Annotated in this window: 44 protein-coding genes, 2 tRNA genes and 1 pseudogene (2 of these 47 cut by a window edge); 6 read left to right on the top strand and 41 right to left on the bottom strand. The window is 63.6% G+C overall.

What is annotated here, in order from left to right; all coding sequences use genetic code 11:
* Together galE and HGB10_00255 are read right to left on the bottom strand one after the other, a co-directional pair.
* On the bottom strand, positions 1 to 972 hold the 5' portion of the coding sequence (gene galE, locus HGB10_00260) for a UDP-glucose 4-epimerase GalE (protein ID NTU70250.1). Its footprint begins 9 nt before the window's first position; the window shows 972 of its 981 coding nt (coding positions 1-972); the start codon lies at positions 970 to 972; its stop codon lies off the left edge, out of view.
* Positions 973 to 997: 25 nt separating this feature from the next.
* Positions 998 to 2,452: a sugar transferase gene (locus HGB10_00255; protein NTU70249.1), complete on the bottom strand. Its 1,455-nt coding sequence runs from the start codon at positions 2,450 to 2,452 to the stop codon at positions 998 to 1,000.
* Between the two features lie 272 nt (positions 2,453 to 2,724).
* On the opposite strand from HGB10_00255, the gene HGB10_00250 reads away from it, so the two are divergent.
* Positions 2,725 to 9,609 (top strand): hypothetical protein, encoded by a 6,885-nt coding sequence (locus HGB10_00250; protein NTU70248.1) that lies wholly within the window; start codon positions 2,725 to 2,727, stop codon positions 9,607 to 9,609.
* Positions 9,610 to 9,620: 11 nt separating this feature from the next.
* Entirely contained in the window at positions 9,621 to 10,925 is a 1,305-nt protein-coding gene (locus HGB10_00245) for a hypothetical protein (GenBank protein ID NTU70247.1), read from the top strand.
* Here HGB10_00245 and HGB10_00240 read toward each other — a convergent pair.
* Both HGB10_00240 and HGB10_00235 read right to left on the bottom strand, forming a co-directional pair.
* Positions 10,903 to 11,943: an acyltransferase gene (locus HGB10_00240; protein ID NTU70246.1), complete on the bottom strand. Its 1,041-nt coding sequence runs from the start codon at positions 11,941 to 11,943 to the stop codon at positions 10,903 to 10,905. The genes HGB10_00245 and HGB10_00240 overlap by 23 nt on opposite strands.
* Positions 11,936 to 12,955 carry a glycosyltransferase gene (locus tag HGB10_00235; protein NTU70245.1) on the bottom strand — a complete coding sequence of 340 codons (1,020 nt, stop codon included), beginning with the start codon at positions 12,953 to 12,955 and terminating at the stop codon, positions 11,936 to 11,938. Before HGB10_00235 ends, HGB10_00240 begins: the two co-directional genes overlap by 8 nt.
* 390 nt (positions 12,956 to 13,345) lie before the next feature.
* On the opposite strand from HGB10_00235, the gene HGB10_00230 reads away from it, so the two are divergent.
* Together HGB10_00230 and HGB10_00225 are read left to right on the top strand one after the other, a co-directional pair.
* Complete coding sequence (locus HGB10_00230; GenBank protein ID NTU70244.1) at positions 13,346 to 13,693, top strand: CatB-related O-acetyltransferase; 348 nt, start codon at positions 13,346 to 13,348, stop codon at positions 13,691 to 13,693.
* A 22-nt stretch (positions 13,694 to 13,715) separates the two neighbouring features.
* Positions 13,716 to 15,242, top strand: a complete 1,527-nt coding sequence (locus HGB10_00225; GenBank protein NTU70243.1) for an oligosaccharide flippase family protein — start codon at positions 13,716 to 13,718, stop codon at positions 15,240 to 15,242.
* Here the strand turns inward: HGB10_00225 and HGB10_00220 are convergent.
* Positions 15,239 to 16,027, bottom strand: a complete 789-nt coding sequence (locus tag HGB10_00220) for a hypothetical protein (GenBank protein ID NTU70242.1) — start codon at positions 16,025 to 16,027, stop codon at positions 15,239 to 15,241. The genes HGB10_00225 and HGB10_00220 overlap by 4 nt on opposite strands.
* Before the next feature lie 176 nt (positions 16,028 to 16,203).
* Between HGB10_00220 and HGB10_00215 the strand changes: the two genes are divergently transcribed.
* Entirely contained in the window at positions 16,204 to 17,043 is an 840-nt protein-coding gene (locus HGB10_00215) for an FkbM family methyltransferase (GenBank protein NTU70241.1), read from the top strand.
* 26 nt (positions 17,044 to 17,069) lie between these two features.
* Here the strand turns inward: HGB10_00215 and HGB10_00210 are convergent, their stop codons facing one another.
* The 12 genes from HGB10_00210 to HGB10_00155 form a co-directional block, all read right to left on the bottom strand.
* Positions 17,070 to 17,735: a CatB-related O-acetyltransferase gene (locus HGB10_00210; GenBank protein ID NTU70240.1), complete on the bottom strand. Its 666-nt coding sequence runs from the start codon at positions 17,733 to 17,735 to the stop codon at positions 17,070 to 17,072.
* A gap of 65 nt (positions 17,736 to 17,800) precedes the next feature.
* Positions 17,801 to 18,946: a glycosyltransferase family 4 protein gene (locus tag HGB10_00205; GenBank protein NTU70239.1), complete on the bottom strand. Its 1,146-nt coding sequence runs from the start codon at positions 18,944 to 18,946 to the stop codon at positions 17,801 to 17,803.
* The gene (locus HGB10_00200; GenBank protein NTU70238.1) at positions 18,946 to 20,112 is read right to left on the bottom strand and encodes a glycosyltransferase family 4 protein; all 1,167 of its coding nucleotides are present in this window, start codon (positions 20,110 to 20,112) and stop codon (positions 18,946 to 18,948) included. The genes HGB10_00205 and HGB10_00200 overlap by 1 nt, the downstream gene beginning before the upstream one ends.
* Positions 20,109 to 21,458: a hypothetical protein gene (locus HGB10_00195; GenBank protein ID NTU70237.1), complete on the bottom strand. Its 1,350-nt coding sequence runs from the start codon at positions 21,456 to 21,458 to the stop codon at positions 20,109 to 20,111. Before HGB10_00195 ends, HGB10_00200 begins: the two co-directional genes overlap by 4 nt.
* A 16-nt stretch (positions 21,459 to 21,474) precedes the next feature.
* Positions 21,475 to 22,536 carry a glycosyltransferase family 4 protein gene (locus HGB10_00190; protein ID NTU70236.1) on the bottom strand — a complete coding sequence of 354 codons (1,062 nt, stop codon included), beginning with the start codon at positions 22,534 to 22,536 and terminating at the stop codon, positions 21,475 to 21,477.
* A gap of 37 nt (positions 22,537 to 22,573) precedes the next feature.
* Positions 22,574 to 25,009 (bottom strand): glycosyltransferase family 2 protein, encoded by a 2,436-nt coding sequence (locus HGB10_00185; GenBank protein NTU70235.1) that lies wholly within the window; start codon positions 25,007 to 25,009, stop codon positions 22,574 to 22,576.
* Between the two features lies 1 nt (position 25,010).
* Positions 25,011 to 25,964 carry a glycosyltransferase family 2 protein gene (locus HGB10_00180; GenBank protein NTU70234.1) on the bottom strand — a complete coding sequence of 318 codons (954 nt, stop codon included), beginning with the start codon at positions 25,962 to 25,964 and terminating at the stop codon, positions 25,011 to 25,013.
* Between the two features lie 10 nt (positions 25,965 to 25,974).
* Positions 25,975 to 27,813 (bottom strand): polysaccharide biosynthesis tyrosine autokinase, encoded by a 1,839-nt coding sequence (locus HGB10_00175; GenBank protein NTU70233.1) that lies wholly within the window; start codon positions 27,811 to 27,813, stop codon positions 25,975 to 25,977.
* Positions 27,814 to 27,850: 37 nt separating this feature from the next.
* Positions 27,851 to 28,735, bottom strand: coding sequence for a hypothetical protein (locus HGB10_00170; GenBank protein NTU70232.1), 885 nt, complete (start codon positions 28,733 to 28,735; stop codon positions 27,851 to 27,853).
* A 109-nt stretch (positions 28,736 to 28,844) separates the two neighbouring features.
* Positions 28,845 to 29,501 (bottom strand): hypothetical protein, encoded by a 657-nt coding sequence (locus HGB10_00165; GenBank protein ID NTU70231.1) that lies wholly within the window; start codon positions 29,499 to 29,501, stop codon positions 28,845 to 28,847.
* 29 nt (positions 29,502 to 29,530) lie between these two features.
* Positions 29,531 to 30,658, bottom strand: coding sequence for a PASTA domain-containing protein (locus HGB10_00160; GenBank protein ID NTU70230.1), 1,128 nt, complete (start codon positions 30,656 to 30,658; stop codon positions 29,531 to 29,533).
* A gap of 11 nt (positions 30,659 to 30,669) precedes the next feature.
* A tRNA-Ile gene (locus HGB10_00155) sits at positions 30,670 to 30,744 on the bottom strand.
* A gap of 161 nt (positions 30,745 to 30,905) precedes the next feature.
* Here HGB10_00155 and HGB10_00150 point away from each other — a divergent pair.
* Positions 30,906 to 30,980: transfer RNA gene (locus HGB10_00150), tRNA-Asn, on the top strand.
* Between the two features lie 64 nt (positions 30,981 to 31,044).
* Here the strand turns inward: HGB10_00150 and rpoD are convergent.
* The 24 genes and pseudogenes from rpoD to dusB form a co-directional block, all read right to left on the bottom strand.
* Entirely contained in the window at positions 31,045 to 32,403 is a 1,359-nt protein-coding gene (rpoD, locus tag HGB10_00145) for an RNA polymerase sigma factor RpoD (GenBank protein NTU70229.1), read from the bottom strand.
* Between the two features lie 416 nt (positions 32,404 to 32,819).
* Entirely contained in the window at positions 32,820 to 34,646 is a 1,827-nt protein-coding gene (locus HGB10_00140) for a DNA primase (GenBank protein NTU70228.1), read from the bottom strand.
* 138 nt (positions 34,647 to 34,784) lie between these two features.
* On the bottom strand, positions 34,785 to 35,828 hold the full coding sequence (locus HGB10_00135) for a deoxyguanosinetriphosphate triphosphohydrolase (protein NTU70227.1): 1,044 nt from the start codon (positions 35,826 to 35,828) through the stop codon (positions 34,785 to 34,787).
* A 33-nt stretch (positions 35,829 to 35,861) separates the two neighbouring features.
* Positions 35,862 to 36,203, bottom strand: coding sequence for a hypothetical protein (locus tag HGB10_00130; GenBank protein NTU70226.1), 342 nt, complete (start codon positions 36,201 to 36,203; stop codon positions 35,862 to 35,864).
* A gap of 60 nt (positions 36,204 to 36,263) precedes the next feature.
* Positions 36,264 to 39,032 carry a pyruvate, phosphate dikinase gene (locus HGB10_00125; protein ID NTU70225.1) on the bottom strand — a complete coding sequence of 923 codons (2,769 nt, stop codon included), beginning with the start codon at positions 39,030 to 39,032 and terminating at the stop codon, positions 36,264 to 36,266.
* 82 nt (positions 39,033 to 39,114) lie between these two features.
* Positions 39,115 to 39,933, bottom strand: a complete 819-nt coding sequence (locus HGB10_00120; protein ID NTU70224.1) for a kinase/pyrophosphorylase — start codon at positions 39,931 to 39,933, stop codon at positions 39,115 to 39,117.
* An 11-nt stretch (positions 39,934 to 39,944) separates the two neighbouring features.
* Positions 39,945 to 42,014 (bottom strand): glycine--tRNA ligase subunit beta, encoded by a 2,070-nt coding sequence (locus tag HGB10_00115; protein NTU70223.1) that lies wholly within the window; start codon positions 42,012 to 42,014, stop codon positions 39,945 to 39,947.
* On the bottom strand, positions 42,014 to 42,937 hold the full coding sequence (locus tag HGB10_00110) for a glycine--tRNA ligase subunit alpha (protein ID NTU70222.1): 924 nt from the start codon (positions 42,935 to 42,937) through the stop codon (positions 42,014 to 42,016). Before HGB10_00110 ends, HGB10_00115 begins: the two co-directional genes overlap by 1 nt.
* A gap of 103 nt (positions 42,938 to 43,040) precedes the next feature.
* Positions 43,041 to 43,796, bottom strand: a complete 756-nt coding sequence (gene recO, locus HGB10_00105; protein ID NTU70221.1) for a DNA repair protein RecO — start codon at positions 43,794 to 43,796, stop codon at positions 43,041 to 43,043.
* 2 nt (positions 43,797 to 43,798) lie between these two features.
* Positions 43,799 to 44,860 (bottom strand): acyltransferase, encoded by a 1,062-nt coding sequence (locus HGB10_00100; GenBank protein NTU70220.1) that lies wholly within the window; start codon positions 44,858 to 44,860, stop codon positions 43,799 to 43,801.
* A 4-nt stretch (positions 44,861 to 44,864) separates the two neighbouring features.
* Entirely contained in the window at positions 44,865 to 45,521 is a 657-nt protein-coding gene (deoC, locus tag HGB10_00095; protein NTU70219.1) for a deoxyribose-phosphate aldolase, read from the bottom strand.
* A 32-nt stretch (positions 45,522 to 45,553) separates the two neighbouring features.
* The gene (locus HGB10_00090; GenBank protein NTU70218.1) at positions 45,554 to 46,459 is read right to left on the bottom strand and encodes a GTPase Era; all 906 of its coding nucleotides are present in this window, start codon (positions 46,457 to 46,459) and stop codon (positions 45,554 to 45,556) included.
* Between the two features lie 18 nt (positions 46,460 to 46,477).
* Positions 46,478 to 46,897, bottom strand: a complete 420-nt coding sequence (gene cdd, locus HGB10_00085; protein ID NTU70217.1) for a cytidine deaminase — start codon at positions 46,895 to 46,897, stop codon at positions 46,478 to 46,480.
* Entirely contained in the window at positions 46,890 to 48,152 is a 1,263-nt protein-coding gene (locus tag HGB10_00080) for an HlyC/CorC family transporter (GenBank protein ID NTU70216.1), read from the bottom strand. The genes cdd and HGB10_00080 overlap by 8 nt, the downstream gene beginning before the upstream one ends.
* Before the next feature lie 39 nt (positions 48,153 to 48,191).
* Positions 48,192 to 48,896, bottom strand: coding sequence for a phosphatase PAP2 family protein (locus tag HGB10_00075; protein NTU70215.1), 705 nt, complete (start codon positions 48,894 to 48,896; stop codon positions 48,192 to 48,194).
* Between the two features lie 10 nt (positions 48,897 to 48,906).
* Positions 48,907 to 49,356 (bottom strand): rRNA maturation RNase YbeY, encoded by a 450-nt coding sequence (gene ybeY / locus HGB10_00070; GenBank protein NTU70214.1) that lies wholly within the window; start codon positions 49,354 to 49,356, stop codon positions 48,907 to 48,909.
* Entirely contained in the window at positions 49,322 to 50,368 is a 1,047-nt protein-coding gene (locus HGB10_00065; protein NTU70213.1) for an HDIG domain-containing protein, read from the bottom strand. The genes ybeY and HGB10_00065 overlap by 35 nt, the downstream gene beginning before the upstream one ends.
* Entirely contained in the window at positions 50,369 to 51,301 is a 933-nt protein-coding gene (locus tag HGB10_00060; protein NTU70212.1) for a PhoH family protein, read from the bottom strand.
* A gap of 161 nt (positions 51,302 to 51,462) precedes the next feature.
* Positions 51,463 to 52,719, bottom strand: a complete 1,257-nt coding sequence (mtaB, locus tag HGB10_00055) for a tRNA (N(6)-L-threonylcarbamoyladenosine(37)-C(2))-methylthiotransferase MtaB (GenBank protein ID NTU70211.1) — start codon at positions 52,717 to 52,719, stop codon at positions 51,463 to 51,465.
* The gene (locus HGB10_00050; GenBank protein ID NTU70210.1) at positions 52,716 to 53,504 is read right to left on the bottom strand and encodes a 16S rRNA (uracil(1498)-N(3))-methyltransferase; all 789 of its coding nucleotides are present in this window, start codon (positions 53,502 to 53,504) and stop codon (positions 52,716 to 52,718) included. Before HGB10_00050 ends, mtaB begins: the two co-directional genes overlap by 4 nt.
* A gap of 6 nt (positions 53,505 to 53,510) precedes the next feature.
* Positions 53,511 to 54,647, bottom strand: a complete 1,137-nt coding sequence (gene dnaJ / locus HGB10_00045; GenBank protein ID NTU70209.1) for a molecular chaperone DnaJ — start codon at positions 54,645 to 54,647, stop codon at positions 53,511 to 53,513.
* 29 nt (positions 54,648 to 54,676) lie between these two features.
* Positions 54,677 to 55,687: a heat-inducible transcription repressor HrcA gene (gene hrcA, locus HGB10_00040; GenBank protein NTU70208.1), complete on the bottom strand. Its 1,011-nt coding sequence runs from the start codon at positions 55,685 to 55,687 to the stop codon at positions 54,677 to 54,679.
* Positions 55,688 to 55,772: 85 nt separating this feature from the next.
* Positions 55,773 to 56,990: a radical SAM family heme chaperone HemW gene (gene hemW, locus HGB10_00035; protein ID NTU70207.1), complete on the bottom strand. Its 1,218-nt coding sequence runs from the start codon at positions 56,988 to 56,990 to the stop codon at positions 55,773 to 55,775.
* Positions 56,987 to 57,671: pseudogene (gene dusB / locus HGB10_00030) on the bottom strand (tRNA dihydrouridine synthase DusB) (it continues 355 nt past the right edge of the window). The gene hemW and the pseudogene dusB overlap by 4 nt, the downstream one beginning before the upstream one ends.

Here is a 57,671-nt window from a genome sequence, read left to right as displayed (position 1 = left end):
GCCGTTCGGGTGTTCAAGGTGCCACCGCCAAGCGTCTCCGACGATCTGCTCGAGCCCGCCGCGCTCAGGGCGCCACCCGAGCCCCCGTTCAGCCCGCTGGGACGATGCAACGAGCTGTGCTGGATCTCCCGCCCGTCGAGCACCGATCACTATCTCGACCTCACGCCCGCTGACCTCGGCACACGTTCGAACGACCTCAAGGTTGCTGTATCCCCGCCCGTTGCCGAGATTGAACACACCACTGGCCTGGCCGCGGACCGCAGTCTCGAGCCCCAGACGATGCGCTCGTGCCAGATCGGTGACGTGGATGTAGTCGCGAACGCACGTGCCGTCCGGCGTCGGATAGTCACCGCCGAAGACCTCAAAGCGCTCCTGACCGGAGTTCATGGCACCCAGGACTCGGGGGATGATGTGGGTCTCGGGCTCGTGCGCCTCCCCTAGCGACCCATCGGGCCACGCCCCGCCGACGTTGAAGTAGCGGAACCGTATCGACCGGAGTGATTGGGCCGATGCCGCCCGCTCGAGCAGGCGCTCGAACTCTAGCTTCGATGCACCGTAGGGGTTGACCGGCAGCGCCACTGCATCCTCCGAGATGGGCACGCTTTCGGGCTCGCCGTAGACCGCCGCGGTCGAGGAGAACACGAGAGCATCGATCCCATGAGCGGCCATGCGTTCCAGCATCACCATCGGCTCGTGAACGTTTCCCCGATGGTACTTCGCCGGATCGGCCACAGACTCGGCCACCTCGATGTAGCCAGCGAGGTGCATCACACCATCGCACCCAGGCAAGACCGCATCGAGGACTGTGCGGTCGCCCACTGATCCATGTGCGAACTCGGCGCGCTGGTCGATGGCCGCTCGGTGACCGCATTCCAGCGTGTCCAAGACGACGCACGAGTGACCGGCGTCAAGCAGCGCTCGAGTGGTGATCGAACCGATATAGCCGGCTCCGCCGGTGACGAGAAAGCGCATCATGCACGTCCGGTGACGAGGGTCATCAGTACGCCCCTGTGGTGGACAGGACCGCGGGTATGGTCCGAAGCATGATCGAGAGATCGAAACCGACCGACCAGTTCTCGATGTAGAACAGGTCCAGACGCACCATCTCGTCAAACGTGAGCGCGCTGCGCCCGGACACCTGCCACAGGCCCGTCATACCGGGAAGGACCTCCATGCGCCGCCAGTGGTAGCCGGAGTACGCGCTCGCCTCCTGGGGCAGCGGGGGACGTGGTCCAACCAGAGACATCTGACCACGCATGACGTTGAGGAGCTGCGGTATCTCGTCAATCGATAGACGACGAAGCCAGCGACCGACCCGGGTGATTCTCGGATCATCACGCATCTTGAACAGAGGGCCGCTCGCCTCGTTCTCCGTGGACAACTCCTGAAGCAGCTCATCCGCATCACGACGCATCGATCGGAACTTGTACATTCCGAACGGATTCCCATCCCTGCCGAGCCGCACCTGCTTGTAGAGGATCGGTCCGCGGCTATCGAGCTTGATCAACAGTGCGATGAGAAGCCAGATCGGGGTACCGACCAGAAGAATCGCCGCTCCGACAGTGAGATCAAATGCGCGCTTCACAAGGCGCTTTCTCAGTGAGAAGGAGACGCCCCTGACCAGTACGAGGGGAACGCCGGATACTTCTCGTATGAGCACCCGGGATGTAGTGACGTCGAGCAGGCCGGACGAAAGCTCGATATCGACGTCAGCCCCGCGTAGATCCGCGATGATCCGAGACAACACTTCGGAGTCGAAGGCCGTGGATGCGATGAGGACGGTGTCGAAACTCCGCGCCGCAAGCACCTCAACGATATCGGCGGCGGCCCCGAGACATTCAATCTCGGGCGTGCAGTACTGAAGATCGAGCGTATCCTGCCGTGAACTCGCCAGGCAGGCCACCGGTGTCAGTCCCGAAGACGGATTCGCCTGAAGCCTACGCAGAAGGTCGGCCGCCTCCTGGTTGTAACCGACGACGAGCGTTCGCCTGAGGAACCGCCCACTTCGCCGCAAGCGTGCCAGTACATACCGGACGAGCGACCGGCCGATGACCACGAAGATGATTCCGAAACCCCACGTGAGCATCACCCAGCCGCGCGACAGCCCCGGCAGTTTCAATGCGAATGTCGCAACGATGAAGATCACGACCCCGAGCGACAGCCCCCGTGCGACGCGGCTGTATTCGCCGGTGCCCCAGAAGACCCGATCCACGTCGTACAGTCCCTCAAACGACAGCGCAAGAATCCACACAGCCATGATTACGAGTGACATGTCTGCGAACTGAACGTTGATGCCCGACCCGGGAATCGCCTCGACGTGGCGCAACCGTCCGAATCGAATCAACGAGGCCACACCTGACGCCAAAGCCACCATCACTATGTCCGACCCGATGAGCGCCAATTGCGTGTAGCCACGACGCATCCGTCGAGTGACGAAGGCCTCAGAACTCATCGTTGCGTCCACCCCTGCGTCTCGTGTCGGAAGACCTTGTGTCCAGTGCCGGAGCATCCCCTTACCACGAACCATACTACGACGACCGCACGCCACAAGCCCTGACGGCCGCCGGAGCGATGACCCACTGCTGATTGAGGCTCGGTGTCGAATATCACAATTCGTGCTTACAGCGCTAAGGTGTGAGCGCGCGAAGTTCGATACTTAGAGCACGAGTACTTAAACAAGTACGCCCGGGGTACGTCCGTACGCAACAGAGGAGGCTCTGCATCGTGAGTGAATCGCTCGCGCTTGCTCGACAGTCAGGTTCAAGAACTGCGCGTCGACCATCCGGCGCAACGTACGCACTAGCTGTCGCAGCAATGGTGGTTGCCCTGCTACTCCTCGGGCTCGTGTCTTCAGTGCCTGCGTATGCCGTGTTCATGCCGCCGGACCCGGGCGATCAATACATCGATCGGACCGACCATCTCACCTACTTCAATGCGGACACCTCTACGTACTACCGGGCCGGCTCCTTCTCCTTCGATGCAAGCGGCACACTTTGGGTCGCACATTCCGGCACGGATGGCTCCCTCCTGGGCCGCTACGATGATGGCGCCACGACACCGACAGCACTGTTCGATCTCGGTGAGCGCTATGTCCTGTCGTGCGACTTCGGCCCGGACGGACTGCTCTACTTCACCGACCCGTGGAACGAACAGATCGTGGTGTTCGACCCGAGCACCGGCGGTATCGTCAACACGCTGACCGTTCCCACCTTCACAAGCCCCCACGACGTTCATGTCGCCTCGGATGGCGACGTCTTCGTGTCTGACTCGGTGCTCGGCCGCGTGGCCAGAATCGCTTCGGATGCATCCACAAGCCAGGTACTTCCCGATCCCGTCCCTGCTCTGACCGGCGTTCAGGGAATGGGATGGGACGCCGAGGGAAACCTTCTCGTTGGTGACGGCTTCCTTGGCGGTCGAGTCATTCGATACTCGCAAGGTGGATCGATTCTTGGCGAACTCGATGTCTCGTCCATGGCAGTGGGACCGATCCGAGACATCTTCGTCGACACATACGGCACCATGTACGTGCTTGGCAACGACAACACCGAACCGCGATTTGCTCGGCGCACCGCTGCCGGCGTGAACATGGGCAGTTTCCCCGACCCCGCGCAAGGCACGCTCGTATCCCCCACCAAGCTCGTCGTCGACAACGACGGATATGCGTGGGTCAGCAGCACCCCCGAGGCGGACGTGACGCCGGGCGTCGTCCAGCGCTACACCTTCGCTGAGGGCACGCCCGATACTGACGCACCATCCTCATCCGATAACCACTTCACGGGATGGGTCCATGGTCCTGCCGTCGTGACCATCACTGCCACGGACACCGGCGGTTCTGGGGTCCAGAGCATTCTCTATAGCCTCGACGACACGACGCCGAGCCTGATCACCACCGGCCAGGTCACCGTCTCGGCCGAAGGAACTACCACGCTTCGGTACTTGGCGGTCGACCGCGCCGGCAACAGGGAGCCGGCACACACCGTAACGGTCCGTGTCGACAACTTGGCACCCGTCTCCTCGGCCGTCATCGACACGACGTACTACGGGCCGGTCTCGATCGACATCTCATCGTTCGATGCCCTCTCCGGCGTCAACCACACGTATTGGCGCCTGAACGGTGGCGCCTGGAACGACAGCCGCACGATCGTAGTCGCTGCGGAGGAACGGGGCGACTTCGGCGTCGAGTGGTACGCGGTCGATGGCGCGGGCAACGCCGAGTTTCCCGTCCACGAAGGATTCTTCCGCGCATACAACCGCTACGAAGAGACGAGCACGCCGCTCGTCTATCGCAGCACGTGGGCCAGCGTACCGGGTCCCACCTGGTCTGGCGGCGCCTACGCGAGATCAACCGCCGCCACCGCTGCGGCCTACATCACATTCACGGGGACGACCATCGAGCTCAACGGGCCGACCGGTCCGGACATGGGCAAGATCGGCATTCGCCTGGACGGTGGTGACATGACCGAATACGACCAGTACTCGGCTGAAACCACCTTGACGCAGCTGGCGCGGTTCGTCGCATCGGGTGCCGGCACGCACGTGCTGGCTATCGAGTCGCTCGGCACGCACAATCCGCTCTCATCGGGCATCGCGGTCGGGATTGACTCGGTCGATATCGATGGAGTGCTGACGAATGATGTGACGGCCCCGGTCACCACCGACGACGTGACATCTGCTTGGTACAACGCTGAGTCTCTGGTCACATTGACCGCCGCCGATGACAGTTTCGTGGCGGCAACGTACTTCCAAGTCGCTGAGGGACCAGTGCGCAGCTACACCGCGCCGTTCTCCATCGGCGCCAGCGGACTTGCGGTGCCCCTTCGGTATCGCAGCGTCGATGGCGCAAGCAACTCCGAGACGACCGTCACGACCTCCGTCAAGGCAGATGTCGACGATCCGCATTCGTCGGCATCCATTCAGCCGAGCTATGTTGACTCCGCGACCATCTCGCTTGAGGCAAGCGACACCCTCTCGGGGGTCGGTTCGATCGAGTACAACCTGGACGGCGCAGGATGGACCACAGGCGACTCGGTCCGCGTGACCGGCTACGGTCATCACGAACTTCTCTATCGTGCCGTCGATGTCGCGGGCAATGTTGAGGCGTTCCACACGGGTGATGTCCTCGTGCGGCGAGCTGCGGAAACATACACGATCACTTCGCCGGAATTGCGGTGGCAAGGGCAGTGGGATCTGTGGAACACGAACGCCAAGCGCACGCATACCTCGATCACTTCGAACTATGTGACCGGGTACGGTAGGTGCACGCGGATCGACGTATGGGCCTACAAGAGCCCCGACTCAGGCATCGCGCGTCTGGCACTTGACGGCAGCATCGCCTTTGTCGATCTGTACAGTGCGGTCCCAACGCTGACCGTGGTCTGGTCCAGCGGCGTGCTCGCCGACACTGAGCACTTCCTTGCCTACGGCTCAAGCGGTTCTCGGAATGAGGAGTCTTCAAGCCGTAACGTCAACTTCCATAGCGCGGTCGTAGAGGGTGTGTTCGGCGGCGTCGTCGACGACACTGAACCGCCGACAACCACCTCAAACATCCCGTCCGAATGGCGCAAATCACCGTGGCTCGTGGAGCTCTCGGCGGACGACTACCTCGGTCACGAAGGTGCAACCTTCTACGACGCGTCCATGGTGCAGACCGACTCTCCGGACGCCACCACCGTCTATGAGGCCCCCTTCCCGGTTAGCGCCGAGGGCACCACGTACGTCTCCTTCTACTCCGAGGACACCTTCGGTAACCGTGAGTCCCTCCGCACCGAGCTACTTCGTCTCGACTCTTCCGCACCGACCACGACCTGTGACGCAACGGCCACCTACACGAATTCCGCATCGATCGGGCTGGTGGCCGAAGACTCCCTCTCCGGTGTCGCATCCACGCACTACCGCATCGACGAAGCCGCTTGGACCACAGGAACCGTGGTGACACTTCCTGCAGGCAACGAGGGCACACACACGGTGCAGTGGTACTCGCGAGACATCGTCGGCAACCAAGAAGCGACCAGCAGCGTTCAGTTTGCGGTGCTCAAGCGCTACGAGGAGGAGAGCCAGGCCTCGATCGCGCAAGAGGGACTCAACTGGGGACATGACGTTCAGTCGGGGTACTCGGCAAGCATCGTCCGCTACGCGTGGGGCCCTGGCGCCCTCGTGGGCACGTTCACCGGTGATCGCTTCGACCTGATAGCCACCAAACGCCCGACTCAGGGCATCGCGCGCGTGCTCATCGACAACGTGTTCGTCGGCACGGCAGACCAGTACAGCGCGACCGACGACTACCAGCAGCGGGTGTTCTCGCGAGCGGGACTCGGCGCAGGCAGTCACAACTTCCGAGTCGAATGGACGGGCGAGAAGAACCCCGAATCCTCGGGCACCGACATCAATGTCGACGCCTTCGAACTCATGGGCACGATGGTGTCCGACCTCATCCTGCCTACTTCGTGGGCGACCGTGGACCCGGCGTGGCGCACAACACCACAGCTGATCTCTATCGAGGCCTCAGACAACGGTCTTGTGGCACCGCTGATCCATTATCAGATCGACGGCGGCACGGAGTCGCTCTACTCACAAGCGTTCGACATCTCGGCAGAGGGAACCACCACGCTGGACTGGTGGGCCACGGACGGCGTGAACAACGAAGAGGACCCCCGGCATCACGCCATCGTGCGAATCGACCGCACTCCCCCGACGGTGGAGACATCCGCGCCTGCGGATTGGGCAGCACCTTCACAAACCGTGTTCCTCACCGTAGCGGACGCGGGGGTCGGCACCGATACCGTGAGCTATGGGCTTGCCGGGGCTGACCCGACTACCCCCTACCCGCTCTCAGGCATTGAGATCGCCACCGAGGGCACGACGACGGTCGGCTACTCCGCTGTCGATCTTCTCGGCAACGAGGCGACCGGGAACGTCACCGTCCGCCTCGACGGCACCGCACCCACGAGTTCATGCGACGCGACATCCGGCTGGCGACTGCCGACCGAACCGGTCACTCTGACCGCCGTCGATGCCCACTCGGGCGTCGGCCGGATCGACTACGCGGTCGATACCGATGTGATGCAGCAGTACGACACGCCTTTCACCATCTCGGACGAGGGAACGCACACGATCTCGTACCGCGCAACGGACCGTGCCGGCAATCGAGAGACCACACAGACCGCCACCGTACGCATTGATGGATCGAGTCCTGTGACCGCGCAGGACGTACCTTCCCAGTGGTCCTCGGCCACCGTAAACGTGCACCTCACCGCTGCCGACCTGTACTCCGGAGTCGCTGCGACGTACTACAGCCTCGATGGCGGCCTGCCGTCGACTCTGGCGACATCGGTGACCCCGATCTCGGCCGAGGGCACGACGACACTCTCATATCGCTCGCTCGATATCCTCGGCAATACTGAGCCCGTCTCGACGAAGCTCGTACGCATCGATCGAACGGTGCCCCACACCACTGACAATGCGCCGAGCGACTGGAGCGCATCGCCCGTCACCGTCTCCTTGACGGCGTCCGATTCCGCCTCCGGCGTCTCGGGAACGTGGTATCGCGTCAACGCGGGTGCGGTTACCACGTACACCGCGGGCATTCTCGTCTCGGTACAGGGCACCACCACCATCGAGTACGGAAGCCGAGATACAGCAGGCAACATCGAGACCACTGAGACGACGTCGGTCCGCATCGACTCTTCGAAGCCCGTCACCACCTCCAATGCGCCCGTTGCGACTCAGTCAAGAGATGTCACGGTGACCCTGACCGCCACCGACGTGGGCTCAGGCGTGAGTCGTACCTATGTCCGGGTCGGTGCAGGCTCGGTGGCTACCTACACGGCCCCGGTCGTCGTGAGTTCGGACGGTACGACCACCGTGTCATTCTGGTCAGTCGACAAGGCGGGTAACGTCGAGACCACGAAGACGGCCAACGTTGTGATCGACAGGACGTCGCCCTATATCGAAGGCGTCATCACGAATCTGGGGGCTCCTGTCGGAAACGTCGTCGTCACGGCGTACAACGCGATCACCAACACCAGCGTCAAGAGCGTGCTCACCAACGCCGCTGGGTTCTACTCGATGTACCTCCCGGCTGCGGGCTATAAGGTGCGCTTCTCGGGCACGACGCCGGCTTCTCTCTCCCAGTATTACGACCACAAGACGAGCATCACCGAGGCGACCACGGTTACCCTGTCGGTCGGCAAGGTGACCGTGAGTACCGATCTCGGCCCGACCATCGCCGGAAGAATGGTCAATCAGGGCGCACCGCTGGTCGGTATTGTCGTGACCGCATTCGATGCGACGTCACATGCGAGCATCCGAAGCGTTCTCACGACGGCCGGTGGCAACTATGCCATCACGGGACTACCCGCCGGCGCGTACCACGTCCGGTTCACCGGCACCGTGCCTGCATCGCTGAGTCAGTACTACGACCATAAGACGACAATTTCCGACGCGACTACCGTGACGGCTCTCGGGGGTGTCGCAGCGGTCTCAAGCGACCTTGGGCCCACCATCCAAGGCACGATCACGAACCAAGGAACTCCGCTGGCCAATGTCCTTGTCACTTCGTACAACGCCACGTCGTACGCAAGCATCAAGAGCGTTCTGACCAATGCCGCGGGCTTCTACACGATGCCGGTCGCCGCAGGCTCGTACCGGATTCGGTTCTCCAACACCACCCCTGCGTCCTTGTCTCAGTACTACGACCACAGAACGACGATCACCAGCTCCACGGTGGTCTCGGCGACCGGTGGCGTCATCAACGTCTCCAGTGACCTGGGACCGACCATCTCGGGAACCCTCACTGATCAAGGCGTGCCGATCGCGGGTGCTGTCGTGACCTCGTACAACGCCACGTCGTTCGCGAGTGTGAAGAGCGCCATCACGAACTCAGCGGGGTACTACCAGATGTCAGTGCCATCCGGGTACTACAAGGTCCGCTTCTCAGTAGCCGCCAAACCGTCACTGACCCAGTACTACGACCACAAGTCGAGCATTACAGAGGCTACGACCCTCACGGCACTCGGCGGCCTCGTGAATGTGACGAGCGACCTGGGGCCCACGATCCAGGGCACCGTGCTCAACGAAGGCGTACCGCAGGTCGGGGTGGTGGTCACCTCGTTCGTGGCAACATCGCACACAAGCGTCCGTAGCGTTGTCACCAACGCAGCGGGCTTCTACACCATGTCGGTTCCCTCGGGCGCCTACCACCTCCGGTTCACGGGCACCACGCCGGCCTCACTGACGCAGTACAACGACCACATGACGACCATCAGCGACGCCACGACGATCAGTGCTCCGGCAGGACTCGTCGCGGTCTCGACCGATCTCGGTCCCGTAATCCGAGGAACCCTCACGAACGGTCCAACCCCCTTGTCCGGGGTGCTGGTGACGGCGTATGACGCAACCACCCATGTGAGCTTGCGGACGGTCCTCACCGACGCACTCGGCAACTACAGCCTCTCCGTTCCGACAGGCGCATACCATGTTCGCTTCGTGGTATCGGCAATCCCGTCCCTGTCGCAGTACTATGACCACAAGTCAAACATCACGGATGCATCCGTTGTGCCTGCATCCGGCGGTGCGACAACGGTATCGAGCGACCTGGGGGCAACACCATGAGGGGTCCGAAGATGAGTCGACGACTTGCTGTCTTTGGCGCGATGGCGGCGTGCACGTTAGCGTTCGCTCAGGCCGCTGCCGCCTCGAGTATCGTGGGAACCATCACCTACAACGCCGTGCCACAGTCACGCGCCGTCGTCAGCGCGTTCGACGCCGCCACTGACAGTTACGTGAAGGCGACGTTCACCGATTCATCGGGGTACTACCGCATCACGGGACTGTCGGCCGGCACCTATCACCTGCGGTTCACCGGCACCACCCCGACATCGCTCTCACAGTGGTATGACCACGTGACGATGGCCACCGCCGCCTCGACACTGACCGCAGGCACCGACAGCACCCTCACGGTGTCATCGGACCTCGCACCGGTCTCGGTCCCGGCGAGCCAGTCGATCGAAGGCACCGTGACCAACGCCGCCGTCGCACAAGCCGGCATCGTCGTGAGTGCCTACGACGCGTCTTCGCATGCACACGTCGCAGGCGCGTTCACCAACGCCGGCGGATTCTACCGGCTGAGCGGACTTCCGGTCGGCTCGTATCACGTCCGCTTCACCGGTACCAGCCCGGCGTCCCTCACGCAGTACTACGACCACAAGTACGAGATCTCGAACGCCACCACCTCTACGCTGACCAGCGGCCAGAAGCTCGCCGTCTCCACCAACCTGGCGCCGAATACGAGCGTCACGCAGTCACTCGAAGGCACGGTCACGTACTACGGCCTCGCCCAGAGCGGCGCTGTGGTAAGCGCGTTCGATGCGACTACGCACGAGTACGTTGCTGGAACATTCAGCGACATCTTCGGGCACTACCGTATCAGCGGTCTGCCGATCGGCTACTACCATGTACGCTTCACCGGCACCACGCCGGACTACATCGTCCAGTTCTGGGATCACCAGCTTGTCGGGCGCCAGTTCATGAGTTTGGCCACCACCACGCCGCTCGTCGCATACGGTCAGACTCGCTACATTTCGACGGATCTGTCACCGGTTCTGACGATTAACGGGCACCTCACCAACAACGGAGTACCGGTGTTCAAGGCCACCGCCTCTGCGTACAACCTCGTCACTCGAACCTTCGTCTCGAGTGTGTACAGCGATACGAACGGTGACTATTCGCTCAAGAATCTCGTACCGGGCTCGTATCAACTCCGGTTCACGGCGGACACGAACTTCCCGGGGTCCTTCCCCACGCAGTACTGGGAGCGCAAGTCCAGCGGAGCCGTGGCGACGACGATCACCTGTCCGCCGATCGATTTCATCCCGTCACAGACATTCGTCGCCGACAGCGAACTGGCTACGCCGACCGTGTGGCCCTAGCCCGGATTCGTGTTTCGGTGTGCGCGGCCAGGATCCCTCCGGCGAGACAGACAACAAGGTCAGCTGCTACCCATAGGGTTCCACTGCCGCGAAGCCAGGTGCTGCAGGCACCGAACCACACGAGGTTGACCAGGAAGACCCACCACGTGGCCCTGCCAAGGCGCTCCAGCCACATCATCAGGCCAAACCAAGGCACCCGCTTGCTCAGTGCAACGACGATGATGACGAACGCCGCGGAGTAGAGGCTCATCCCTGCGTGGTGCACGAGTTCATTAAGCGCGTCGTCAGCCGATACGGCCCCGAACAGCAGCCAATCGCGGAACGTGGTTCCCAAGTAGGCGACGAGCACCCCCGCCGATAGCCCAACGGCCAGCCAATCAAGACGCTTGAGGCCCCGCGCTCCCACCCATAGACCTGTGCCGAGGAACATCCCCCATCCGCCCACCCAGGACCAAGCCCAGAGGTGAGGGAGACGCCACGCGATGGTCAGCCACCACATAACGTCGGCCATACCCAGCAGGAGCACTGTCAGGGACAGCGACTTCTGGCTGCCGAGGGCGACAAATGGCGTGATCAGCACCCACGTGAAGAGAACCGGAACGAAGTAGTTTCCGGGTCCCGGCACCGGCAGCATGCCTATCAGGGTCGCGGGGCCAAATGAGAGAGTGCCGGCAATGGCGCCCAGAACCAGTGCGATGAACCAGGCGATAGCGAACCCGGGCAGGAAGCGACTCAACCGACGCCACGTCTCACGCGAGTAGTGCGCCCAATCGAGAATGACGGCCGGGTAGTCCCCCACGAGACGCACACCTAGTACGACCCCCATGAGTGTGAACAACACCATGATGCCGAGGCCAGCCCACTCCGCGAACGCCGGGGGCACGCGAACCTCCCGCGCCATCAGTGCGTGGATGAGCACGACGCCGAGGACACCCAGTCCACGCGCAACATCTACGCCGGGCTCACGGCCGGACGCCTGGTTCACGGAACCGCCACCACCTGCCGCCGGCTCAGTCACGAGCCATCACCCCGATCAGCGTCTGCATTCTGTGAACCAGTGTGTGCTCGGCGGACGCGCGTGCGCGTCCTGCGGCGGCAATCCGCGCCCGCCTTCTCGAATCACCGACTGCGGCTTCGCACAACTCCATCATCGAGTCGGAGTTGTGATACACATCGAGCTCCACACCAGGCTCGAACGCCTCGGCAAGCCCGCGACGTGAATCGCACAGCTGGTATCCGCCGGCACCGGGAATCTCGAACACTCGCATGTTCAGACCGTCCCACGATCCGTGGATGTTGAGATTCACGGCAACACTCCGGTAGATGATGTCAGCAGCCCCGGGTCCGGCGGCTCCTCTGCAGCACGCATCCAGCATGGACCGCGGCTGGTAGTAGCGCGCGCGCCACGGTCGCCGTTTCCAGTCACCGCCCCAGATTCCCAGGGTGAACCGTGGAACCAAGCGATCCAGCACATGTTCGCGCTCCGGATACCGCGCGCCGAGAAACCCCACATCAAACGCCCACTCCGACCGGACCGAATCCGAGGCCCCGAAGGTGAACGAGTCATAACCATCGGGCAGATAGAAGGCCGGGTATCTGTCGGCCACGAGTCGCTCGGTGTCGGCGTGGGAGAAGCTACCGATTGCCCGGTACGCGCCGAGCGACGCGACGACGTTCTCGTATCTATACGGATCATCGAAGGCCCAGTGGGCAAGCGGACAGGCCTTGGCGAGAGACTCAACGGTCTCTGGAACGAGCACGTCGCCTTTGACGACGATTGCGATGTTCGGCCGGAAGCTCGCCGCGTGTTCGAGAACTGACGCATTGAACCGGGCACGCTTCGTGTCCCGCGGACCCGAGACTCCGACCCGAGGAAGGACCTCATCGACAATGCGATTCTGCACCTTCTCACCGAGCGTGAGGTGCGGGAAGAAGCCGAGAGAGAGAACCTCGTGGCCGAGCGCTTCGAGTGCGCGACTGATGGCGTGGTCGTAGCCGTAGTACGACGGCGACACCAGAAGTATGCGCATCAATCCCCCGTCGCAGCTCAGTCGTCCTGACAGACCGATGATACACTCAATGCACGACCGTTCGGTCGGGCTAACGCGCCCGGACGACATCAAGGGGGACGCTTTCGAGTGACGCCGCCCGCTGACTGGCGCTGGAGACTGGCCCGCACCCTCAAAGGGCTGCCGGTCGACCGCAGCTTCGACGAGAGATACAGATCAGACGTGCTGCAGGGCCCCGGCAGACTCGAGGTCGGCGCATGGAGCCATTGGTTCCCGAGCTGCATCTTCTACACGTGGACACCCGACGATGTGATCAGCATCGGCTCCTACGCCTCCATCGCTGCCGGCACCACGCTGGTCTGCGGTGGCGAGCACCACACCAGTCACCTGTCGAACTTCACGTTCAACCTGATGACCGGCGAGGATGTTGCCGTTGAGCAACTCAAGCCGAGCAGGATCGTAATCGGGAGCGACGCCTGGATTGCCACGCAGGCCATGGTGCTCGCCAACGTCACAATCGGACATGGCGCCGTTGTCGGTGCGCGTTCGGTCGTCACGGCCGACGTACCGCCGTACGCCATCGTTGCCGGCGCACCCGCCCGCGTCATCCGATACAGATTCGAGCCCGAGGACGTCACGCGGCTACTCGAGCTGTCATGGTGGGACTGGCCTGAAGTTGCGATCCGGGAGTGCGTACCACTCCTGAGAACAGACGACATCGATGGGCTGTCGCGCTACGCCACAGCCCACGGACTGTGAGCCGATTCCCGATGGTGTTGACGTGACCGCTGAACGGCTGGTGCGCAACGCAGGGGTCTCCACCGTCGTCTATCTGCTCGGCAGTGTCGTCGGGCTGATCCTGGTACCCATACTCATCTCGTCGCTGGGAGCGGCCGGATTCGGACTGTATGTTCTCGCCCAAACCACGCTCGCGTTCTCCAGTCTGGCCGGCGGTGGACTCAACCGAGGGTTCGTCCGCTCCATCGTTGCGCATACCGAGCAGGATGGCCCCTCAGGCGCCCGGCGCGTGATTGCGACCGGTGCAACGCTCATGATGGGATTTGGGCTGATCGTCATCGCGCTGGTCGTGGCCCTGTTTCCGCTGCTACGCACGGTCTATCAGGTCAACGCCACGCAGGCGTCGGACTTCGCCTGGGTGCTCGGCGGTGCGACGGTGGCCTACGCGTTGGTTGTATCGGTCACCCCCTATCAGTCGCTCCTGGTTGCCAGAGGGCGACTGGATCTCGCGAAGTCCGTCGAAGGCACCCTGATCGTCGCGAGCTCCCTCGCGAGCGGCTATGCAGCCGTGGCAGGTTTCGGCCTCCGCGGGGTAGGCATCGCGGTCGGACTCGTTGCAGCGCCCATCGCTCTGGCGACGTTCGTGCTGGCCGTCAGGACCGATGCAAGGTGCGCGCTCGTCGCGCCGGCGTTCGACGTGGACGTGTTCCGCGAGCTGTGGCAATTCGGCTCGCGCATCCAGCTCGCCACGCTGTCCGCCATGGTCAACCGCTCGATTGACAGGGTGTCGCTTGGTGCGCTGCGCTCGCCGATAGCCGTCGGGCTGTATGACGTGGCCGATAGAGGAGCGTTCTCGATCGTCTACACGGCCAACACCGCGACTGAGGCGCTTGTGCCCCGCATGGCGAGCCATCTTGCCAACGACGACACCGAAGGCGCGAAGGCCACCTACACGGCAGCGACCTCGGTCTTCTCGACCATGTCGCTCTTCCTTGCAGCGTTCGCAGCCTGTAACTCCTGGCTCTTCATCCGGGTGTGGCTGGGAACGGCGGATCCGTCATCAGTGTGGGCGATGACCATTCTCTCCATCGGGTACGGGGTTGGGGTCTCGATGAGCGCTGCGCACCTCATTGCGACGGCGCAGGCGACTCCGACTCTTGCGATGCGCTACTCCGTCGTCCAAGCCGCGGTGAATGTCGCACTCAGCTTTACCGGCGCGTGGCTGGGCGGCATTGTGGGCGCAGCGCTTGGTTCGGCGCTGTCAGGTGCCATCGGCGCGCTGATACTTGGTGTCCTGGTCGAACGCCGGATCCTCAAGCAGCACAGTCCCATCGCTCTGAAGTCGATCGCGAAGGCCGCTCTCGTGGTGCTGCCCGTGGGCGTCGCCCTCGCTGCGGCCGTACGCGCTGTCGACGGTGCGGTCTCACTGAGTCGCCCAATCGGCCTTGCAGCTCTCGGCGTGGTCTTCGCGCTGCAGCTCATAAGTACAATCGCGCTCGGCTCGCGCGTCGGATTGCTGCCGGACGGCACGCTCTCCTCGCTCACGGCACGGCTGCGACGACGTCCCTAGCCCGGAGGCGAGGGCCGCGGAGCCGACTGCACAGACTCCACCCACGCCGCATAGAGCGGCAGTGAGCGAGCATCGAGGTGCGTGCCGTCGGTGGTCATGTCCTCACGGATTACGCCGTCAGTGCTGGTAACGCCGTACAGATCCAGCAGTTCGACTCCCACGCGGGCAGCCATACCACGCAGCTGTTCGTTGAAACGATCGGCTATCCATGCGCGAGTGACCGCGTCCGCGTAGTAGTCGTAGCCGTAGTAGTTGTCCTGCCGGGCGGCTCCCGGAACCGTGTGCACGACAATGCGGTACCCCTCGACGGCCAGCGCCTGGACCACTTCCGCGTAGCGAGCGACGGTGGTCTCGATGATCGATTCCATCGAGCTCACACCACCCGACTTCATGTGCGCGCGATAGACGTGGATGCGGCAGTCGATCTCGCCGAACGACAGGATGACGACGTCAGTCCGACGGTTCACCGATCGCAGTGCGCGGCGCAGACGGCCGTGGGAGCCGGTAGAGCTGTGCGGCTCACGCAGGTTGTACGCCGTCGCCGGCCCGATGTGCGTGACGACAAAGGGGCGGACACCTCCGAGCAACTGAACGTGGCTGTCGCCAATCACGTGGATAGCAGCGCTTCCGCGCGCTCTGGCGACTGCGAGATGCGCGACGTTCGCGGCCACCAGACGGGCAGCCGTGCGTGCACGCGCAGCGGCCCGCTCCACCGCCATCTTGGGGCCGATGCGCGTTACCGAGTCTCGGAACCGACCAAGAGCTGCTGCCGTGCGACCGAACACGCCCAATGACCCCTCGCCTCCCGCAGCGCGGACCGTTCATCCCGAGAATAGCGCAACGAACCCCCTGCTTCTTGCTACGGGGCACATACGGCATACTTGAGGCGCGGTGAGTGAGTGACATGCTCCACACACGAACGCCCCATATAGTGCAACGCGAAACCTCCAAGGGAGAAAGAGTGTCCGATCTGCTCAATCGGCTGCGCCGCACCGCGTCCGAGGGCCCACTCAAAGGGATACTCATGTCGGCGCCGGTCAGATCGCTTGCGTCCGCGGTGGTATCGCTACGCTTCGTCCCTGCCGCAGCCAAGGTGTCTCGGCCACTTTCCTTTCTATTCGCTGATATCAGACATCGCGGAACGGCCGCCTACGGACTCAAGGGCACCGACGTTACCATCGTGGTTCGCCACGATCAGGGCGCGCGGGAGCTCGTTCATGAGGTCTTCTCGACCGGCTGCTACGAGCCCACTCCTGAACAGCTTGCGTTGCTTCCCACCAACCCCGACATCCTCGACCTCGGAGCAAACGTGGGCGGCTTCGCAGCCTATGCGTTGACCCGCTGGCCGACAGCTCGAATCACGTGCATCGAGCCCGACCCGGACAATCTGCAGGCGCTGGAGCAGTTCACGTCGCTCAATCCGAGCGGCGACGTTCGCGTGTTGCCGGTATGCGCTTCGAACAGTGACGGGGATGTGCTCTTTGAGCGCGGTGCCGGCGAAGGCTCTCGTATCGGGGCCGCGGGCGTGCCCACTCCCGCTATCGATGTGTTTCCGCTGCTCGTGCAGTCGCAGTTCGTGAAGATGGACATCGAAGGGGCCGAGTGGGATATCCTCCAGGATCCGCGGCTGGCAGACCTGTCCGGCCTGGTGCTCGTGATGGAGTACCACCGCCGTTTCCCGTACGACCAAGACGCGGCATCCGCCGCTTGCCAACTACTCCAGGACGCAGGGTTCAGCGTTGGGAAGATCGAGCCCAACTACTGGGGACACGGCATCATGTGGGCGAGCAAACCCGCCTGACGGCGAGCTCCCGACTTCCGTCGGTCTCAGGCCCGTCCCTCATCGGCAAGCCCGTCAAGGAATGCCTGCGGGTCGTACATGGCCGGCGCGAGTGAGCGGATTCGCTCGTCATCAAACTCCCACCAGCGGCTCGCCTGAATTCGATCGCGGGTGACTTCATCGAACCGATAGCGCAGCACCTTGGCTGGTACGCCGACAACGACCGCATACGGGGGCACGTCACGCGTAACGACAGCACCCGCTCCCACAACCGCACCGTCGCCGATGACCACTCCGGGTAGCACAGTGACGTTGCTGCCGATCCACACGTCGTTGCCAATGCTCACCCGACCGCTGGGACCGTGAGTGATCGCCTCGGGGACATCATCGGAGACGATGCCGCGGGACGCAAAGAAGAGAATGGGCGACGTGGTGACGTAGTCGGTCGGGTGGCTGATGCCCGGCAGGGTCAGATTGGGGCCGAGCGACGTGAAGGCCCCGATCCTCTCGATTGCTTCCCAGGACGGCCAGATCTGTCGGAATCCGTACGTATACTTGCCGATCGGCACGCCTGTGAACCGCTGCGACACATACCTGCTCAGCGCGTCAGAAGGACCATATCCTGCAGCGCGCCGCTCGAAGATCGCCCCGAAGAACCGGGAGAGTAGCGTCCTGCGGTCCCCGGCAGCTCCGCCCCTGAACCGCCACCACATCGCGGCAATCCAAGCGTCTTGCGGACGAATCCCGAGCGTCTGCGCCAGCTCCTGCGGATCAGTACTCATTGGCCAGTCTCCAATGCGCTCTCACGTGGGTTGCCTGCTGCAGCTGCGGCCACGATCTCCAGCAGCCTGGCACGGAACACCTGCGGTGCGAACTCGTGCGCGCGTCGTACACAGTCGGTGCCTTCGATGGTAGTGGCCTCAAGCCGTTCGATCGCCGCGATCAGCGACTCGACCGTGTGAGCACCAAAATGGACGCCGGTCACGCCGTCGACGACGGTTTCAACCGCGCCACCAGCCCCATACGCCACGACCGGACGTCCGCACGCCATCGCCTCGACAGGAGTGATACCGAAGTCCTCTTCGCCGCAGAACAGCAGCGCCCTGCACCGCGCCATCCTGGTGCGGACTTCCTCATCGGACGCTCGCCCGAGGAACTCGACCGTGGGGCCCGCCATCTGTTCCAGACTCGCCCGAACCGGACCGTCCCCGACCACGATCAGCCGACGACCTGTCTGGGTACACGCCTTGACGGCAAGATCCACCCGTTTGTAGCCCGCGAGGCGGGACACCACGAGGTAGTAGTCGTCATGAACCGCCGATGGCTCGAAGTCGTCGACCGCAACCGGCGGATACACAACCACCGAATCGCGACCGTAGATGCGCTTGATTCGATCTGCGATGTTGTGCGAGTTGGCGATGAAGATGTCGACGGCGTCGTTGGTGGCGAGGTCCCACCGCCGGAGTGGACCCATCGCAATTCGCGCCGCCGCTCTCGCCATGCCGCCGACCCCTGAGTCATGCTCGACGTAGGAATCAAAATCCCACGCGAATCGCATAGGCGAGTTGCAGTAGCAGACGTGCGCCGCGCCCTGAGGGATCGGGACGCCCTTCGCAAATGAGGTGCTGCTGCTCAGTACCACGCGACACGACGGCAAGCGCAGCCGCGAGAAGGCCAGCGGATACAGTGCGAGGTATGCCTTGTGGTGGCCTCCGATGCCCGGCGCCTTGTCGAGGAAGGTGGTCCGCACATCCCGCGTGCGGAAGAAGTCAAACGTGCGTTCAGGAGAGTAGTACGAGGTGTAGATGGGGGCGTCCGGGAAGATGCCGCACATCTCCTCGACAACGCGCTCGGCGCCCCCGAACTGTCCCAGATAGTCGTGCGCAAGCACGACATCGTACTCTGGCGCTCCCCCACCGCTCATCATCCGAGACCCGCCCTACGCTCAGACGGGGGTCTCGCCAAGTCCTCGAGAACGTCCATGTACACGGCGTTGGTCTGCTCGGCCATTCGTCGCCACGAGTAGCGAGCCGCCTGCACAATCCCCGCACTCGCCATTCGTGACCTCATCTCGGGATCACCACCCAGCACCAGTACCTGCCGCGCGAGTTCCTCTGCACTCCTGGGATCGAAGAACAGTGCCGCGTCGCCCAGAATCTCGGGCAAGCACGATGCCGAGGATGCGATGACCGGAGTCCCCAGACCCATCGCCTCAAGCCCCGGAAGTCCGAATCCTTCGTTGAAGGAGGGGAAGACGAACGCGGCCGCGGCCCCGTACAGCGCGGCGAGCCGCGCATCGGAGGCATAGCCCGTCATGACGACTCGGTCTGAAACACCGATCTGCACCGCGAGGTCGACCAGCCGCTGATGAAAGACATCCCCTTTGCCGACGATGGCCAGCTTGTACTCGGGCGGCAGCAGCGGAAGCGCCCTGATGACGACTTCGAGGTTCTTGTGAACGAACGCGGTGCCCACCGTGAGCAGGAACTGAGAACCGGCGAGTCCCAGTTCATCGATTGCCGCGGTTTCCGGCTCTCCGCGCCACGAGTCCTCTTCGGGCCCGCCCTCGTACGTCACGACCACCTTGCCAGGATCGACCTTCAACGTGCTGACCAGGTCGCTCTTAGTGAACTCCGAGGGCACGAATACCCGCTGCGCGCGCGAAACGGCCCGCGACAAGACAGTGAGGTACACCGCCTGCCGCATGGCATACACCGCGGCCGAGCCGCGAATGCTCTTGAAGCGATGCATCGTCAAGTCGTGAATCGTGACAACGAACGGGCCCCGATACGCGAGCGGAACGTTGAACTGCGGGAAGTGAACCAGGTCCGGTGCCTCCCGAGCGATGTAGCCACCGAGTCGCATCTGCTCGGCAGCGGAGTACCACGCTAGCGGCACCTCACGCGCGACCGGGCGCAGGCTCTCGGGAACTCGCTCGATGTCGTCGGGCTGCACCAAGACAGCAAACTGCTGACTCCGGTCGGCGACGGCGGGTAGCTCCCGAAGTAGGTTTCGGGTGTATCGGCCGATGCCTGTGGCACTCAGCATGCGAGCATCGATGAGTATTCGCTGCTGCCGCGGGCCGCTCACGATGCGACCTCGTCGCCTTGGCGCCCGAGCGTTCCGATGATCAGGATTACGATCAGTGCGAAGAGCGGCTGGTAGAGGATGTTGCTGAGGGATGCACCGCCCATGATGACGGCCGCGCCTGCAGCAAGCAGGCCAGCACTGAGTGCCACCCGTTCATCGGACACCGCAGTATCGGAGACGGCGGAAAGGACCGCCTTGCCGGCCAACGCCCCACCGACGAGCAGACAGCCGACAACGGCCGCAGCTCCCAGGTAGCCGGTCTCGACGGCGATCTCGACGATGGAACTGTGGGCCTCCCACGGCAGGCTGAACGCGCCCGTCGCGACGAGAGCCAGACCGAAGGCGCCCGGCCCCACACCGAGCAAGGGCGAAGCCGCAAGCATCCGCGCTCCCGCCTCCCAGAGTCGGATTCGAAACGCGCCTGTAGCGTCAGAGGTCGGGTTGAGTATTCCCTGGTAGCGGACAACCGCCGAGCTGGTGAGCTCGGGAGGCACGAACGCGACCGCAAGTGCGCCCGTCGTTGCCAGCAGTATCAACAGCGCCCCGGTCCGGCTCCAAAGCCCCATCGGACGACCGCGGGAGCGGGCGTACATGGTGAGACCCACCAACACGACCATCCCGACCACGAGCGCAAGCCCGCCGCCACGCGACAGCGAGGCCACCTGGCCAACAAGCATCAGAAGCGACGACCACAGCCACACCCAGACAGGCATCCCGCCGGGCCGCCAAGCCAGGGCGATGAGGAAGGCCGCCGCCAAGACGACCGACATGTGGTTCGGATCCTCCACGCCGCCCCAAAGACGCAGGACCACCACTCCAGGTGCGTTGGCTGCTCGGGCGGTGAACCCAAGCGCCACGATCGCCGACAGACCCGATGAGATGACGAGCGCGGATGCGGCGATGCGGGCATCCTTGTAGGTGACACTGCGCGCTGCAGCGATGAACGTTGTCGCGATGACCACGATGCGTCCGACCTTGCGGATGCCAACTCCGTAGAAGCCACCGTGGATCATGCTGGCGAGCCCCACGGCCACGAGGATCAGCACAGCCACGACAGCGACGGTGGGAACGTGTCGGCGGGGTATTGGGCGCGGGCGCAACAACGCCGAGATCATGAACGCGATCAGAAAGCCATCTGCCGTCGTGATTCCTCCGCGCGATATGGGCAGAAGAACCTCCACCACGCGGAACGGGATGAGCACCGCAGCGACGGCGAGCAGCTGTCCCGGGCGAAAGACCGCAGCCAGCACGAGCAGTACCGCGACCGCGATCGACGTGACCACAATCGCCGAGCTCTGGGTCACCCAGTACCCGAGAGCTGCGGCGAGTACCCACATGGCGGGCACGACAAGTTGTCTGGAATCAAATGATTGATTCATACAGCCGCCCGATAGCAGTAACCGTATGAGACATATCGTATCCCGAGGAGCGCTCGCGCGCGGCCGCACCAAGCCGAAGCCGTAGCTGCTCATCGCTGGCGAGCAGTGCGATCGCTTTCCCTATCTCGAGCGGGGCTTCAGGTTGGACGACGATCCCGGTCCCAAGATGCTCCACGAGTTCAGGATTGCCACCGACATTCGTGACGATAGCCGGTAACCCCGCAGCCATGCCCTCCATGATTGCCAGCGGGAGGTTATCCGCACGCGACGCAAGGAGGATCACATGGGCATCAGCAAGGTGCGATGCCACATCGTCTGAGTGTCCAGCAAACGTCACAACGTCCTCGATGCCAAGGTCGCGCGCGAGCTGCTCCAACTCCGCAAGACAAGGCCCCGAGCCCACGAGCTCAAGCGTCGCGACGACGCCCATCTCGCGCGCAGCGGCGAATCCCGTCATGGCGATATCCACGCCCTTCTCCTGAGCCAAGCGAGCGACGACGACGACCCGCAAGGGCTCACCTGACACTCGCTCGGAGCGCTCCTGCGACGCAAGCGTCCCTGAACTGAGGCCAGGTGCAATTGTCACCGGCGGCTGGTTGCTCAGCTGGGGATATCGCCGCAAGAGTGCGCTCGCAGTGGCATTCGACACCGCGATCAACGCATCAGTGCGTCGAAGCCGCAGCGCGTGTCCACGCTCGTGCAGAAACCGTCTCGCTCCCCGGACATACAGGTCCGGTCTCGCCTCGCTGATGCCGTGCTCGGTGCTTACGAGCCGCATCCCATGCAGTCCGCTGGTGGCCAACCACGCGTACCAATCGCTTCTACCGAGGTGCGAATGCACGATCGCCGGCCTATGCATCTTGACCAGACGTCGTAAGGCGAGCAGGGTCTGGAGATCGAAATTGCCTACGGGATCCGGAACAGTTGCCACTTCCAGACCCTGAGCGCGCGCGGCACCTTCCAGCCAGCCACCCTCGCAGGCGACGACAGTGACATCGTACGACGCGCTCAAGGCGGCGGAGAGCGCGAGGGTGTGATGCTCCACTCCCCCCTTACCGCGAAAGACGCAGACCTGCATCACCCTAGGATGCGCCATTGCCGGCCCCCATGAGTTCAGACACGATCGTAACGATCGTGTCTCCGTCATCTGCGGAGCCCATGAGATCACGGGCAGCGGCTTCCTGGCGTACACGCGCATCGGCACGTGCTTCCGCATCGATCAGCAGCGGCAGGACCGTCGTGGCTAGACGAACAACCCCTGGGCGTAGGCACGACACGTGCTGCGTCGTAAGGCTCTCATCGCTGACAGCCTCGACCGCGACGCAGCCAACCCGCTGCGCATCGAGAAGCGCTGTTGAACCGAGCGCCACCGCCACGCCTGCATGTCTTGCGACATCCGCTGCGCTCGTTGCGGCATCAACGAACATAACGCGCTCATGTGCCCGAAGCGTGTCGTAGGCGCTCACGACCTCACTGGGATGCGGCTTGACCACCACAAGCAGGTCGTCGCAGGCATCAAGCAGCCGGACGAGCTGGCCTGCAAGATCGAAGTGCGTCGCGGACGAGAACTCCGGCCCGTGCGATTGTGTGAACGCGAGCAGAACAGGACCCGTCCATGAGGCCACCTCGACATCAACCGCGCCCGTCGAGCTCGGTTCGATCTCCATTCCGACAGGCAGGCGACTGATCGTGACGCTTGAACGGGCCGTGGGCTCCAGCGCAGTAAGTGCGGCCTGAGCGGCGCTCGACCAGGCGATGTAGCGGTCAGCAAAGAAGGGAGCGTAGAGCTCGTTCACCGTGCCGTGCTGGAGCGTCACCCAGGGGATGCCCGCAGATTCGCACTCGGCCATCAGCGCCACGCTCGACGCAAAGTACTCGGATGCCGAAACCACGCACGTTGCCGACTCAAGGACGCCGGATGCTCGCACGCGAGCGCGAAGCGCTGCGTACAGCGCACATTCCGCGGTCAGTTGGAGCCGAGCCGGAGCGTCCCAAGGCCCTCGACCGAGCGCCTCTGTGAGGGAAGTGACCCCGAGCACCCCAGTGCGAAGACCCCTGACGAAGCCCGACACGGGGTTTCCGTCACCTCGCAGATCGTCAATCGACTCGCACTCGCGACCAAGCAGTCGCACGTGTTCCCGAACCCTATCCGACGCGCACAGTACGCTCACAGTGATGTCGGCTGCCTCTAACGCCGATACAACCGACAGCGGACCGCGGGTGAAACTCGGTGTAGGCTCCTCGATAAGCACGAGCACGTGGGCACGGTTGGCGCCAGCGGATCGAACACCGGATCCCATCGCGACGGCCAGAGCGCGGCGCACGGCGCCGAGGGCTCTGCGCCAGCGCACTGCAGGCGGCAGCAGTCGCCGCTCGCGCTCCCGCAGAAACGCACTACGCAACAGCGAGCGAGCGCTCCATGCATCAGCGACCGCACCCGCCGCCGTTCTCAAGGAGCACCAGGCCTCCCGAGCGCCAAGGCCGCTGGCACCCTTCCAAACGGTCGGGGCCGGTATCGCAGGAAGACTTGAACGAGTGCACTCATCGGCCCATCCGCTGGCGTACGACCACGTGAGCCAGCGTGCGACCCAACCGTCGTAGCCACGTCTCCATCGAGAGATGCGAAAGAGGAACTCGCCCAACCTCGCAACTGCGGAGAGAGCGCCACGTGCCGGGCCCCCGCGCCACACCATGCGACGCAGTACCCCCGTAGGGGCAACTGGGCGCTGCCTGCTCGATGGCTCGACACCCAATGCCTCTAAGACGGCGCTGGTGCCATGGATCGTCGCAAAGAGCGCCATACGCGCTCCGGCCTGAAAGCCGCGATCAAGTTTGTCGGCAAACGTCGTTGCAGCGGCAAGATGCTGCAGCGGTTCCCCGTCGAGGACGCACAGGCTCACTCCGGCGCCTATGAGCCGGTATCCGAATTCGATGTCTTCCCAGCCGTACGCCGAGAAGCGCTCGTCATACCAGCCGAGTTGCTCTCCGATAGTGCGCTCTATGCTACACACAGCTCCCCATGAATTCGCGGGAGCGCTGCCATCGCCGACCGAAAGCGCTTGATCATGCGCTGAGTTTCGCTCGACGAACGCGCGCCACATCGGCGACGGCGGCGGGTCACTTACATCGATCACCCGCTGCACGGCGCCGATGCAACCCGGGGCACCATCTATCGCGCCGAGATGGTGGTCACCGAAGCCCGCCGGGACGAGGATGTCGTCGTCCACGCGCGTTACGACGCGACCCCGAGCAGCGCGGCACCCCGCATTGACGGCAGCTGTGCGACCGCCATTCGTCACAAGATTGATCACGCGGACGCGCGAGTCCGCTCTCGCCAGCGCTTCGAGGAAGTCCAGTGAGCCGTCCGTAGAGCCGTCGACGACGTAGATGAGTTCGTCGTCGTGGGCTAGGCCCTCAAGGAGTACGGGGGCGGTCTTGCGAAGACGCTCGAGCCCCTGGAAAGTAGGGGTGCAGACACTGAGGCGAACGAGACCGGACGACGAGTCGCGGTCCGCCACACTACACACGACTGGCGGCCTTCAGCGCAGCCGCGTGTGCGCGAGTCTCGGCCCATGCATCTGCGACTCGGTAGCGTCCGCGTAGAACGCGAATCGCCCACACCGGCAGTGAACTCAGAAACGCGAGTGCAGCCAAGAAGAGGGATGCAACCGAGACAACCGAGCCGTAGTGTTTGCGAACGTAGCGCGCCTGGCCCTCTGCAAGCCACTCCAGGCCCCGACTCGGTCCAGGAGTGCTGCCACCGCCGCAGTGCACCACGGTCACGCTAGGAACGGCGAGAACGGCCCATCCCGATTCGTGCATGCGCCGGCACAGATCAACCTCTTCGCAGTTCATGAAGAAGCGCTCGTCGAACATGCCCACCTGAATCAGAGCACTTCTCCTGAGCAGCATCACCGCGCCGGAGACCCAGCCCACGTCCGTGACGAGCTGCAGGTCGTCATCGTCGATGTAGCCGAGCATGCGCCGATTGAGCGGTCCAACGTAGCGAGCGGGCACGAAGAACGTCCCCGCGAGGAGCAACGGTCCGGGCATCCGAAAAGCCGCCCGGGCGCGCGAGCCATCGGGTGACTGCAAACGGCAGCCCAAGACGGCGGCCTCAGCATGATCGGCTCCCACATCCAGAAGGCGCTGGATGGCGCCTCCCTCTCGAAACTCCAGGTCGGAGTTGCAGGCAAGTATCCACGGAGCCGTGGTTACGCCGACTCCCTGATTGACCGCCGCGCCGTAACCCTTGTTCGGGGTGTTCGCCAACAACCGAACCCAGGGAAACTCACTGCGAATGAGCTCGACGGTGCCGTCGGTGGAGGCCATGTCGACGACAACGACCTCTGCGTTGACTCCGACGAGCTGGTCCGCGAGCGTTGCGAGCGTGGTCGCAATCAACTTACGCGTATTCAATGACGGGATGATGACCGCAACCACCGGAACCCCGTTGTGCGCCTCCGACGACACTGGCGTGCTGCTATCTGAGTCCGACAAGCTGCAGCACCGCCTCGCTGGCTCCCCAACCGAAGTACTGATCGAGGAAGTACAGCGCGGAGACAGCGATGACCATGACGAGCATGAACGCGAGTAGGCCCGCGAGGAAGCGTGCAGTGAACTCAGCGATGCGGCGGCCCACGCTCTTCTCAGGTTCGCTGGAGACTGAGTCACCAGCCTGAAGGTCGGGCATGTTGGTCAACGTCTTCGTACTGCGGCGGTCGCCCTGCTCGGTGTAGTAGCCACCGTACCGGTACGTCCCGTAGTACGAGTCATAGTAGTAGCCGTAGCCACCGCCGGAGCCTGGCTCCTGCAGACCCCAGACGACCACGCCGATCATGCGAGCGCCAACCTTCTCCAGCTGCTCGCGAGCCTTCTTCGCTGCCTCTCGAGTCGACGTACCGCCACGCGTCACCATCAGCACGCCGTCGGCCCATCGCGCCACCGCTGCGGGATCGGCGACCGCGAGTAGGGGCGGCGAGTCGATGATGACCCAGTCGCCCCACTCCTTGAGCGACTCAACGAGCTCGCGCATCTTCTCCGAACCCAGCAACTCCGAGGGGTTGGGCGGCATCTTGCCGCTGGTGAGGACGAGAAGACCGTCCTCGCGAGGTCGCTGAAGCGAGGCCTTCAGCGAGTTGCGGCCCATGAGCACATCCGAAAGGCCCATCATGTTCTTGATGCCGAAGAACTGCTCGGTAGTGGGACGTCTGAAGTCGCATGAGACCAACACGACCTTCTTCCCGGTCTGCGCCAGCCCTGCCGCAAGGTTCGCAGCTACGGTTGACTTGCCCTCGCCCGGCGCAGCCGACGTTACAAGCAGTGTCTTGATGTCGTGCTGGAAGTTCACGAAGTCCAACGAGTTCCGCAGAACACGGTACGACTCGGCCGAGACGGAACCGGGATGCGTGACAATCGTCAGCCGGCGCTTCTCGCCCTTCTCGAAGTGCTCGGCTGGAATGTGCCCGAGAACCGGTGCGCCGTACAGCCGCTCAGCTTCCTCGGTCGACTTGATCGTGTTGTCGAGATACTCGACGAGAAACGCCATGCCCAGGCCCAAGATGAGGCCAACGACCAGGCCGAGTGCACCGTTCCTGAGGGGCTTCGGGGCGACCTGACGGTCGTCTACGACTGCCTCAGCTACAACTCGGCCCGAGCCTGACTCAAGTTGCTCGTTGACTCTGAGCTGCTCGAGTTGTGACGCGAGCGCGGTGTAGAGGCCAGTGGCTATCGACAACTCGGCAGTGAACTGGTCGTTTCTGATGGGCTGACCGTTCTCATCCTTCTTGAGGTTCTTTATCTTGGCGCCAAGCACCAGGATCTCGGCGCGTGCTTCGTCGAGGCGGGACTGAATCTCGTCGCCGGCCGCCTTGATGCTCTCTCGCTTGGTCGAACGAGACCAGTCGACATACGCATCTGCCAGCGCGTTCGCGGTCTCGGCCGCCCGTTTCGGATCGGTGTCGGTAACGACGATGGTGATGATGTTCGTCTGGCCGACAACGCTTACCTTGACCCGAGACAGCAGGCTGCCCGGGTCGGTCTTGAGGTTGAGCTTGCGAATGGCGCTCTCCGCGAGCGGACGCATTCGCATGAGTTGCACTTGGGTCTGGAGGCTGCGTTCGAAGTTCGACGAATCTGAGAGCAGCGTCCCGAGGAGCGCTGCACCGGTGTCCTTCTCAGAAATGAGGACTTTCGCCGATCCCTCGTACGTGGGCGGCTGCAGCATGGAGAGCACAACCGCAACAAGGGTGGAGATGACGATCGCCTGAATCACTATCCACTTGCGCGCCCGAAGCACGTTCAGGTAATCGCGAAGATCCACAAGCGCCCCTTACTCGTGAGTCACGTATGTGTGCGGATCACTTCTCGACCATGCGGAACGACGCAAGAAAGATGTAGTCCGAGTCGTCGACGGTCTTCTCGATGAGCGCAGCCTCGGCATCCAGAGGGTCGACCTTCTTGCCCGTCGCCTTAGACGGGACCGTCGTCGTTCCCGAGCCTTCAAGCGGATCACCAAACTCCATGCGAGAGTATTTCTTACCCAGCAGCGCGCGCACGACTTCCTGATTCGCCCGCTGTTCGGCAAGCATCGTGTTCATGACCCCGACATCGAAGACCTCAATGCCCGACTCACGAATGACCTTCTTGTCGTGCTGCTTGCCTTCTTCGATGGTGCCGCGCTGAACGGTCTTGGCCGACCCGTACACACTCTGATCACTCAGTCCGGTGACTGACATGATGTACCAGTTGTCCCCGCGATAGACCATCTGCATGACGCCAGGGGCCGAGGTGCCGTCACTGAAGAACGCCTTCATGAACACCGCACCGGCCGTCTTTCGCTTGTTGAGCTCAACCGAAGTCACCTTGATCAGGGTCAAATCGCCATCGGCAAGCTTGCGCAGGTTCGCTTGGGACTGAATCTGCTCCACGTACATACGCTTGGCCAAATCCTCTGACACGCCAGGGGGGAGGTTGAGTTCGCCCGAAGCCTCAACAGGGTCGGTGGTTTCGCTCGAGGCAGGGTCCGGGGTGGACGAGGTGGTGGTCGCGCCTGCGCGGCCTGCGGGTGGCGCTGCGCCCAGACCGATGAGATTCAACGCTTCCTGGGGGCCCCCAAGGTACAGGACAGCTCCGGCAAAGATGCCGCAGGCCAAGAGCAACAACAGGAGGACCGGGAGCAGGCCCTTCGACTTCTTCTTGCCCGATTCAGGTCCGCCCGTCTGCGGCCATTCGGCGCCTGACACCAGACCCTTCCCCCCTAGTACTCGAAATGCCGATACAACCACTCAGAACACGCAAAATTCGCACGTCATTCTCTCGTGCGTCGCAGCGACCCGATGATACCACTTTCCCCTATTTCACCTGCGATATCACGCTCTGTGGCAACTGAACACTCATCCACGTTGCGAGCAATGGCGTCTTCATATTGCTCTGCACTGACGAGACCTCGACCTTGGCATCCGCGACGGCCGCCGCGATACCAAGAATGGCGACACGACGAAGCTGCTCCGCCTGCGCCGCATCGAGGTAGCCCAATCCACGGACGACTGTGCGCAACTCCGTGCCGCTCAGCGTCTGCTCTCCCGAACGTACGGTAGCCAGGTTCGACCCGTCGAACACGCTCATTCGCGTCGGAACCGTCATTCTCAGCCCCCCGACCCTGTCGACCGCCTCGACCCACAGACGCTCGGGGACGGTCACGTACTGGCCGACATCGCCCTTGCCGGCATCGCTCATGGCATCGGCCACCGCGTTGCCTCCGCCGAAGACGAATGCATCGCCGAGTCGCTCGTAGGTGGTGCCCGGAACAGTGACGGATGTGTCGGGCGAGATGGCGGTCACGCCGCTGGCGTCCACCAAGCCGATCAACCCGGCTACCGTAGCGCCGTCCTCAGCACGGGACTCCAGAACCACAACCACCGGAGAATCTGGATCTCCCGAGTTCGCCTTCTCGCCGGCGATGTTCATGTACCCGATGCCGGCGATCAAGCCGACAACGAGGAGTGCCACCAAGGCACCTACCAGCACCGACCTTAGCATCAGCGGGCTCCATTCAAGTACGTCTGCACCCCATCGGCCATACCCTGCGCCAGTCGATCCTGATACCGAGGACTGGCGAGTAGCCGGTCCTCGACAGGATTCGAGAGATAGCCGACCTCTACGAGCACCACCGGGACGTCGGACCAATTGAACGCGGCCATCCCCGTACCCTTGTGTACACCGGCGTCCTGGGCGCCGGTGGCTGAGCACGCCGCCCTTTGCAGCACACGCGCAGCGGTTCGGCTCTCTGGAGCGATCCTTCGAGTCCAGCCGTTGTCCTTAGGATACGTCGTCCGTATACCCGAATCATCACTGTTCAGTGACGCGGCACAGTAGACCCGCAAGAACAGATCGGCCTGCACCTTGTTGGCCATGCGCGCACGCTCGGCGTTGGAGAGCGATACGTCGTTTGTCTGGCGTGAGAGCACCACGCGCACGCCGGCCTGCTCGAGCCGCCGCTTGAGGTTGGCAGATACCTGCAAGGCGACCTCGTACTCCGGGACGCCGGTGGCGACACCGGTTGATCCACCCGATGCCCGCGGCTTCTCCTTGTGAGAGCCAGGACCAATCGGCTCGAGGCGCGCATCGGCATGTCCTTGATGCCCCGGATCGATAAACACCGTGAATTTGGGACCACCTTTCGCGGACCCTGACACAGCCCTGGGTACCGAAACCCCGGCTAGCGGCGGCGCCGACATCGTCACGGTCGTATCGGCCGTGACGACCGATGACCCTTGGGGGGATTGTGCGGAGATCGTTCTGCTCGACTCGCTCGTCACAGTGGCCCCGGCTGACTGGAGTTCGCAGTGCAAACCCGCAGCCTCGAGCACGGCAGTCGCTTCCTGCGCAGGCATACCCAGAAGAGACGGGACCTCGATCATCCCGGCGCCAGGAACACTCGCAGAAATTGGCTGGACGGAGGCGATGTCCGCGGTACGAACGGCGCCCGAGTCGATCCCCACAACACGACCGGCAAGCGAACCGAGGGCGTAGGAACCAAGCACAAAACCCACGCCGGTCGCGACCACCACGGCAAGCAGAAGCGCGACAGACCGCCAGCGCGCGGGACTCTTCCGAGACGTGCGCCGCGAGTCGCGAACGGGACTGGCGTCCGACCTCCCGCCCATGAGTTCCTTTCTGGTGGGCCCGGTAGGATTCGAACCTACAACCAAGGGATTATGAGTCCCCTGCTCCGCCATTGAGCTACGGGCCCCGAGGTCACTTCCGGGGTTGCGCCGTACGATTCTAACCCATACGGCGCCGTCGCTAGACCTACTCCTGCTGAGAGGCCGGCAACTCCCCAAAGAGCGTGTTGCATTGAATCGGCACCGTTCGTATACTTCTGTCTCGCGCCGCACGCCGGGCGCACGATATTCCTCGGTAGCTCAATGGTAGAGCATTCGGCTGTTAACCGAAGGGTTGTAGGTTCGAGTCCTACCCGGGGAGCCAGAAGACACAGAAGGCCCCGCAGCGATGCGGGGCCTTCTTTGCGTCTGAATGTGGGTCTATCCAGCTACTCCAAGTAGTCCTTCAGCTTGCTCGAACGGCTTGGGTGGCGCAGCTTGCACAGTGTCTTGCTCTCGATCTGGCGGATGCGCTCACGTGTGACCCCGAACTCTCGTCCGACCTCTTCCAGCGTTCGCGGATGGCCATCGACCAAGCCAAAGCGCAATTCGATGACCTTGCGCTCGCGCTCGGCAAGTCCGTCGAGAACCTTCGACAACTGCTCTTGGAGCATGGAGAAACTCGCAGCATCCGGGGGAACCACGGCCTCACCGTCTTCGATGAAGTCACCGAGTTGACTGTCCTCTTCTTCGCCGATAGGCGTCTCAAGGCTGACCGGCTCCTGGCTGATCTTGAGAATCTCGCGGACACGATCAGCCGTCATCTCCATCTGCTCGCCGATTTCCTCGGGGGTAGGTTCACGCCCGAGCTCCTGAAGCAGACCACGCTGAACACGGATCAACTTGTTGATCGTCTCCACCATGTGCACGGGGATGCGGATGGTGCGTGCCTGGTCGGCGATGGCACGGGTGATGGCCTGCCGAATCCACCAGGTGGCGTACGTCGAGAACTTGAAACCCTTGGTGTAGTCGAACTTCTCGACGGCACGAATGAGCCCCAAGTTGCCTTCTTGGATGAGGTCCAGGAAGAGCATCCCGCGACCCACATAGCGCTTGGCGATGGAGACGACGAGACGCAGGTTCGCTTCAACGAGCTGCATCTTCGCGTCGAGCCCAACCTGCTCGATACGGGACAGACGACGCTTGTCAGCGCGCTCCAGAGTCTGACCGGCCTCGAAGGCATCCTCGAGCTTCTTGGCGGCATCGAGACCCGCATCGATCTTCATTGCGAGGTCGATCTCCTGTGCCGCCGTCAGCAGGGGCACCTTGCCGATCTCCTTCAAGTACATCCTCACCGGGTCACCGGTCAACGGCGCAACGGCGTTGAGGTTCTCCCGCTTCTTGGCCTTCTTCTTCGTGCTCTTGGCGGGGGCGACCTTTGGCGGCAACGGAATGTCTACTGCCTCAGCTTCAAGTTCGAGGTCCTCGGGCTCTGCGCCGCCTACATCGACGTCCTTGACACCATCAGTACCCACGACCGCGAGCACGGCGGAGTCATCGACAAGATCCTCGACGATGTCGATGCCGCCCTGCCGGAAGTGATTGTAGATGTGCTCGAACTGCTGGTCTGACAGATCGACGTCAGACAGCGCGCCCTGGATCTCCTCATCGGTGAGGTTCCCCTTGGAGCGACCCATGGTCAGCAGCGTCTTAACCTGTGACAGCTCCAGCTCGGGCAACAGCTTCGAGGGCGCAGACGACTTAGCCGACGAGGCCTTGGCCCGCTTGGGCGCAACCGGAACGACCACAGGCACAACCGCAGCGGGCTTGTCCGCCCCCTTCTTCGGCTTGGGAGCCGGCTTGGCGACGCTCTTCTTCGCGTCAGCCGCAGCTGCCTGAGCCTTGGGCTTCGCCTTGGTGACCGCCGGCGTCGCCTTCGTGGGCTTCGTGGCCTTGGGCTTCGGCGCCGCCGGAACCGTTGCCGCTGCGGCCTTTGCGGCAGCGGACTTCTCCGAGGATGCCGCCTTGGCCTTGGGGGCAGACTTCGCCACAGGGACCGCCTTCTTGGTCGCGGGCTCGTCAGCGCCCTTGGGCTTCGCGGCCGCCTTCGCAGCAGCCTGGTTCTTCTTGACCGCGGACGTAGCCGTAGAGGCCGCCGCTTCCTTCTTCGTTACCTTCTTGGGCTTATCCGCCACGCTTGCTCTTCCCTCTCGTAGCCGTCAGATCAACGCGCGCCGCTGCGTAAGACAGCGAGCTGGCGCTGGAGTACCGAGACTTTCCTGAATACTTCGTCATACTCGTTCGTGTCCTTGAGCGAGCGGTTCTGATTCAACCACGCACTCTCTACACGTATACGCCGCTCGAGCGCCATCTCCTTGAGAGTGCGCACCACATCGGCCTCGACCTGGTCGTAATCCCCTTCACCCAACCCGTCGAGCTCCGCACCCGCGAGGGCCTCTGCCGAGCCAGGAACCCGCAAACCGAGTTCCCCGACTACGTCGGCGGGACTCATCTCGGGCCCGACCTGTGCGATGACCTCAGCCATAGCTCGATGCCGCTCATCGGTCAGCAGGTCCTCGTCAAGCAAGTATCGTGCCCTCGACCGCAGCCGACCGCTCCGAACGTACAGGTCGATGAGGTCACGCTCGGCGCGAAGCTGCCTCGCATCCCCCGGCTGAAGCACCGGAGGCTTGGTGCCCGGATGTGACTCCTCGTGGGTAGTGGCTTCAGAACCAGGACCGCTCCGCACTGCGGATATTGCCCGTTTGGCGGTCTCGAAATCGACAAACAGACGATCCGCTATGTAGTTGGCGTAGTCGTCAGCGAGAATCGAACCCTTGACCGGGGCAAGCACCTCGGCGGCCTCCTGTAGCGCGCGGACGCGCTCCTCGGGACGGTCCAAGTCCCATCGCTCGAGACGTCTGTCTATCGAGAAGCGCAGAAGCGGCACCGAGCTGGCAACCACCGCATTGAGACCCTCGGCTCCATGGGTGGAGACGTAGTCCGCCGGGTCCAGGCCATCCGGAATCACGGCGACCTCGAGTTCGACACGTCCCTTGCCCGCCTCAGGCGTCGCGCTGCGATCGATGAACTCTGCCGCGCGGTCCGCCGCACGAAGGCCTGCAGCATCCCCGTCGAACAGATACACGACGCGCTTCGCGAAACGGGAGAGTAACTTCACATGCTCACGCGTGAGCGCCGTACCGAGCGTCGCGACCGCATTGGTGATACCGGCTTCATGCAGGGCGATGACGTCCGTGTAGCCCTCCACGACCAAGGCGATACCCGTCGATGTGATGGTCGCCTTCGCGACGTCGATCGCGTACATATTTGCTGACTTGTGAAAGATGGGGGTGTCCTGTGTGTTGAGATACTTTGGCTCCTTGGGCTCGATGACCCTGCCGCCAAACCCTATCGACCGCCCCTGCAGGTCGTGAATCGGAAACATGATGCGCTCGTAGAACCGATCGCGAACCTGTCCACCATCACTGGCGAGACCAAGGTTCGCCGAGACGATCTCATCGGATGTGTAGCCCGCATCGGCGAGGTGCCGAACGAGAACTCCGCGTCCCGGTGCGTACCCGAGACTCCAGCGCTTCGCAACGGTGCTCCCGAAGCCCCGCTTGCTCAGGTACTCGCGCGCCTTCGCCGCTCCGGCCTCCGCTGACTTGGTGAGGTAGTCATGGTAGAAGGCCGCTGCAGCCTCGCTGGCCGCCATGAGCCGCTCCTTGTGCCCCCGAGGAACTCCACCCGCCTCCTCGGTTATCTCGATCCTGGCGCGATCCGCGAGCACCCGAACGGCATCCCCGAACTCAACGTTCTCTGTTCGCATCAGGAAGCCGTACGCGTCACCGCCGAGTCCGCAACCGAAGCAGTGCCACAACTGAGTCGCCGGATCGACCTTGAACGACGGGGTCTTCTCGGCGTGAAAGGGGCAGCAACCCCACTGCAAACGGCCCTTCTGCTTGAGGACCACCCGCTCCGAGACGAGGGACACCAGGTCCGTCGCATCGCGAACGCGCCGTATATCGTCGTCTGAAATACGGCCCATGAGTCCCTCCCTCCGATTGCTGCCTGCCCCGTCAATGACTACGACACCGCGCCGTTCACGCCGCGGTGTCGGACGATTCTACCCCATGCCCACAAACCAGAAACGACGCGTTTTTTAGCCGAGGTCTGCCGGGATCCCTCAGAGAAGCCACTTCTGGGGGACGAAGATCCGCTCGAACTCGCGGATCGCATACCTGTCGGTCATCCCGGCTACGTAGTCGACCACTGACTGGACGTGCTGAGAGGGCTCAGAGGGCCTCTCTTCGACCGGCATGTTGTCCACGCGAGCCAGATAATGACTGACGAGTTGCTTGACCACCGCGTTCGCTTTGGGCTCCTCTGCCTTCGCTCGCTCGGAGAAGTAGACATTCTCGAAGAGAAACGCGCGCAGCTCCATCATCGCCGCCCATACCGGCTCCGACATTCGGATGTCACTCAGATCCGATGACGCGGCGATCATGTCCTTGACCATGGTGGTGATTCGCGCGCCCTGCTGCAGTCCGAGGGTCTCGAGCGGACCCGTCGGCAGTTGGGCCTCGTCGAGCACGCCTGCCCGAACGGCATCGTCGACATCGTGGTTCACGTACGCTATTCGATCGGCGATTCGAACGATGCGCCCTTCGAGCGTGCGCGGCATGTGCGAACCGGTATGCCCGACGATGCCGTCACGCACCTCGTCGGTGAGGTTGAGCCCCTTACCCTCGTACTCGAGATGCTCCACGATTCTCAGGGACTGGAGATTGTGGTGATAGCTGGCAGGCAGCGTGCGCTCTCGCGCGTTGAGCTCCGAGAGAACCTCGTTGAGCGCCTCTTCGCCGGTGTGTCCGAACGGCGTGTGCCCGAGGTCATGGCCCAGCGCGATCGCCTCGGTGAGATCCTCATTCAGGCGCAACGCACGCGCGATCGAACGCGATATCTGCGAGACCTCAAGCGTGTGCGTGAGTCGAGTGCGATAGTGGTCGCCCTCAGGCGCCAGAAATACCTGTGTCTTGTGTGAGAGCCTGCGAAACGCCTTGCAGTGGAGGATCCGGTCGCGGTCACGCTGAAAGTCGGTGCGATACGCATCCGGCTCGATGGACTTGACGCGTCCGGCGGTCTCATCGGCGAAGGTCGCATGCGGTGAGAGGCGTGCGTGCTCCTCGGACTCGATATCGGTCCTCGTGCTCACTCCCCCTGTATGCATGCGCCGGTCGCTCCTCTCCTCGCTCGCTTGAGCCTATACCACGGCAACGACAACCACGGCAGCTGCTACGCCGGCGATGCCCCCAGCTATCCAGTCAGGCCGCCATCCCATCCCCCGGGCTGCCGCGATGCCCCCCGCGGATCCGATGGCCGCGCCGGGAATCGCGGGGACGAGCAGATTGAACGCAACCGCGCCTAAAACGTCGCCGAGCGCCGTGCCTGGTTCGCGCATCGCGATGGCAAGTCCACCCACCGCAATCACCGCAAGCGCGACGCACGCACCGAGCAGCCACGGCTCCCAGAAGGGGCGCGCGTTACGAGACCGACCCTGAATGATCGGCGATCCGGGTGCCTGCCACAGTCTCGTGCCCTTCACGCGCTCCCCCTTCGGAAGCGAAAGAGCCCAGCCGCACAAGCGACCGGGCTCCTGTAAGCGCTACCGATTATCGGAAGCGGTGGCTTCTGCAGCAAGTGCTGCCTGCGCTGCCGCCAATCGAGCGAGCGGAACGCGGTACGGCGAACACGACACGTAGTCCAACCCGATCTCAAAGAAGATGTGGACTGAGTCCGGGTCGCCTCCGTGCTCTCCGCATACGCCCAGCTTGATGCTCGGCTTGGCCTGACGTCCGAGGTCACAGCCGATCTTGACCATCTTGGCCACGCCGGGGTCCACCGTCTCAAACGGATTGCGCGACAGGATCTTGCGATCCAGATACTTCGGCAGGAACTTCGACTCGATGTCATCACGCGAGAAGCCGAAGGTCGTCTGAGTCAGGTCGTTGGTACCGAAACTGAAGAAGTCGGCGATAGCGCCAATCTCATCGGCGGTGACTGCCGCACGCGGCAGCTCGATCATCGTACCGATGGGGATGTTCAGCTTCACGCCCTTGGCCGCTTCGATGCCCGCGATGACCGCCTCAGACTCAGCCCGCAGCGTCTCGAGTTCGGTGACGACGGAGACAAGGGGAATCATGATCTCAGGCTTCGGGTCGAGACCGCGGGCCATAAGCTGGGCCGTGGCCTCGGCGATCGCACGGACCTGCATCGCGTATATCTCGGGATGCATGATGCCGAGGCGGCAGCCGCGCAGACCCAGCATCGGGTTGGCCTCCGCCATCGAGTCTATCTGCGCGAGAAGACGACGCTTCGCCGCGAGATCCGCCGTCGACGCCCCGGCGAACTCCGCCTTCACGATCTCGATCTCGAGCTCGCGTGGGCTATCGAGGAACTCGTGCAGCGGCGGATCCAGAAGTCGGATCGTGACGGGGAATCCGTCCATGGCCTCGAGGATGCCGAGGTAGTCGCCGACCTGGACATCAAGCAGCTTCGCCAGCTCGGCGTCGCGGTCCTCCTGGTGATCGGCGAGGATGTAGTTCTGGATGATCATCTTGCGCTCGCCGAGGAACATGTGCTCGGTACGGCACAGGCCGATACCGCTTGCGCCGAACTTGCGGCCAAGTGCCGCGTCATCAGGGGTGTCTGCGTTGGCACGAACGCCCATCGTCCGGAACTCGTCGGCCCATGAGAGCACCTTGTCGAAGTCGCCGGTCACCTCTGGCTCAACGAGGGATACGGAACCGACCACCACTACGCCGGTGGTCCCATCGATGGAGATGATGTCGCCTTCATGCAGCTCGACATCGCCGACGCGGGCCACCTTGTTCTCGGCATCGATCTTGAGGTTGTCGACCCCGCAGACGCAGGGCTTACCCATGCCACGAGCGACGACCGCCGCATGACTGGTCTTGCCCCCATGCGACGTCAGGATTCCTTGAGCCGCGTACATACCCGACAGGTCGTCAGGGTTCGTCTCCCATCGCACCAGAACCGTCTTGCGACCGGCCTCCTTGGCCTCAACCGCATCAGCCGAGGTGAAGACGACCTCACCGACCGCTGCACCAGGGCTCGCATTGAGACCCTTGGCGAGCACTTCGTAGCTGGCCTTGGGGTCAAACTGCGGGTGCAGCAGTTGATCGAGCTGGTTGGGGTCGACGCGCAGTACAGCTTCCTTCTGGTCGATCATGCCCTCGTCGACCATGTCGATCGCAATGCGGAGCGCCGCCCGCGCGGTGCGCTTGCCGATACGGGTCTGCAGCATCCACAGCGTGCCCTGCTCGATGGTGAACTCGATATCGCACATGTCTCGGTACGACGTCTCCAGCTTTGCGAAGACCTCGTCGAGCTCGGCACCAGCAGCCTCGAGTCCCGGCACCTTCTTGAGCTCTGAGATGGGCTCGGTCAGGCGAATACCTGCGACGACATCTTCCCCTTGAGCGTTGGTCAGGAAGTCGCCGTAGTACTCCTTGGTGCCGTCCGCCGGATTCCGAGTGAAGCCGACGCCGGTCGCCGAAGTATCGCCCTTGTTGCCGAATACCATGGTCTGCACATTGACGGCCGTGCCGAGGTCGTCTGCGATCTTCTCCATCTTGCGGTACAGGACCGCGCGCTCGTTCATCCAGCTGGCGAAGACCGCTTCGATCGCGAGGCGCAGCTGCAGCGTCACATCCTGCGGGAAGATGACCCGACCGTCCGCGCCCACAAGTTGCGGGTATGCGGCTGGGTCGAGGTCACCGACGATGACCTTGAAGGTGTCCACGAGCGTCTTGAGGTCGTCGGTCGACAGGTCGGTATCGTCCTTGACGCCACGAGCGAGCTTCATCTCGTTGATGGCGTTCTCGAACTTGTCGCCGTCGATGTCCAAGACGACCTTGGAGAACATCTGGATGAAGCGGCGATAGCTGTCCCACGCGAAACGCTCATTGCCGGTCTGTCCGATGAGCCCGACGATCGAGGTGTCGTTCAACCCAAGGTTGAGCACGGTATCCATCATCCCGGGCATTGAGAACGGCGAACCCGATCGAACCGAGACGAGCAGCGGGTCGTTATCGTTTCCGAGCCGCTTGCCCATCTTGGCCTCAAGCGCCTCGATGTGCTCGGCGATCTCCTCGGCAAGACCCTCCGGGTACTGACCCTGCAGATCCTCCACGGTAATGCGCTTGGCCGCGAAGTCGTTGAGCTGCTCCACCCCGTAGTAGTCGACGCAGGCTTGGCACGTGATGGTGAACCCGGGCGGAACGGGAAGCCCCATGTTTGCCATCTCAGCGAGGTTCGCACCCTTGCCGCCGAGGATGAACTTCATTGACTTGTTGCCCTCGGTATTTCCCCCACCGAAAGCGTAGACGCGCTTGGAATCCGACAATGCCATCTCCTTCAGAACCGGGTTCACAAACTGTGCTGCATGATACCGCACGCGTGGTCTTCGTCCACGCGTGAAACAACGCTATTCGTCAGTCCTGAGTCGTCAGTTGCCCACGCAGGTATCGGATGATCTCCTGCGCGGTCTCCTCGACCGCACGGTTATCAGTCCTGACGACGAGACAGCCGACGCGACGCATGACAGCTCGTGCCTCCTCGAGGTCGGCTTCGATGTCGGGACGATCCGCGTAATGCGCAACATAGGTCCCGAGTTCGGCCATGCGCTTGGAGCGCACCTCGGCAAGCACTTCGGCACTGCTGATCAGTCCGAACACCTTGCGCGGGTCGACCTCGAAGAGCTCCTCGGGCGGCTCGGTTCCGCGAACCAGCGGGATGTTTGCGGCGTAGAACCCCTTCGAAGCGAGGTAGATGGAGAGCGGCGTCTTGCTCGTGCGCGACACGCCAACCAAAACGACGTCTGCGTCCTTGAGTCCTTCGGGGTTACGGCCGTCATCGTGCTTGATGGCGAACTCCATGGCCTCAATGCGGTCGAAGTACGCCTCATCGGGCTGACGCATGGCTCCCGAGACACCCCGAGGAACCATGTCCGCGACGTTGGACAGCAGGTCAACTGCAGGGCCTAGGATGTCGACCCCGCGCACCTTTCCAGCGGCTACGAGCGAGAGCATTTCGGCGCGAAGATCGGCCTTGCCCAACGTGAAGAAGAAGATGCAGCTGCGTCCACAATGCGAGCCGACCAGGTCGCTCAGCTCGCTTGCGCTGGACACCTTGGGCAGCCGCTCCACACGAAACGTCCCTCTTGGGAACTGCGCAACTGCCGCGCGTGCGACAGCATCCGCCGTTTCGCCAAGCGAGTCGGAGAGAATGTGGACCGTGAGCGGACCAGTCATCGTGAGCCCAGCTAACTCGAGAGGGCGCCGAAGTCGCCGAAGCGACCGAAGAGCGCCACGAAACGGTTGAGGAGTCGAAGCCGGTTTTCGCGGATCGCGTCGTCGGGATCCATGACGAGCACGGTCTCGAAGAACGCGTCGATAGGGGCCCGAAGCCCGGCGTAGCTCTCGAGAAGGGCACCATACGCACCGGCAGCAAGATACTCATCGGCCGACGCACCGGCGGCATCGAGAGCGTCCGCCAGTTGGAGCTCCTCCGCACCCATGAGTGCTCGGTCCGCATCGCCCTGAAGGTCCGGACGCGAAAGGTTGCGCGCACGGGTGAATGCGGTCGATAGATCCTCCATATCGTTGCTCGCCGCGCGAAACGCAGTGAGTGCCTCGCACCGCGCAAGCGCATCCCACGGTTCGACCGCCGCGGAAGCCAGGACCGCGGCGACGGTGTCGTATGCGTGCCCGCGGTCTCGCAAGATGTTCTCGAGTCGTGCCGCGAAGAACTCGCGGATCGCTTGTCCGACCGCATCCCGGTCGAACTCCAGCACGCCGTCGTACCCGGCCAGCGCGGCAGAGATCAGTTCATCGAGGCGAGCGTGCGTGCCTCCAAGAAGTATCTGCAGGATGCCGATGGCGCTGCGACGCAGAGCGTAGGGGTCTGCAGAGCCCGTGGGCGCCATTCCCACGGCGAAAATCCCGGCAATGGTGTCGAGCTTGTCGGCGACCGCCACGATACTGCCCGCAACCGTGGACGGCACGTCATCACCGGCGAAACGCGGACGGTAGTGCTCGACGATGGCCTGGGCTACCCCCGGCTCCTCGCCCGACGCCACGGCGTAGTAGCTTCCCATAACGCCCTGCAGGTCCGTGAACTCCACGACCGCACTCGTGACGAGGTCAGCCTTGCACAAGTGCGCGGCTCTGATAGCGAAGGACGCCTGATCGGCCGGTGCGCCCACGAGCTGCGCGATCGCCTCAGATAGGCTCCCGACTCGACGAACCTTATCTCCCAGACTGCCCAGCTTGTCCTGGAACACGATAGAGTCCAGACGTGACACGTAGGCTTCCAGCGGCCGGGCGAGATCCTCGCGGTAGAAGAACGCCGCATCGGACAGACGGGCACGGATTACGCGCTGATGGCCTGCGACGATAGCCTCCGAGCGCGCAGGGTCACCGTTGTGCGCCACGATGAAGCGGTTCGTGAGGCAGCCGTCAGCCGACTCGACCGGGAAGTAGCGCTGGTGGCTTCCCATGGCGTTCTCGAGGATCTCTCGCGGAACGTCGAGGAACGCTTCATCAAACGTCCCGACTGCGACCGTCGGCCACTCCACGAGATTCACGACCTCAGCGAACGTCTTCTCGGGAACGACAGCGTGCGCTCCGAGTTGTGCGGCTGCAGCCTCGATGCCTTCTCGCAGCAGCCCGGCACGCGCGCCGTGATCTGCGGTCACGTTGGAACCGATCAGTACCGACTCGAGGTCGGCAGCCGTCTGAACCTCGAGCGGACCGGGCGCGAGGAAGCGATGCCCAAATGTGATCCGGGCGGCCTCCAGACCGGCGAATCGCACGGGAACAACCTCGTCGCCGAAGAGCGCCAGCAACCAGCGAACCGGCCGTGAGAAGCGGGCGTCACCGCTGCCCCATCTCTGGGACTTCGGCCAGTCGATGTTCGCCGCCAAGCCGGCGAGCAGGTCGGGAAGCACGGCGGAGGCGTCCGTGCCGGTCTCCTCGACGGTTGCCCAGACGTAGGCACCGTTCGAGTCCTCGATGACCTGCAGCGACTCGACGGCAACGCCCTTGCCACGAGCGAATCCCATGGCTGCGGGGGTTGGCGAACCGTCCTCGCCGAAAGCGGCCTTTGCCGCGGGCCCCTTGTGGTTGTGCACCGCGTCAGCCTGACGTTCGGCCAGACCGCTGACCGCGACGATCAGCCGTCGCGGAGAGCCGAGAACTCGCACGGAGTCATACTCGAGTCGCGCGCCATCAAGGGCCTTGGGCACTGCAACACCAAGCTGCTCGATCGCTCCGTACAGAGGCTTGGACGGCAGCTCCTCAGTGCCGATCTCAAACACGAGGTCGCGTGTCATCACTCATCACCGCCTTCTGCGATGTCTGCCTCTTCGGCGGCATCGACGTCCTCGGGCGGAAGTACGAGCTGCAGATACGCGGCACAGCACGCTTTCGCGAGCGCTCGCACTCGCAGGATGTAGCCCTGACGCTCCGTGACGCTGATGGCGCCACGAGCATCGAGAAGGTTGAACGCGTGGGAGCACTTGAGTACGTAGTCGTACGCCGGGAGCACGTACCCTGCCTCAAGCGTACGCTGGCATTCGGTCTCAAACGTCGTGAACAGCCCGAGCAACATGTCGACGTCGGCCACCTCGAAGTTGTACGCCGAGTACTGCTGTTCGTTTCTCAGGAACACGTCGCCGTAGGTGAAGGTGTGGCCGTCGGGCCCGACACTCCATATGAGGTCGTAGACGCTGTCGACTCCCTGGATGTACATGGCGAGGCGCTCGAGCCCATAGGTGATCTCGGCAGGAACCGGTCGACACTCAAAGCCGCCCACCTGCTGGAAGTAGGTGAACTGGGTGCACTCCATCCCGTTGAGCCAGACCTCCCAGCCCAGTCCCCAGGCACCGAGGGTAGGTGACTCCCAGTCGTCCTCGACGAGACGCAAGTCGTGCTCGGCGGGATCGATTCCGATGGCACGCAGCGAGTCGAAGTAGAGGTCGAGCACGTTATCGGGGCTCGGCTTGAGGATGACCTGATACTGGTAGTAGTGCTGCAGACGGTTTGGGTTCTCACCGTAGCGGCCGTCGGTGGGACGCCGAGACGGCTGCACGTACGCGGTGCGCCACGTGTCGGGGCCCAACGCGCGCAACGTGGTCGCCGGATGGAACGTCCCGGCGCCAACTTCACTGTCGTACGGCTGCAGTACGACACATCCCTGGTCTGCCCAGTAGCGCGAGAGAGCGAGAATGATGTCTTGGAAGGTCATGCCCTGCATCGGGACCCTTTCTGGCGGGCTGCTGACGACAACGCGCGCTTGCGCGCGCGTGAGGTCGCATCAGTATAGCGAAGCGCCAGCGTCCCGTGGGTGTGCCGGATCGCTATCCCGCGGTGTCCTGTCCTGCGAAGAAGTCGAGCGCCTTGAGCCGAGCCGGCACATGGAACACGACAAACGATCGAACGAGCGCAAAGCAGTCTCGAACAGCTGCCGGCGGCATGTGCAACTCCGGGACTTCGGCCATCCGAGCGCTCAACAGAACCTGAAGCCACGCCCGTCCCTCGGGCGTGAAGGTGAGAGAAGCCGCATCCAGGTCGCCGCACTCGGTGCACAGGGCGCCGCCGTGGCTCACCGAGAATGCCGCACTCTCGCCCGTCTCCGAGGCGCACGCCGCACACGACTCAAGCTGCGGGCGATAGCCGTGCATGGCCATAGCCTTGATGAGGAACGCGACGACCAGCTCGGGCAGCGCCGTGACCGGTGCGGTCTCCATCACATCGAGGGTGGTCGTGGCCAGCGCAAACAGCCGACCCTCTTCCTGGCCCTCGACCGCGATCTTGTCGAGCAGGTCCACCACGACCGAGCCGGCCGCCGAGCGATCGAAGTCCTCGCGCATCCCCGAGTGCGACTCGACCGTTCGCGCCTCCGAGATGACCTCAAGTGAGCGTCCGGTGTGCAGGAGCAGGTCGCAAACGGCAAACGGCTCCAGGCGCGCACCGAAGCGACCGCCTGGCTTGCGCAGACCCTTCGCGACCGCACGGACCTGGCGCCCGTCATCGGCCAGCAACGTCAGGATCGTGTCGGTCTCCCCGAGCTTCGTCTTGCGCAGTACCAGTGCGCGTAGTGGATACGATGGCATCGCTATAGTGTCTCAGTCGCGACATCGCCAAGTTGGCGCGGTCTGCTGACCCATGGCTCACCGAGCAACACAGCCGCCGTGGGTCGGAACCGACCGAGCAGAAGCGTGCAGCCAACGGCCAACCCCGTCGCGATCGCGACGTTGATCGGCAGGAACCAGCCGGGCATCCCCTTCCACATCTCCACGAACGGGAAGTGCGTGACGTAGATCCCGAGCGACAACACACCCAAGTAGGCCAATGCCCGCTCGACCCGAGCGGGAAGCCGGTAGCTTGCCGCGATGATCGCAATCACCCCGCACGCGCCCACCAAGACGGGGATGACGACCAACAGAACCTGCGCCGTGGTGTTCCACGGGCCCGTCGGAATCCACGCCGCAATGCGCGCCGCTGCGATCTCGGGCGGTTCAACGAGCAGCCAAAGCGGAGCAAATGCGAGTGCGCCCACCCATCCCCACACCCTGAGACGAGGGAGTATCGATGACTCATAGCGCCGATACAGCACACCCCCGGCGACGTAGATGTATATCCACCGCAGCCAGTTGAACTGACCGAGCGAACCGAGCGCGAAGACCAACGGAATCGACGCCACGATGACCCAGGTCCTGTCGCCCCGCAGTCGAGCGACTCCCAGGATCATCAGCGCGATCCACAGCACGTACAGGTACCACATGCGGCCCTCGAGGTGCGGGTTGGTGAAGATGCGGATGAAGTAGGTCGCGACGCCTGAAGCGCTTGTGAACAGCTCAGCCTGCTTACTCGGCCCGTAGATTGCCTCCCAGACGATGTAGGGCACCAACAGTCCGAGCGTGCGGCTGCGAAAGTAACGCTCCGGTCGAAATCCACCTTCCCGGCCCAACACGTATCCGCTCAGGAAGGCGAAGAGCGGCAGCATGAAGCTGAACAGGAACGCCCGGAAGTAGACAGCCCACGTGAAGTAGACAACCCCCGAAGAAGGCGTGAACGAGTAGTACTGTCCGAGCGCGTGGTACGTGACCACGCACAGGATCGCAAACCCTTTCAGCGCGTCGATGCGCGCATCGCGTCTCGATACCGCACCGGGCATTGAGCTACATCCCGGCTGCGTCGGCCTCGGCGAGTATCTCGAGGCCGGCCGAGGTGCCCAGTCGATCCGCGCCCGCATCGAGCATAACCAGCGCCGTGGCGAGGTCGCGGATGCCTCCCGCTGCCTTGATACCGATATCGGGGCCTACCGTGGCACGCATGATTCGGACGTCAGCGGCGCTCGCGCCGCGCGGACCGAAACCCGTAGACGTCTTGACGAAGTCAGCGCCGGCCGTGACCGCGATCTCACTGCCTCGGGCAATCAAGTCGTCGCTGAGATGTCCCGTCTCCAGGATCACCTTCACAAGACAGCGCCCCTCGCCAGCGTCACGAACCGCATCGACGACCGCCCGAACGTCACGTTCCACCAGCGCGTGGTCGCCGTCGAGAAGCGCCGCGAAGTTCATCACCATGTCGACCTCGATGCAGCCCCGACGCACCAGGTCGCGCGCCTCATCGGCCTTGGCGGCCGAGGTGGAGTACCCGAGCGGAAAGCCACATACAGAGCAGACTGCCGTGCCCGAAATCGCGAGCAGCTCCGCTGCCGCATCCACCAGAAACGGCGATACGCACAGCGATGCGAACCCATGGTCGGCGTTCGCGGCGATCCACGCGTGGCCGGCGGCTGGACCCACAGTCGGCTTGAGCAGGGTCTGGTCCATTGCAGCCGCCAGCGTCGCTACGTCGATGTGGCTCACGCGCCCTCCCCATATCCGAACCGACGAATCTGTGATGCATCGCGACGCCAGTCCTTCTTGACCTTCACCTTGAGGTCGAGAAACACGCGGGATCCAAGAAGGCGCTCAAGATCGACTCGCGCGTCGGTGCCGATCGCCCGGATCATCTCTCCGCCCTTGCCGATGAGAATCCCCTTCTGAGAGTCACGTTCGACGAAGATCGTCGCGAATATCCGAGCGAGATCACGCTTGGCCTCGAACTCGAGCTCGTCGATGGACACGCCGACCGCGTGCGGTACTTCGTCGTGTGTCATGCGCAGCACCTTCTCGCGAATGAACTCCGCAATCATTGTCTCCGTTGACTGGTCGGTCGGCATGTCGCGCGGGAACCAGCGCGGCCCTTCCGGCAGGAATCGGATGACTGCCTCGGTGAAGCCGTCGAGGTTGAACCCCGAAACAGCCGAAAGTGCGACCTCATCGTCGAACGGCGCCAGCGCCCGGGCGACCGCGAGTTGGCGAGGCAACTGCTCGCCTTTTGCGATGTCAGCCTTGGTGATCACGAGCAGCTTGCGCGCCGAGGACTTCGCGACGTGAGCGGCGACCCACCGATCGCCCTCTCCCACCGGGCACGTAGCATCGATGAGCATCGCAACGACATCCACGTCCTCGAGCGCCTTGAGTGCAGAGCGGTTGAGCTCTTCGCCAAGCGCGTCGTGGGGCTTGTGCAGCCCAGGGGTGTCGACGATGACCACTTGCGCGTCATCCCGATCCAGCACGGCTCTGAGGCGATGTCGCGTCGTCTGAGGCGTATCGGATGTGATGGCAACCTTGGTACCGACCACCGCATTGGTCAGTGTCGACTTTCCCGCGTTGGGTCGGCCTACCAGCGCAACGAACCCGCTCTTGGTCACATCCGAGGTCATGCGCGAGGAGTCTGACACCTATTTGGTCTCGTCTTGATCGAGGAATCCACGTGCAAAAGCCTCAGGAAGGAGCTCTTCGAGTGTCATGACGAGCACCTCATCAGACGCCCCACCCATGATCACGCGCATATCAGGATTGAACTCGGCCAGCACCTGACGACAGCAACCGCACGGCGTAACTGGCGACTCCGAGTCACCCACCACGGCGATCGCCGTGATGTCGGTGCAGCCAGCAGACACGGCGGCAGCGATCGCGGCACGCTCGGCGCACAGTGTCGCACCGTACGCCGCGTTCTCGATGTTGACTCCCTGGAAGATGTCGCCGTTCGCGTACACGGCCGCACCAACCCGGAACATCGAGTACGGCGCGTACGCCTTCTCCTGCACTTCGCGCGCGAACGCGAGCAGCGCCAGGTCGGGCTGGGTCAGGTTACGCATCGTTGGTCCTTTCGTCGGCCTCTGCCGGCTCAACACTCAGCTGGCGTATGCGGGTTCCCTCGAGTACGTCGACGGTGAATCTCAGTCCCTCTATCACGAGCGCATCGCCGGCTTTGGGAATCCTGCCGGCGATGTCGGCGAACAACCCTCCCACCGAGTCGGCCTCCGTCTCGATGTCCGTTCCGAACACCTCATTGAGATCATCGACCGGCAACCGTGCGTCTACACGATACCGCTCATCACCGACTCGCGTCAGAAGCGGCTCCTCGCGGTCGTACTCATCGGCGATGTCTCCCACGATTTCTTCGAGCAGGTCCTCGAGCGTGACGATGCCCGCGGTACCGCCGTACTCATCGGCGACGATCGCGATGTGGGTCTTGGCCCGCATCTCTCGAAGCAGCTCCTCGACCGGCTTGGTCTCCGGCACGAAGAACGGCTCACGAGCGAGCGGCAGAATCGGCTGCTCGCTGTCGCCGAATCCACACACGCCGAGAAGATCCTTCGCGTAGAGAACGCCGCGTACGTCATCGATGGACCCGTGAAACACAGGTAGGCGGGAGAAACCGGTCTCTCCGACGACTCGGATGGCATCCGCGTGAGTCGCGGTATCGGGAAGCGCCGCTACGTCGGTCCGAGGCACCATGACCTCCCGGGCGATCTTCTCGGCGAAGTCGGAGACCGCTTCGAGCAAGGCTTCCTCGGCTTCTTCGCGCTCGGTCGTGTCGTCATCGTCGACGTGCCGGTACTCCCCGGATGTCGCCCACGGGGACGGCATCTGCTCGCCACCCGCGACGTGGACAAGCCACGACCATGGAGCGCCGAGCAGACGTGCGAGCGGATATAGAAGCGCAGTGGCGGCGGCCGAGACTGCCGCGGACTCCAGCCCGATCCGTTCGGGATTCGCGACGGCGAGTGCACGCGGCAGGGCACCGAACAGCGTGAACACCACCAGCACCATGGCGAGCGCAGCCAGCCCTTCGGCGAGCAGGCCGGGGAAATCCGGCAGCACAGACCCGATATACACGCCGAGAATCGCGGCTCCGGCGCTGGCGACACCGTGAGCGAGGGCGGACGCGGCCCGCACGCGGTGCGGCCGAATCGACATCTGCTCGAGTGCAACGGCTCCCGGCGCCTCCGCCTCGACGAGCCGATGGACACGACCGGTCGGCAGCACCATGACTGCCGTCTCGGTCGCCGAGAGCAGGGCCGACACCGCGCTCATGAGGGCTGTGAGGATGGCTACGACGTAGAGCACGATCTCTCCGATGTCATGTGGCGAACGCCACGGTCGGTCTCACGTGAAGAATAGCTGAAACACGGCCGTCGACAGCAGCAGCCCGAGAAACGCGCCGACGATGACCTGCGGAATCGTGTGGGCCTCGGATTCGACCCGGCTTTGTGCAACGAGACCCGCGATGAACAGCGCAAGGACGAACGCCGATGCGCTGCCGGTTATGAAGCCCAAGGCGGTGGCGGCAGCGACCGCAAGAGCGGTGTGCCCACTCGGCCAACCTCCGCGCATGAACGTTCCCTCTCGCGACGCCGCCTTGAGGACGAGCACGGCCAGACCAACCAGCCCGAGCGCGATCACGGTGAGGCTCGACGGACCCACGCGGACCCAGTTCATTCCCTGCTGCACGAGCATGCGTACCGGGTCAAACAACACCAGATAGGCGACGACAACCGCGTTGAGAGACGCGACGAAGACCGCACCCGCCGCAACATCCTTGGCGGTCTTGGCGAGCGGATCGAGTCGCTCGGTGGCGAGGTCGACGGTGGCCTCGATCGCGGTGTTCACCAGCTCAGTGACCAGCACCATGGTGACCGCGAAGAAGATGGCGACAAGGCTCAGTCCACCGATGCGAAGAACAAGGCACGCCGCCAGCACGGCAGTTGCGGCGACGACGTGCAGGCGCATGTTGCGCTGCGTCCGCAACGCGTAAACGATGCCCTCGATCGCGTAGTTGAAGCTCCACAGCAGCGATCGGCTGCGTACCATGAATCGGCCTTCAGCTCGCCGCTGACCAGGCCAGTAGCAGCGCTCGCTCTCGCTCCTGCATGACCTCGGCGTCGCCGTCATCTTCATGGTCGTAGCCCAAGAGATGCAGCACACCGTGGACGAGGAGCAGGTTGAGCTCCTCCTCGACCGTGTGCCCGTACTCCGCGGCCTGATTCTCGGCGACCTCGGGCGCGATGATCACGTCGCCCAGAACGATAGGCTCGTCCGGCTCGAAGACGGCGCATAGGTCGTCGCACGGGAACGAGAGCACATCCGTGGGTCCCTGCTTGCCGCGATGAGCCGTATTGAGCTCCGTCATCTCAGCAAGGTCAACGAGTGCGATCGATAGCTCGATGAGTTGAGGTGCATCCTCGCGCTCGAGCACGAAGGCGGAAAGACGCTCGAACGCGCTGACGTCCAGCGGCTCAGGCTCCCGATGGCTGGTGATTCTGATCTGCACCGATGACCCCCGTCCCCCCGTGATCCGCCTTGGGATATTCTACGCGACCGTGATACATGCTCACGAGCATGCGCGAGTACGTCTTGATGATGCGCTCAAGATCGCTGGGACGCAGCCCCGCCTCGTCGAGCTGCCCGTCCGCGACCTTGTCATCGACGATGGCTCGCACCGTAGACTCGACCTGCTCGGGAACGGGCACCTTGATGGCGCGCACCGCCGCCTCGCATGAGTCCGCAAGCATGACGAGCGCGGCCTCGCGCGACTGCGGCTTCTCGCCCTGGTAGCGGAAGTCGGCCTCGTAGACGGCTGCGTCAGTGGCTGCCGCCTTGTGATAGAAGTAGCTCACGAGCGCCGTCCCGTGGTGCTGGCGGATGATCGCCTGGATGCGCTCAGGGAGCCGATACTCCTTGCCAAGCGCCATTCCATCACGTACATGAGCCGTGATGATGAGCGCCGAGAGGCTCGGCTTGGCCTCGTCGTGCGGATTCTCACAATTGGACTGGTTCTCAAAGAAGTAGATGGGCCGCCGTATCTTCCCAACATCGTGGAAGTACGCACCGACCCGGGCGATGAGCGCATCAGCGCCGATCTCCTCGGCGCCGGCCTCGGCCAGATTGGCCGCAGCGACCGAGTGGGCGTAGGTGCCGGGTGCGCGGCTCATGAGCTCGCGCATCAGTGGATGCTCCGGGCTTGCAGCACGCATCAGCTTGATGTCCTCTGCCAGACCGAGTCCATCGCGGATGAAGGGGATCAGCACCAGAGCGGAGACCGTAGCCGTCGCCGCACCGACCGCACCCCACATCGCCGAGACGAGCGCGTCGTCAAGCGACGTACCGTCGAGCATGTCACCGAGAAGCGCCGCTCCCCCGCCGATGAGCACGATTCCCACGGCACTCATCGCGAGCAACCCGAAGATGAGCGCTTTGCCCTTGAAGACTTGCGTCTTGAGGCGAGCGGGAACCAGGCCCAGCGCCCGAGACGTGATCTCGTTGTAGCGGTTCACCGTCCGCATTTAGGACTTCCCGGCTTCGGCGCCGGCGAGCCTCTCTTCATGCTCGCTGTAGGCCGTGACAATGCGCTGAACGAGCTTGTGGCGCACGACATCCTTGCCGGTCAGGTCGCAGAACTCGATGTCGGTGACTCCGTGCAGGATGTCGCGGACCTGGCGCAACCCGGACGCGCCCTTGGGCAGGTCGATCTGCGTGACATCGCCGGTAATCACGAACCGCGAACCGAAGCCCAAACGCGTAAGCACCATCTTCATCTGTTCCGGACTGGTGTTCTGCGCTTCGTCGAGGATGACGAACGAGTCATTGAGTGTGCGCCCCCTCATGTACGCCAGCGGCGCGATTTCAATGGTGCCTCGATCGAGCAAGGACGCCGACTTCTCCGCATCCATCATGTCGTAGAGCGCGTCGTAGAGCGGTCGCAGGTAGGGATCGACCTTCTCGGTCAGGGTGCCCGGGAGGAAACCGAGCGACTCGCCGGCCTCGACGGCCGGACGCGTGAGGATAATGCGACCGACCTCTTTGCGCTTGAGCGCCTCGACCGCCATGGCCATCGCCAGGTAGGTCTTGCCGGTGCCGGCGGGACCGATACCAAACGTCACCGTGTTGGCGCGAATCGCGTCCACATACCGTTTCTGACCTGCGGTTTTTGGGCGAATGGCGCGTCCCTTGTGCGTGAGTATGACGTCGCCATGAAGGGCGGTAGGGCTCACGTCGCTGTGACGCATCAGCTCAATGGAGCGCTCTAGCGAGTCGGGCGTGAGATGCTCACCGCGCTCGACGAGCTGAATCATCTCGGCGAACAGCGATGAGACGGTTTGCGAGTCGTGCCCGCCGCCCGAAATGGTGATTTGATTGCCGCGAACGGCGATGTCGGACTCGAACTGGTCCTCGATGAGTCGCAGGAGCCCGTCGCCTTGACCGAGCAGCCTCGTCATGTCGACTTCAGGCGGGACGACGAGGCGGATCTGGGTGGATTCCACGATGGTCGGTTGCACCTCGGTTCATGAACGGCATCAGAGGCGCCCGTGAGCGCGTATTCAGACCACTGCAAACAGTCTACCACCGTGCACGGCGCAGGACTCCGTACGGATTCGCGTCAGAACGCGATCATCTCAGGCGAGAGAATCACGCTGATCTCATCGCCGACTGCGACGCCTGGGGCAGGCACCTGAAGGCGCAGGTACTCTCGGGTTGTGCCCACTGCAGTGGCGCCATCCGTGCGCTCGACGAGCACTTCGACGGAGTGGCCCATGAGCGACTCCGCATGCCGCGCGCGCAGGCCCTCACCTACGGCTCGCAGCTCCGCAGCGCGGCGTGACCTAACTGTCGGCTCAACCTGCACCATCGACGCAGCAGGAGTACCCGCACGAGCGCTGTAGGGGAAGACGTGGAGCTTCGAGAAGCCGATCCGCTCCACGAACTCGATGGTGCACGCATGGTCCGCTTCGGTCTCACCTGGCAAGCCGGCGATGAGGTCGGTGGTCACAGCCAATCCGGGAAGACGCCGTCGGGCCGATTCGATCCGCTCACGGTAGACACCGGAATCGTACGAGCGGCCCATCGCGGCTAGAACGAGATCGCTCCCGCTCTGGAGCGGCACGTGGAGATGCGAACACACCGCGTCTGTTGCCGCGAGCACGTCGAGGACCTCGTCGGAGAGATCCGGTGGCTCGATGGATGAGATCCGGACACGTGAGATGCCCGTCCGTGCCACGGCCGCCACGACCTGTGCAAGGTGTGCGCCGGATGTCGCGTCGTCATAACGCCCGATGTTGATCCCCGTGAGCACGATCTCGCGTGTGCCCGATTCGACCATACTCGTCGCCTGGCGGAGTATCTCATCGAGCGCCACGGCGCGCGGCACGCCCCGGGCGTACGGCACGATGCAGTACGCGCAGAAGTTGTCGCAACCGTCCTCGATCTTGATCATCGAACGCGTGCGAAACGCGGTTCGCTGGGCGGTGTCCCGTGCGGCTGCGTCCGTCGCAAAGGTGCGGCCGGGAGGCACGGTGGTACGGATGCGCTGTGCTACCCGTGACTTGTCCGGCTCGACGACGACGCGCTCGCCAAGTGCCGAGAGACTCGACGCGTCCACCGAAGCGAGGCATCCGGTCACTACCACGACAGGCCCGCCGGCGGCCCGAAGCGCTTGGCGCACGGCCTTGCGCGCCTTGGAGTCGGCTTCGCCCGTCACGGTGCACGTGTTGACCACGACCACGTCCGCTTCATCCGGCTCAACGAGGACGCACCCGTCTTCAAGGAGTGCTGCGGCAAGACCCTCGCTCTCGACCCGGTTCACCTTGCACCCGAGCGTACGAATCGAGACCGCGATTCCGCCCTGGGGACCGTTCACCTCACGTTTCCGAGTCCGCCGAGCTCGTGCGTGACGATCGCCACCGCAACCGTTGCTGCAGTCGCCACACGGAGCACGGTGGGTCCGAGCGTGAAGATCCGCGCACCACCCGCAACGAGTCTGTCGACCTCCTCGGCGGCGAAGCCCCCCTCCGGTCCGACAACGACGCACACCCTGGCGTCAGCGGGTAGCGAATCGAACGAGGCCAGGGCCTCTCGGGCACCCTGCGCCGTGGATCCGGCGTCTTCCCACGCCACGAGAACGGCGTCGTACCCGGCGAACAGGTCGCCGGCGCCGCCAAGGCTCAGTGGGTCGAGGACCGTCGGAATCGTGGTGCGCTTGGACTGCTTCGCTGCCGCCAGCGCGATGCGCCGCCAGCGTTCACCCCGGTCGGCACGCTTCTCAGCGTCGTACTTGACGACACTTCGAGCTGTGAGAACCGGAACGACCACCTCAACACCCAGCTCACAGACGGCTTCGACGATCTCGTCGTTCTTGGATCCCTTGGACACCCCGAAGACGAGCGTGACCCGCGGCGTGCGCACTTCGGGGTCCGGCTGGGCCTCGCCGACCACCACGCCCAGGACCTCGCCGCCCAACGCCGAGTCAACGCGCACTCGCAGCACGCTACCCGCTGGATCGACAACGTCGATCTCCTCGCCAACCCGCACGCGCAAGACGTCGACGGCATGATGCCTGTCGGACTCTGAGAGTGGTATGCGAACGACGCCACCGTCGGAGACGGCGGGGACCGCTTCGATGAGGAAGAATCGGTGTCTCGACATCGTTGCCTACCCGTGCAGCCAGTCCTTGAGCTTCTGAACCGGGCTCTTGTACTCGGCCGTCTGCTCTCCCGACTCCTTCGCGAACTCCTCGAGAAGCTCGCGCTGACGCTTCGTGAGTTTGCGCGGGATCTCCACCCCTATGTGTACAAACAGGTCACCGCGGTCTGAACGATTGAGTCGCGGCATGCCGAGACCCTTCACACGAACCACGTCGGCGTTCTGGGATCCGGCGGGCACCTTGACGGTGTTTTCCTCGAGAATCCCATGAACCGCGAGATCGACCCCGAGCGCTGCCTGGGCGATGGTGACCGAAGCACGACAATGCAGATCATCGCCATCACGGTGCAGATACTCGTCCTCGGCGACTCGCACTCCGATAAGCAGGTCGCCTGCTGCAGCGCCGCGGATACCCGCCTCGCCCATCCCGCGCAGGCGAATCTGCTGTCCATCCCGAATGCCGGCGGGCACGTTGACCATCACGTGCTGGCGATCGGGCACGCGGCCCGAACCCTGGCACTCCTCACACGGATTCTCGACGACGTGTCCGGTCGCGCCGCAACGCTCGCAGGGAACGACCGTCTGCATGGTGCCCAGGAACGTCTTTCGCTGCTCACGTCGCTGGCCCATACCACCGCAGTCCGGACAGGTGGTGACACCACTGTCATCAGCCGAACCACTGCCGCCACACACATCGCATGAGGCAAGCCGATCGAGCACGACTTCCTTCTCGACCCCTGTGGCCGCCTCGACGAGGGTGACGACTATCTGCATGGCCATGTCGCGGCCCTCAAGTCGCGTGGTGCCGCCTCTGACGCCACCGAAGAAGGCGCTGAACAGATCTTCCATGTTCAGCCCGCCGCCACCGAACAGGTCGCCGAAGTCCGCGTACTGGTATCCACCCGGACCGCCACCGGCCGGCCCACCTACGCGACCGAAACGGTCGTACTGCTCCCGTTTGCCGGTATCGGAGAGCACGTCGTAGGCCTCATTGACCTCTTTGAACCGATCCTCGGCATCGGGCGCACTGTTGACGTCGGGGTGGAGCTCCCGGGCCTTGCGGCGAAACGCCTTCTTGATCTCCTCAGGGGTGGCCGTCTTCTCCACGCCGAGAAGCTCGTAGTAGTTCTGAGTACCTGCTGGCACGCGAAGTCCTTTCGGTGGATCGATACTGTCTAGCCGAGTGCGTCGGTCAGGTCGTCTGAAACCGCGCGCACCGCGCTCATGGCCTGTTGGTAGTTCATTCTGGTCGGGCCGATGACCCCGACGACACCATCGGCGTCTCCCGCTCCGTAGTTCATGGCAACAATCGACACCTGTCCGAGCTCGGCTCTGCGGTTCTCGTGGCCGATACGAACGGTGATCTCGCGCGTCCCAAGGGCGTCTGAGAGCGCCTCAAGGACCGCTATCCCGTCCTCGAGGAACTCGATGAGCGGGCGGGCACGATCCGCGTCGTGAAACTCGGGCTGCGCCAGCAGGGCGGGCACTCCAACGTGGAAGAAGCGGTCGCGATCGGCCTCATCCAACGCGTCGAGAATCTCGTCGATCACGAGGGTAACGAGCCCGTCATGCCCCGTACTCCCTACCGAGATAGCGTCGCGCAGCGTTCGGATGTCTGCGGCGTGCTTGCCGTCGAGCGCAGCGTTCATGGCGCGCTCGATCTCTGCAAGCCGCTCGGGGGCCGTGTTCTCGGCGAGCTCGATGGTTCGGTTCACGACCTGGCCCGAGGCGGTGATGAGCACGAACACCGCCCTGCGTGCCGAAAGCGCAAGTAGGTCGATGCGGCGCAGCCGAGCGAGCGACACGCTCGGCGCCGAGACGACCGCGAGGCAGTTGGTGAGTTGCGTCAGCGCGACGCTCGTCTCGCGCATGAGATCGTCGACTTCAGACGCGTTCGCGAAGCGCGCTGCCGAACGGGGGTCTTCGTTGCGAGCGGGGCCGCCGCGCTCGATCAAGTCGTCAACGAAGCTGCGGTAACCGGTGTCGGTGGGCATGCGCCCTGCCGAGACGTGCGGTTGCCGAACGAAGCCCGTCTCCTCAAGGATCGAGAGCTCGTTGCGCACGGTCGCGGGCGAACACCCCAACTCGTATCGAGCGACCAGCGTCTTGCTGCCGACGGGTGTGGCGCTCGCTATGTACTCCTCGACGAGCGCCGAAAGCACCCGTCGTCTGCGGTCGTTGAGCACGCTGCTCCCTTGCGAAACTACTCAGAACCCACTGATTGGCAGTCAAGTATAGCGAGTGCCAGCGACACGCGCGACGCGGGAGATGTCACTCGCCAGCAAGCCACACACGGGAGAAGACCTGATTGCCGAGCAGCCAGCCGCGTTGCGTCGTACGCCAGTGAGGGCCCGGGCGGGAGCTGTCATCGTTAACGAGCTCGACGAGTCCGTCGTCGGCCAACGCAGTGAGCACCCCGGCCAGGCCAGCCGCCTCGACCTGCTCGGCGGGAACGCCTCTGACCAGGCGCAGACCGAGCATCACGTCTTCGCGGGCAACCTGTGCCGCGGTCAGGGTCTCCACCGAGTCTCCTTGGCCAACAAGCCATTCCTCGGTGTTGTTCGCGTTGGCGTATCGAACTCGGGCCACGTCCGTCGCGCCGAAGTCCAGAAGACCCACCGTGCGCGCCGTCTCCACGTCGAGCATGCCGTGAGCTGCCGGGCCGATGCCTGCATACGTCCTGCCAGTCCAGTACGCCAGGTTGTGCCTCGATCGGTGCTCATCATCCTCGGCGTAGTTCGCAACCTCGTAGCGAGACAGACCCAGATAGCCCAGTGCCGACTCAGCCATGACCATCATCTCGGCTGCCATGTCTGGATCCGGCTCGTCGAGCAGGCCGGTATCGATCGCGACGGCAAGCGGAGTCCCCTCCTCAACGGAGAGCGGATAGATCGACGCATGGCCGGCGCCCGTCTGGAGAGCGCGTGCAAGGGATTCCGACCATGACGTGACGCTCTGCCCCGGCACGCCGCAGATGAGGTCCACAGACAGATCAAGCCCCGCATCCTGCACCGCTCGGCACGCGTCCCACGCAGCCTGCGTGTCGTGGCGCCTGCCGAGCACCCGAAGCACGCTGTCGTCAAACGATTGGGCCCCGACGCTGATTCTGGTCACACCTGCAGCCGCGAACACCCCGACCGATTCAGCGTCAAGCGAGTCCGGGTTGGCTTCAACGGTGATCTCCGCCCCTGATCGAACGCTGATGTGCTCGCGCATGTACGCAAGAACGCGCGTGACCTGCTCGGGATAGCGCGACGGCGTGCCGCCACCGAAATAGACCGTGTCGACCACCCCGTCAAGGCTCGCCAACGACCAGCGACGAAGCTGCGAGCGGATGCCGCTGAACACGCCCCGGACGACGTCCTCGGACGGTCTGGCAACACTGGCGAAATCGCAGTATGAGCACTTCGAGGCGCAGAACGGGATGTGGATGTAGAAGTGCGCGGGTAGCGTGGGGCCATCGATATCGCTATACAGTGGGTCGGTCACGATCGCGCCCCGTCACTCATCGAAGGAACGCGCGGGTCGATCTGAGGGCATGCGCGCCGCAGAAACGCCTCGTACTCATCGAGCATTGCGTCGAGCTCGGCGACACTGCCGCATTCGAATCCCCGCGCCCGGGCGTACGTTGCGCCGGGCATGTCAACCAGGTACCAGGCAACGTGCTTTCGCATCCGATTGAATGCTCCCTCACCGCCGAAAGCCACGAGCGCATGCCCGTGCTCCCGTGCCACAGCGATGCGTTCGAACGGCGTCGGCCGGGCCACAGGTTCATGCCCTGCCAGCAGCGACGCGGCCTCGCGGAAGATCCACGGGTTGCCCTGCGCACCGCGGGCGACCATGACGCCGTCGGCGCCAGTGTCTTCCATCATGGCCACAACATCCTCGGCCGTCAGCACGTCGCCGCTGCCGATGACCGGCACCGGCACCGCCTGCTTGACCGCCGAGATGACCGACCAGTCAGCGCGACCCCGGTAGAACTGCCCGCGAGTGCGACCGTGCACGGCGACCGCCGACACACCGGCGTCCACAAGCGCCTGCGCGAACTCGACCGCATTGATGCTGTCCGAGTCCCACCCCGAGCGGAACTTGGCGGTGACCGGGATGTCTCCGACAGCTCCAACGACCGAGCGCACGATCTCGGCTGCAAGCGGTGGGTCTTTCATGAGC

It is taken from the genome of Coriobacteriia bacterium, from assembly GCA_013334745.1.
Taxonomy (GTDB): Bacteria; Actinomycetota; Coriobacteriia; order Anaerosomatales; family JAAXUF01; genus JAAXWY01.
Note: the sequence above shows the minus strand (reverse complement) of the source record. Positions and strands in the feature narration are given on the sequence as shown.

Bases quoted from the DNA above. Each gene is read 5' to 3' on its own strand.
- deoC (NTU70219.1), bottom strand. From the start codon at position 45,521: ATGGACCAGACCCTGCTCAAGCCGACTGTGGGTCCAGCCGCCGGCCAC.
- HGB10_00090 (NTU70218.1), bottom strand. From the start codon at position 46,459: ATGACCTCGGATGTGACCAAGAGCGGGTTCGTTGCGCTGGTAGGCCGA.
- HGB10_00160 (NTU70230.1), bottom strand. From the start codon at position 30,658: ATGGGCGGGAGGTCGGACGCCAGTCCCGTTCGCGACTCGCGGCGCACG.
- HGB10_00065 (NTU70213.1), bottom strand. From the start codon at position 50,368: ATGCGGACGGTGAACCGCTACAACGAGATCACGTCTCGGGCGCTGGGC.
- HGB10_00230 (NTU70244.1), top strand. From the start codon at position 13,346: ATGACCGGCGAGGATGTTGCCGTTGAGCAACTCAAGCCGAGCAGGATC.
- HGB10_00125 (NTU70225.1), bottom strand. From the start codon at position 39,032: ATGGCATTGTCGGATTCCAAGCGCGTCTACGCTTTCGGTGGGGGAAAT.
- HGB10_00210 (NTU70240.1), bottom strand. From the start codon at position 17,735: ATGTGGTGGCGGTTCAGGGGCGGAGCTGCCGGGGACCGCAGGACGCTA.
- HGB10_00060 (NTU70212.1), bottom strand. From the start codon at position 51,301: ATGACGAGGCTGCTCGGTCAAGGCGACGGGCTCCTGCGACTCATCGAG.
- HGB10_00140 (NTU70228.1), bottom strand. From the start codon at position 34,646: ATGGGCCGTATTTCAGACGACGATATACGGCGCGTTCGCGATGCGACG.
- HGB10_00115 (NTU70223.1), bottom strand. From the start codon at position 42,014: ATGACACGCGACCTCGTGTTTGAGATCGGCACTGAGGAGCTGCCGTCC.
- HGB10_00245 (NTU70247.1), top strand. From the start codon at position 9,621: ATGAGTCGACGACTTGCTGTCTTTGGCGCGATGGCGGCGTGCACGTTA.
- HGB10_00205 (NTU70239.1), bottom strand. From the start codon at position 18,946: ATGAGCGGTGGGGGAGCGCCAGAGTACGATGTCGTGCTTGCGCACGAC.
- HGB10_00120 (NTU70224.1), bottom strand. From the start codon at position 39,933: ATGACTGGTCCGCTCACGGTCCACATTCTCTCCGACTCGCTTGGCGAA.
- HGB10_00100 (NTU70220.1), bottom strand. From the start codon at position 44,860: ATGCCCGGTGCGGTATCGAGACGCGATGCGCGCATCGACGCGCTGAAA.
- recO (NTU70221.1), bottom strand. From the start codon at position 43,796: ATGCCATCGTATCCACTACGCGCACTGGTACTGCGCAAGACGAAGCTC.
- HGB10_00050 (NTU70210.1), bottom strand. From the start codon at position 53,504: ATGTCGAGACACCGATTCTTCCTCATCGAAGCGGTCCCCGCCGTCTCC.
- HGB10_00135 (NTU70227.1), bottom strand. From the start codon at position 35,828: ATGCATACAGGGGGAGTGAGCACGAGGACCGATATCGAGTCCGAGGAG.
- HGB10_00110 (NTU70222.1), bottom strand. From the start codon at position 42,937: ATGCAGGGCATGACCTTCCAAGACATCATTCTCGCTCTCTCGCGCTAC.
- HGB10_00255 (NTU70249.1), bottom strand. From the start codon at position 2,452: ATGAGTTCTGAGGCCTTCGTCACTCGACGGATGCGTCGTGGCTACACG.
- HGB10_00075 (NTU70215.1), bottom strand. From the start codon at position 48,896: ATGGTACGCAGCCGATCGCTGCTGTGGAGCTTCAACTACGCGATCGAG.
- HGB10_00235 (NTU70245.1), bottom strand. From the start codon at position 12,955: ATGCGCATACTTCTGGTGTCGCCGTCGTACTACGGCTACGACCACGCC.
- cdd (NTU70217.1), bottom strand. From the start codon at position 46,897: ATGCGTAACCTGACCCAGCCCGACCTGGCGCTGCTCGCGTTCGCGCGC.